Source organism: Pseudonocardia endophytica (assembly GCF_004339565.1).
GTDB classification, from domain to species: Bacteria; Actinomycetota; Actinomycetes; order Mycobacteriales; family Pseudonocardiaceae; genus Pseudonocardia; species Pseudonocardia endophytica.
Window position 1 is genome coordinate 2,586,794 of sequence record NZ_SMFZ01000001.1, and the last position, 56,042, is coordinate 2,642,835.

General features: G+C 73.1%; 59 protein-coding genes (1 of these 59 cut by a window edge). 17 read left to right on the forward strand and 42 right to left on the reverse strand.

Annotated elements, in window-relative coordinates:
- Positions 1 to 89 precede the first annotated feature (89 nt).
- From EV378_RS11655 to EV378_RS11670, 4 genes are read right to left on the reverse strand one after another with little or no spacing between them, the layout of a single operon-like run.
- Positions 90 to 767 carry a GntR family transcriptional regulator gene (locus tag EV378_RS11655; protein WP_132423842.1) on the reverse strand — a complete coding sequence of 226 codons (678 nt, stop codon included), beginning with the start codon at positions 765 to 767 and terminating at the stop codon, positions 90 to 92.
- Positions 768 to 785: 18 nt separating this feature from the next.
- Positions 786 to 1,511 carry a maleate cis-trans isomerase family protein gene (locus tag EV378_RS11660; RefSeq protein ID WP_132423844.1) on the reverse strand — a complete coding sequence of 242 codons (726 nt, stop codon included), beginning with the start codon at positions 1,509 to 1,511 and terminating at the stop codon, positions 786 to 788.
- Positions 1,508 to 2,329, reverse strand: a complete 822-nt coding sequence (locus EV378_RS11665) for a maleate cis-trans isomerase family protein (RefSeq protein ID WP_165922249.1) — start codon at positions 2,327 to 2,329, stop codon at positions 1,508 to 1,510. Before EV378_RS11665 ends, EV378_RS11660 begins: the two co-directional genes overlap by 4 nt.
- The gene (locus tag EV378_RS11670; protein ID WP_132423847.1) at positions 2,329 to 2,829 is read right to left on the reverse strand and encodes a DUF3830 family protein; all 501 of its coding nucleotides are present in this window, start codon (positions 2,827 to 2,829) and stop codon (positions 2,329 to 2,331) included. The genes EV378_RS11665 and EV378_RS11670 overlap by 1 nt, the downstream gene beginning before the upstream one ends.
- A gap of 155 nt (positions 2,830 to 2,984) precedes the next feature.
- Between EV378_RS11670 and EV378_RS11675 the strand changes: the two genes are divergently transcribed.
- Both EV378_RS11675 and EV378_RS11680 read left to right on the forward strand, forming a co-directional pair.
- Positions 2,985 to 3,971 (forward strand): D-2-hydroxyacid dehydrogenase, encoded by a 987-nt coding sequence (locus EV378_RS11675; protein ID WP_132423850.1) that lies wholly within the window; start codon positions 2,985 to 2,987, stop codon positions 3,969 to 3,971.
- A 28-nt stretch (positions 3,972 to 3,999) separates the two neighbouring features.
- Positions 4,000 to 5,403 (forward strand): amidase, encoded by a 1,404-nt coding sequence (locus tag EV378_RS11680; protein ID WP_132423852.1) that lies wholly within the window; start codon positions 4,000 to 4,002, stop codon positions 5,401 to 5,403.
- 15 nt (positions 5,404 to 5,418) lie between these two features.
- On the opposite strand, the gene tatB is transcribed toward EV378_RS11680, so the two are convergent.
- The 4 genes from tatB to sigE form a co-directional block, all read right to left on the reverse strand.
- Positions 5,419 to 5,826 (reverse strand): Sec-independent protein translocase protein TatB, encoded by a 408-nt coding sequence (gene tatB, locus EV378_RS11685; protein WP_132423855.1) that lies wholly within the window; start codon positions 5,824 to 5,826, stop codon positions 5,419 to 5,421.
- A 26-nt stretch (positions 5,827 to 5,852) separates the two neighbouring features.
- A complete protein-coding gene (locus EV378_RS11690; protein WP_132423858.1) occupies positions 5,853 to 7,442 on the reverse strand; it encodes a S1C family serine protease in 1,590 nt (529 codons plus the stop codon).
- An 89-nt stretch (positions 7,443 to 7,531) separates the two neighbouring features.
- Positions 7,532 to 8,131 carry an anti-sigma factor family protein gene (locus tag EV378_RS11695; RefSeq protein WP_132423861.1) on the reverse strand — a complete coding sequence of 200 codons (600 nt, stop codon included), beginning with the start codon at positions 8,129 to 8,131 and terminating at the stop codon, positions 7,532 to 7,534.
- Positions 8,128 to 8,766, reverse strand: a complete 639-nt coding sequence (sigE, locus tag EV378_RS11700; RefSeq protein WP_243653396.1) for an RNA polymerase sigma factor SigE — start codon at positions 8,764 to 8,766, stop codon at positions 8,128 to 8,130. The genes EV378_RS11695 and sigE overlap by 4 nt, the downstream gene beginning before the upstream one ends.
- A 223-nt stretch (positions 8,767 to 8,989) precedes the next feature.
- On the opposite strand from sigE, the gene EV378_RS11705 reads away from it, so the two are divergent.
- Positions 8,990 to 9,607, forward strand: coding sequence for an O-methyltransferase (locus EV378_RS11705; RefSeq protein ID WP_132423864.1), 618 nt, complete (start codon positions 8,990 to 8,992; stop codon positions 9,605 to 9,607).
- Between the two features lie 38 nt (positions 9,608 to 9,645).
- Here the strand turns inward: EV378_RS11705 and glgC are convergent, their stop codons facing one another.
- A complete protein-coding gene (glgC, locus tag EV378_RS11710; RefSeq protein WP_243653397.1) occupies positions 9,646 to 10,893 on the reverse strand; it encodes a glucose-1-phosphate adenylyltransferase in 1,248 nt (415 codons plus the stop codon).
- A 181-nt stretch (positions 10,894 to 11,074) separates the two neighbouring features.
- Here glgC and glgA point away from each other — a divergent pair, with 181 nt between their 5' ends.
- Entirely contained in the window at positions 11,075 to 12,226 is a 1,152-nt protein-coding gene (glgA, locus tag EV378_RS11715; RefSeq protein WP_207908638.1) for a glycogen synthase, read from the forward strand.
- A 44-nt stretch (positions 12,227 to 12,270) separates the two neighbouring features.
- Here glgA and EV378_RS11720 read toward each other — a convergent pair whose 3' ends face one another.
- The 7 genes from EV378_RS11720 to dapE form a co-directional block, all read right to left on the reverse strand.
- A complete protein-coding gene (locus EV378_RS11720) occupies positions 12,271 to 12,438 on the reverse strand; it encodes a DUF3117 domain-containing protein (protein WP_132423867.1) in 168 nt (55 codons plus the stop codon).
- A 178-nt stretch (positions 12,439 to 12,616) separates the two neighbouring features.
- Positions 12,617 to 13,186 carry a DNA-3-methyladenine glycosylase I gene (locus EV378_RS11725; protein ID WP_243653398.1) on the reverse strand — a complete coding sequence of 190 codons (570 nt, stop codon included), beginning with the start codon at positions 13,184 to 13,186 and terminating at the stop codon, positions 12,617 to 12,619.
- A complete protein-coding gene (locus EV378_RS11730) occupies positions 13,183 to 13,677 on the reverse strand; it encodes an SRPBCC family protein (protein WP_132423873.1) in 495 nt (164 codons plus the stop codon). The genes EV378_RS11725 and EV378_RS11730 overlap by 4 nt, the downstream gene beginning before the upstream one ends.
- Positions 13,670 to 14,014: a DivIVA domain-containing protein gene (locus EV378_RS11735; RefSeq protein ID WP_132427771.1), complete on the reverse strand. Its 345-nt coding sequence runs from the start codon at positions 14,012 to 14,014 to the stop codon at positions 13,670 to 13,672. Before EV378_RS11735 ends, EV378_RS11730 begins: the two co-directional genes overlap by 8 nt.
- A 28-nt stretch (positions 14,015 to 14,042) precedes the next feature.
- Complete coding sequence (locus tag EV378_RS11740) at positions 14,043 to 14,615, reverse strand: LOG family protein (protein WP_132423876.1); 573 nt, start codon at positions 14,613 to 14,615, stop codon at positions 14,043 to 14,045.
- Positions 14,612 to 15,469, reverse strand: a complete 858-nt coding sequence (locus EV378_RS11745; RefSeq protein WP_132423879.1) for an LOG family protein — start codon at positions 15,467 to 15,469, stop codon at positions 14,612 to 14,614. Before EV378_RS11745 ends, EV378_RS11740 begins: the two co-directional genes overlap by 4 nt.
- Before the next feature lie 10 nt (positions 15,470 to 15,479).
- A complete protein-coding gene (dapE, locus tag EV378_RS11750; RefSeq protein ID WP_132423882.1) occupies positions 15,480 to 16,580 on the reverse strand; it encodes a succinyl-diaminopimelate desuccinylase in 1,101 nt (366 codons plus the stop codon).
- A 1,172-nt stretch (positions 16,581 to 17,752) separates the two neighbouring features.
- Here dapE and EV378_RS11755 point away from each other — a divergent pair.
- From EV378_RS11755 to EV378_RS11765, 3 genes are all read left to right on the forward strand, one after another.
- Positions 17,753 to 18,364, forward strand: a complete 612-nt coding sequence (locus EV378_RS11755; protein ID WP_132423885.1) for a helix-turn-helix domain-containing protein — start codon at positions 17,753 to 17,755, stop codon at positions 18,362 to 18,364.
- Positions 18,361 to 19,302 (forward strand): 2,3,4,5-tetrahydropyridine-2,6-dicarboxylate N-succinyltransferase, encoded by a 942-nt coding sequence (dapD, locus tag EV378_RS11760; protein WP_132423888.1) that lies wholly within the window; start codon positions 18,361 to 18,363, stop codon positions 19,300 to 19,302. Before EV378_RS11755 ends, dapD begins: the two co-directional genes overlap by 4 nt.
- 164 nt (positions 19,303 to 19,466) lie before the next feature.
- Positions 19,467 to 20,423 carry a CHAD domain-containing protein gene (locus EV378_RS11765; RefSeq protein ID WP_243653399.1) on the forward strand — a complete coding sequence of 319 codons (957 nt, stop codon included), beginning with the start codon at positions 19,467 to 19,469 and terminating at the stop codon, positions 20,421 to 20,423.
- A gap of 197 nt (positions 20,424 to 20,620) precedes the next feature.
- Here the strand turns inward: EV378_RS11765 and EV378_RS11770 are convergent, their stop codons facing one another.
- The 3 genes from EV378_RS11770 to fdxA are packed head-to-tail and all read right to left on the reverse strand — an operon-like array spanning position 20,621 to position 23,367.
- Positions 20,621 to 21,880 (reverse strand): MFS transporter, encoded by a 1,260-nt coding sequence (locus tag EV378_RS11770; RefSeq protein ID WP_132423890.1) that lies wholly within the window; start codon positions 21,878 to 21,880, stop codon positions 20,621 to 20,623.
- A gap of 43 nt (positions 21,881 to 21,923) precedes the next feature.
- Positions 21,924 to 23,024 carry a succinyldiaminopimelate transaminase gene (gene dapC, locus EV378_RS11775; RefSeq protein WP_132423893.1) on the reverse strand — a complete coding sequence of 367 codons (1,101 nt, stop codon included), beginning with the start codon at positions 23,022 to 23,024 and terminating at the stop codon, positions 21,924 to 21,926.
- A 16-nt stretch (positions 23,025 to 23,040) separates the two neighbouring features.
- Positions 23,041 to 23,367 (reverse strand): ferredoxin, encoded by a 327-nt coding sequence (gene fdxA, locus EV378_RS11780; protein WP_132423896.1) that lies wholly within the window; start codon positions 23,365 to 23,367, stop codon positions 23,041 to 23,043.
- Positions 23,368 to 23,489: 122 nt separating this feature from the next.
- Here fdxA and EV378_RS11785 point away from each other — a divergent pair, with 122 nt between their 5' ends.
- Positions 23,490 to 24,485 (forward strand): GNAT family N-acetyltransferase, encoded by a 996-nt coding sequence (locus EV378_RS11785; protein WP_243653400.1) that lies wholly within the window; start codon positions 23,490 to 23,492, stop codon positions 24,483 to 24,485.
- On the opposite strand, the gene EV378_RS11790 is transcribed toward EV378_RS11785, so the two are convergent.
- From EV378_RS11790 to typA, 11 genes are all read right to left on the reverse strand, one after another.
- On the reverse strand, positions 24,482 to 25,309 hold the full coding sequence (locus tag EV378_RS11790; RefSeq protein ID WP_243653401.1) for a hypothetical protein: 828 nt from the start codon (positions 25,307 to 25,309) through the stop codon (positions 24,482 to 24,484). The genes EV378_RS11785 and EV378_RS11790 overlap by 4 nt on opposite strands.
- Positions 25,306 to 25,743 (reverse strand): hypothetical protein, encoded by a 438-nt coding sequence (locus EV378_RS11795; protein WP_207908639.1) that lies wholly within the window; start codon positions 25,741 to 25,743, stop codon positions 25,306 to 25,308. The genes EV378_RS11790 and EV378_RS11795 overlap by 4 nt, the downstream gene beginning before the upstream one ends.
- A complete protein-coding gene (mshB, locus tag EV378_RS11800; protein ID WP_132423899.1) occupies positions 25,740 to 26,615 on the reverse strand; it encodes an N-acetyl-1-D-myo-inositol-2-amino-2-deoxy-alpha-D-glucopyranoside deacetylase in 876 nt (291 codons plus the stop codon). Before mshB ends, EV378_RS11795 begins: the two co-directional genes overlap by 4 nt.
- A gap of 20 nt (positions 26,616 to 26,635) precedes the next feature.
- Positions 26,636 to 27,718: a tRNA (adenosine(37)-N6)-threonylcarbamoyltransferase complex transferase subunit TsaD gene (gene tsaD, locus EV378_RS11805; RefSeq protein WP_132423902.1), complete on the reverse strand. Its 1,083-nt coding sequence runs from the start codon at positions 27,716 to 27,718 to the stop codon at positions 26,636 to 26,638.
- 59 nt (positions 27,719 to 27,777) lie between these two features.
- Positions 27,778 to 28,803 carry an ABC transporter ATP-binding protein gene (locus EV378_RS11810; RefSeq protein WP_132423905.1) on the reverse strand — a complete coding sequence of 342 codons (1,026 nt, stop codon included), beginning with the start codon at positions 28,801 to 28,803 and terminating at the stop codon, positions 27,778 to 27,780.
- A complete protein-coding gene (locus tag EV378_RS11815) occupies positions 28,800 to 29,849 on the reverse strand; it encodes an ABC transporter ATP-binding protein (RefSeq protein WP_132427778.1) in 1,050 nt (349 codons plus the stop codon). Before EV378_RS11815 ends, EV378_RS11810 begins: the two co-directional genes overlap by 4 nt.
- Positions 29,850 to 29,896: 47 nt before the next feature.
- On the reverse strand, positions 29,897 to 30,835 hold the full coding sequence (locus tag EV378_RS11820; protein WP_132423908.1) for an ABC transporter permease: 939 nt from the start codon (positions 30,833 to 30,835) through the stop codon (positions 29,897 to 29,899).
- The gene (locus EV378_RS11825; RefSeq protein ID WP_132423911.1) at positions 30,828 to 31,808 is read right to left on the reverse strand and encodes an ABC transporter permease; all 981 of its coding nucleotides are present in this window, start codon (positions 31,806 to 31,808) and stop codon (positions 30,828 to 30,830) included. Before EV378_RS11825 ends, EV378_RS11820 begins: the two co-directional genes overlap by 8 nt.
- Positions 31,809 to 31,912: 104 nt before the next feature.
- The gene (locus tag EV378_RS11830; protein WP_207908640.1) at positions 31,913 to 33,655 is read right to left on the reverse strand and encodes an ABC transporter family substrate-binding protein; all 1,743 of its coding nucleotides are present in this window, start codon (positions 33,653 to 33,655) and stop codon (positions 31,913 to 31,915) included.
- 226 nt (positions 33,656 to 33,881) lie between these two features.
- Positions 33,882 to 35,759, reverse strand: a complete 1,878-nt coding sequence (locus tag EV378_RS11835; protein WP_132423914.1) for an ABC transporter family substrate-binding protein — start codon at positions 35,757 to 35,759, stop codon at positions 33,882 to 33,884.
- A gap of 155 nt (positions 35,760 to 35,914) precedes the next feature.
- Entirely contained in the window at positions 35,915 to 37,849 is a 1,935-nt protein-coding gene (gene typA / locus EV378_RS11840; RefSeq protein ID WP_424511237.1) for a translational GTPase TypA, read from the reverse strand.
- A 38-nt stretch (positions 37,850 to 37,887) separates the two neighbouring features.
- Between typA and EV378_RS11845 the strand changes: the two genes are divergently transcribed.
- A complete protein-coding gene (locus EV378_RS11845) occupies positions 37,888 to 38,067 on the forward strand; it encodes a hypothetical protein (RefSeq protein WP_132423917.1) in 180 nt (59 codons plus the stop codon).
- A gap of 22 nt (positions 38,068 to 38,089) precedes the next feature.
- Here EV378_RS11845 and EV378_RS11850 read toward each other — a convergent pair whose 3' ends face one another.
- Complete coding sequence (locus EV378_RS11850; protein WP_132423920.1) at positions 38,090 to 38,992, reverse strand: type IV toxin-antitoxin system AbiEi family antitoxin domain-containing protein; 903 nt, start codon at positions 38,990 to 38,992, stop codon at positions 38,090 to 38,092.
- A 185-nt stretch (positions 38,993 to 39,177) separates the two neighbouring features.
- The gene (locus tag EV378_RS36730; protein ID WP_279389620.1) at positions 39,178 to 40,104 is read right to left on the reverse strand and encodes an NUDIX domain-containing protein; all 927 of its coding nucleotides are present in this window, start codon (positions 40,102 to 40,104) and stop codon (positions 39,178 to 39,180) included.
- A 72-nt stretch (positions 40,105 to 40,176) separates the two neighbouring features.
- Between EV378_RS36730 and EV378_RS11860 the strand changes: the two genes are divergently transcribed.
- From EV378_RS11860 to EV378_RS11870, 3 genes are read left to right on the forward strand one after another with little or no spacing between them, the layout of a single operon-like run.
- Entirely contained in the window at positions 40,177 to 41,148 is a 972-nt protein-coding gene (locus EV378_RS11860; protein ID WP_243653402.1) for an ABC transporter ATP-binding protein, read from the forward strand.
- A complete protein-coding gene (locus tag EV378_RS11865; RefSeq protein WP_132423923.1) occupies positions 41,145 to 41,918 on the forward strand; it encodes an ABC transporter permease in 774 nt (257 codons plus the stop codon). The genes EV378_RS11860 and EV378_RS11865 overlap by 4 nt, the downstream gene beginning before the upstream one ends.
- A 36-nt stretch (positions 41,919 to 41,954) precedes the next feature.
- Positions 41,955 to 42,278 carry a 4a-hydroxytetrahydrobiopterin dehydratase gene (locus tag EV378_RS11870; protein ID WP_132423926.1) on the forward strand — a complete coding sequence of 108 codons (324 nt, stop codon included), beginning with the start codon at positions 41,955 to 41,957 and terminating at the stop codon, positions 42,276 to 42,278.
- A 4-nt stretch (positions 42,279 to 42,282) separates the two neighbouring features.
- Here the strand turns inward: EV378_RS11870 and EV378_RS11875 are convergent, their stop codons facing one another.
- Positions 42,283 to 43,071: a carbon-nitrogen hydrolase family protein gene (locus EV378_RS11875; RefSeq protein ID WP_132423929.1), complete on the reverse strand. Its 789-nt coding sequence runs from the start codon at positions 43,069 to 43,071 to the stop codon at positions 42,283 to 42,285.
- Positions 43,072 to 43,390: 319 nt separating this feature from the next.
- On the opposite strand from EV378_RS11875, the gene EV378_RS11880 reads away from it, so the two are divergent.
- Complete coding sequence (locus tag EV378_RS11880; RefSeq protein WP_132423932.1) at positions 43,391 to 44,452, forward strand: 3-deoxy-7-phosphoheptulonate synthase; 1,062 nt, start codon at positions 43,391 to 43,393, stop codon at positions 44,450 to 44,452.
- An 85-nt stretch (positions 44,453 to 44,537) separates the two neighbouring features.
- Positions 44,538 to 44,933 carry a large conductance mechanosensitive channel protein MscL gene (gene mscL / locus EV378_RS11885; protein ID WP_132423935.1) on the forward strand — a complete coding sequence of 132 codons (396 nt, stop codon included), beginning with the start codon at positions 44,538 to 44,540 and terminating at the stop codon, positions 44,931 to 44,933.
- Between the two features lies 1 nt (position 44,934).
- Here mscL and EV378_RS11890 read toward each other — a convergent pair whose 3' ends face one another.
- Complete coding sequence (locus tag EV378_RS11890) at positions 44,935 to 46,371, reverse strand: ketol-acid reductoisomerase (RefSeq protein WP_132423938.1); 1,437 nt, start codon at positions 46,369 to 46,371, stop codon at positions 44,935 to 44,937.
- Between the two features lie 84 nt (positions 46,372 to 46,455).
- Here EV378_RS11890 and ilvY point away from each other — a divergent pair, with 84 nt between their 5' ends.
- Positions 46,456 to 47,304, forward strand: a complete 849-nt coding sequence (gene ilvY / locus EV378_RS11895) for an HTH-type transcriptional activator IlvY (RefSeq protein ID WP_132423941.1) — start codon at positions 46,456 to 46,458, stop codon at positions 47,302 to 47,304.
- Between the two features lie 2 nt (positions 47,305 to 47,306).
- On the opposite strand, the gene EV378_RS11900 is transcribed toward ilvY, so the two are convergent.
- The 5 genes from EV378_RS11900 to EV378_RS11920 all read right to left on the reverse strand — a co-directional run bounded on the left by EV378_RS11900 (position 47,307) and on the right by EV378_RS11920 (position 50,705).
- Complete coding sequence (locus EV378_RS11900) at positions 47,307 to 47,819, reverse strand: GNAT family N-acetyltransferase (RefSeq protein ID WP_132423944.1); 513 nt, start codon at positions 47,817 to 47,819, stop codon at positions 47,307 to 47,309.
- Between the two features lie 35 nt (positions 47,820 to 47,854).
- Positions 47,855 to 48,202: a hypothetical protein gene (locus EV378_RS11905; RefSeq protein WP_132423947.1), complete on the reverse strand. Its 348-nt coding sequence runs from the start codon at positions 48,200 to 48,202 to the stop codon at positions 47,855 to 47,857.
- Between the two features lie 61 nt (positions 48,203 to 48,263).
- Positions 48,264 to 49,004 (reverse strand): GntR family transcriptional regulator, encoded by a 741-nt coding sequence (locus EV378_RS11910; RefSeq protein WP_132423950.1) that lies wholly within the window; start codon positions 49,002 to 49,004, stop codon positions 48,264 to 48,266.
- Positions 49,001 to 50,179, reverse strand: a complete 1,179-nt coding sequence (locus tag EV378_RS11915; RefSeq protein ID WP_132423953.1) for an FAD binding domain-containing protein — start codon at positions 50,177 to 50,179, stop codon at positions 49,001 to 49,003. Before EV378_RS11915 ends, EV378_RS11910 begins: the two co-directional genes overlap by 4 nt.
- Before the next feature lie 4 nt (positions 50,180 to 50,183).
- Positions 50,184 to 50,705: a pyridoxamine 5'-phosphate oxidase family protein gene (locus EV378_RS11920; protein WP_132423956.1), complete on the reverse strand. Its 522-nt coding sequence runs from the start codon at positions 50,703 to 50,705 to the stop codon at positions 50,184 to 50,186.
- Positions 50,706 to 50,861: 156 nt separating this feature from the next.
- Here EV378_RS11920 and EV378_RS11925 point away from each other — a divergent pair, with 156 nt between their 5' ends.
- The gene (locus EV378_RS11925) at positions 50,862 to 52,436 is read left to right on the forward strand and encodes a thiamine pyrophosphate-binding protein (protein WP_132423959.1); all 1,575 of its coding nucleotides are present in this window, start codon (positions 50,862 to 50,864) and stop codon (positions 52,434 to 52,436) included.
- Positions 52,437 to 52,582: 146 nt separating this feature from the next.
- Here EV378_RS11925 and EV378_RS11930 read toward each other — a convergent pair whose 3' ends face one another.
- The 3 genes from EV378_RS11930 to EV378_RS11940 all read right to left on the reverse strand — a co-directional run bounded on the left by EV378_RS11930 (position 52,583) and on the right by EV378_RS11940 (position 54,140).
- Positions 52,583 to 53,284, reverse strand: a complete 702-nt coding sequence (locus EV378_RS11930; RefSeq protein ID WP_165922250.1) for a maleylpyruvate isomerase N-terminal domain-containing protein — start codon at positions 53,282 to 53,284, stop codon at positions 52,583 to 52,585.
- A gap of 203 nt (positions 53,285 to 53,487) precedes the next feature.
- Complete coding sequence (locus tag EV378_RS11935) at positions 53,488 to 53,913, reverse strand: TA system VapC family ribonuclease toxin (RefSeq protein ID WP_132423965.1); 426 nt, start codon at positions 53,911 to 53,913, stop codon at positions 53,488 to 53,490.
- On the reverse strand, positions 53,910 to 54,140 hold the full coding sequence (locus EV378_RS11940) for a hypothetical protein (protein WP_132423968.1): 231 nt from the start codon (positions 54,138 to 54,140) through the stop codon (positions 53,910 to 53,912). Before EV378_RS11940 ends, EV378_RS11935 begins: the two co-directional genes overlap by 4 nt.
- Before the next feature lie 228 nt (positions 54,141 to 54,368).
- On the opposite strand from EV378_RS11940, the gene EV378_RS11945 reads away from it, so the two are divergent.
- A protein-coding gene (locus tag EV378_RS11945; RefSeq protein ID WP_132423971.1) for an RNA-binding domain-containing protein crosses the window boundary here: on the forward strand, positions 54,369 to 56,042 show its 5' portion. Its footprint extends 63 nt past the window's final position; only the first 1,674 of its 1,737 coding nucleotides appear in the window; the start codon lies at positions 54,369 to 54,371; its stop codon lies off the right edge, out of view.

The following is a 56,042-nucleotide window of genomic DNA, read 5'->3' on the forward strand; positions in this document are numbered from 1 at the left end:
TGTCGCACCGGCTGCAACGGGTGCGGCACGCCGACACGGGGTGCGACACGCCGACACGGGCGCGCGGGCGCCAGGCGAGGTGCGCGGCGTCAGCCGGGGGCGGGAACGACGTCCGGCATCGCCGCCAGGATCCGCGTCACGGCGTCGTTCATGTGCGCCTCCAGGCGCGTGAGGAGCCGCTCCGTGTCCCCGTCGCGGACGGCGTCGCGCAGCACCCGGTGCTCGTCGACGAGGTCCGGTGCGGGCGGCCCGGTGTCCTGCAGCGCCGCCAGGCACATCCGGGTCTCGACGAGCAGGCCGTCGGTCATCCGGCGCAGGCGCGGGCTCCCGGAGGCCGCGACGAGCTCGGCGTGGAAGTCGTGGTCGGCGTCGGCCAGCGCGACCGGGTCGCCGGCCCGGGCCGCCGCCTCCATCGCGGCCAGCGCTCCGGTGAGGCGCCGCGCCGCCGCGGACCGGTCCCCCGCGACGACGAGCAGCGCCGCGGCCCGCTCCACGGCCGTGCGGGCGATGTAGACGTCCCGCACGTCGTCGGCGCCCAGCTCGCGCACGAACAGCCCGCGGTGCCGCTCGCTGCGCAGCAGGCCCTCCGCGACGAGCCGTTGCATCGCCTCGCGCAGCGGCCCGCGGCTGACGCCGAGCCGCGCGGCGAGGTCCACCTCGCCGAGCTGCGTGCCCGGTCCGAACGTGCCGCGCATGATCGCCGTCCGGATCCGGTCCGCGACGATCTCCGCGGTGGAGCGTCTGCTGACCGGCTCGAGCTCGCTCATCTCGAGACCCATCGCGGCTCAGCCCTTCCGGAAAAGGGTTCCGAGGCCGTCGCGATGCACGTCCGATCCGGCCAGCCGCAGCCCCTGCCAGATGCTGACCTGGTTGGCTGTCAGCACCGGCTTCCCGACCCGCTCCTCCAGCGCGTCCAGCACGTCGACGGTGTGCAACGCCGTGTCCGGCAACAGGATCGCCTCGGCGTCCTGCGCGTCCCCGGACACCGCCTCCGCGAAGTCCAGCACCACGTCGCCGGGCAGCGTCCCGACCTCGGCCGCCGTGATGATGTCGCGCGCCGACATGGTCAGCACCGAGATGTCGTGGTGGGTCAGGAACTGCACGAACCGGCCGGCGACGTCCGGCGGGTACGTCGCCCCGACGGCCACCGAGGACACCCCGAGCGCCCGGCACGCGTCGACGAACGCGAACGACGTGCTCGACGCGGGCACCCCGGCGACCTTCTGCAGCCGCGCGACCTGGTCCCGCGCTCCGGAGACGCCGAACACGAAGCTGCCCGACGTGCAGGCCCAGACGATCGAGTCGAGCCCTTCCGACGCGAGCGAGCGCGCGCCGGCGCCCAGCACGTCGTCACCGCCGATGTCGAGCAGCGCGTCGACCCGGTGGGCGTCCTCGCGCATCTCGGTGTGCACCAGCGCGAGCCGCGACGAGTCCGTCAGCAGCTTCTCGGCGCGGGGGTAGTCGTCCTCGGCGGAGTATCCGGGGTACAGGATGCCGACCGTCGTACTCATATTGTCGACAATCCTACGGATTCCGCCGGGAGGCAAGTCTGCGGATCACCCGGCTTCCACGACGCGAGCAACCGGCCGCCGCCGACAGCGGCACGGTCGATCTTGCGGCAGGCGTCCCACATCGTGACCTGGTTCGCCGTCAGCACCGGCTTGCCGAGCGCCTGCTCCAGCGGCTCGATCACGTCGTAGGTCGGCAGGTTCGTGCAGCTGATGAACAGCGCCTGCGCCTCCGGGCGGTCCACCTGCCTCACGATGTCGACGACCTGGGCGTACGTCGTGCGCCAGATGTTGCCGATCAGCCCGAGCCCCTCGCTCGCGACGGTCTGGACGCGGTGCTCCGCCAGGAACGTCACGAGCCGCTCGGTCACGGCCGGGATGTACGGCGTCGCGATCGCCAGCCGCTCGACGCCCAGGACGGCGAGCGCCTCCACGAGCGCACCGCTCGTCGTCGACGCCTTGGGTGCGCCGGCGTCCAGGATCGTGCGGTGCAGCACGTACTCGGCCGCGGCACCCGCCACGAAGCTGCCGGACGTGCAGGCGTAGCTGACCACGCCGGGGCGCGGCGTGAGCACGTCGCGGGTGGCCCGCCGGACCGGCCTGCGGTCGGCGATCGCGACGGCCATGTCCACCGTCATCGGCGTCGTCAGGTACGGCATCCGGGTCAGGTACAGCGACACGTCGTCCGGCGCCCAGCGCCACAGCTCGCGGTCGAGCGCGAAGTCGAACGGCGCGATCATCCCGATGCCGGGCGGGTCGTCGGACGGGCCGGGAGCAGCCGCCGCCTCCTGCGCGAGACCGACGGACAGCTCGGCGGGCATCAGCCCTCGAGCCGGGAGTACACGAGACGCTCGCCGACGCTCCCGGACCGCCACACGTCGTGGCAGGCCGTCGCGATCGCGTCGAGCCCCTCGGTGATGGACGCCCACACGTTGCCGGGCACCCAGCCCACGTCGCCGTTGAGCAGGAGGTTGTTGCGCCCGTAGAAGATCGCCAGGTCGATCCCGCCCGCGTCGGCGTCGATGCCCTGGTCGTCCTTGAACGCGGCGTCGAGCATGCCGCCGTGGAAGTCGAAGTAGCAGACGTCGCCGGGGATCGGCGTGACCGTCGGGTTCTCCTGCCCGATGCGCGGGCCGAACCGCGGCACGATCGTGTAGACCTCGTTGCGCGCGTACTTGGCGTGCTGCGCGTCGCCCCCCATCGGGCCGCCGGCGAGCGCCTCCCACACGGCCGCGCACGTGCGCGGCGCCTGCTTCTCGAGGAGCTCGGCCGTGCACGCCACGCCGCGCTTCTCCAGCTCGATTCTGATCAACTTGGGCACGGGAGATCCCCCTGGGAACGTACGGGATGTGTGGGTGACCTCCGCCGCTCGTGAGTCGCGCGCACCCGGCACCGAACGCAGCAGATTGTTGACAACGATAGTGGCGCTTCCTAGCGTGTCAACGCCTCCCCGCCCACCGTGATAAGGATCTTCATTTGACCATCGGCGCAGGTCAGGGCGCTCCGACGATCACCGTCCTGCACGGTGGAGATCACCCGCCGGGCCTCGAGGCACAGACGGGTGACGCACGTCTCCGGTTCGCTGACGACGCGGCGTCGCTGGCCGAGGCCCTCCCCGGTTCCGACGTCCTGCTCACCTGGGACTTCCTGTCCGGCTCCGTGCGCGACGCGTGGGTCGCCGCGGACGCGGGGGCGAGCGTGCGATGGGTGCACACCGCCAGCGCGGGCGTGGACAAGGTCGCGTTCCCGGAGCTGCTCGCGTCCGACGCCGTGCTCACGAACTCGCGCGGCGTGTTCGACCGGCCGATGGCCGAGTGGGTGCTGGGCGCGATCCTCGCGTTCGCGAAGGACCTGCCGCGCACGCTGTCCCTGCAGCGCGAGCGCACCTGGCGCCACCGCGAGACCGAGCCGGTCGCCGGACGGCGGGTGACCGTCGTCGGCAGCGGGCCGATCGGGCACGCGATCACGGACCTGTTGCGCGGCACCGGGATGCACGTCGAGCTGGTCGGACGCACGGCGCGCGACGGCGTGCATGCGTTCGAGGCACTGGACGGGCTGCTGCCGGACACGCAGTACCTCGTGCTGGCCGCCCCGCTCACCGACCAGACGCGCGGCCTGCTGCACGCCGGCACGCTCGCCCGGCTGCCGCACACCGCGCGCGTGATCAACGTCGGGCGCGGGCCACTCGTCGTGCAGGACGATCTGGTGGCCGCGCTGACCGACGGCACGATCGCCGGCGCGGCGCTGGACGTGTTCGAGGTCGAGCCGCTGCCGTCGGAGGATCCACTGTGGGCGATGGAGAACGTGATCGTGTCGCCGCACATGTCCGGCGACATCGTGGGCTGGCGTGACACGCTGGTGGACCTGTTCGTGGACAACCTGACCCGCTACCGCGCGGGGCGGGAGCTGCGCAACGTGGTGGACAAGGAACGCGGCTACGTGAGCACCGGGACGAGCTCGTGAGCCCCGAAGACAGCACCGGGAGTCACTGATGACGGACACGGCGGATCTCAGCGCGACGGAGCTGCTGGCCGGCTACCGCTCCGGCGAGATCTCCCCGGTGCAGGCCACCCGGGACGCGCTGGACCGGATCGAGCGCCACGACGGCGCCGTCAACGCGTTCTGCCTGGTCGACGCGGAGTCGGCGATGGCGCAGGCGAAGGACTCCGAGGCGCGCTGGCAGGCCGGCGAGCCGCGCGGGGCGCTCGACGGCGTCCCGACGTCGATCAAGGACATGCTGCTCACGATCGGGTGGCCGACCCGCCGCGGCTCGACGACCACGAGCCCGGACGGCCCGTTCGAGGTCGACGGCCCCCCGGTCGCCAGGGTGCGCGCCGCGGGCGCCGTGCTGATCGGCAAGAACACGACGCCGGAGCTGGCCTGGAAGGGCGTCACCGACTCGCCGCTGACCGGCGTCACGACGAACCCGTGGAACCCGGCGCTGACGGCGGGCGGCTCGTCAGGGGGCAGCGCCGCGGCCGTCGGGCTCGGCATGGGACAGCTGTCGCTGGGCACCGACGCGGGCGGCTCGGTCCGGATCCCGGCCGCGTTCACCGGCACGGTCGCGCACAAGCCGACCTACGGGCGGATCGCGCACTGGCCGGGCAGCGCGTTCGGCACGCTCGCGCACGTCGGGCCGATGACCCGGACCGTCGACGACGCCGCCCTGCTGCTCGACGTCGTCTCGCAGCCGGACACGCGGGACCCGTGGGTGGCCGACGTGCCGCGCGAGTCCGCCGTCTCCCGGCTCGCCGGCGGCGCGGCGGGCCTGCGGATCGCGTTCAGCCCGACGCTCGGGTTCGCGAACGTGGACCGGGAGGTCGCCGAGCTCGTCGCGGACGCCGTCGAGGTGTTCACCCGGCTCGGCGCGACCGTCGAGCGGGCCGACCCGGGCTTCGACGACCCGATCGACCCCTTCTCGACGCTCTGGTACGCGGCGGCGGCGAAGTCGTTGGAGCCGCTGGACGCCGAGGCGCGGTCCCGGATGGACCCGTCGCTCGTCGCGATCGCCGAGCAGGGCGCCACGACGAGCGCGCTCGACTACCTGGGCGCGATGGCCGTCCGCAACGAGCTCGGCACGCTGATGGGGCGCTTCCACGACGAGTACGACCTGCTGCTCACGCCGGCGCTGCCGATCACGGCGTTCCCCGGCGGGCTGGAGGTGCCGGAGGGCTGGCACCACCCGCGGTGGATGTCCTGGACGCCGTTCACGTACCCGTTCAACATGACCCAGCAGCCCGCCGCGAGCATCCCGTGCGGGTTCACGTCGGAGGGACTGCCGGTCGGCCTGCAGATCGTCGGGCCGCGGTGGTCGGACGCGACCGTGCTGGCCGCGGGGCACGCCTACCAGCAGGCCACCGACCACCACACCCGCCGGCCACCCCTGCTCGGCTGAGCGTCCGGAACGCGATCAGGTCGCGTCGGGGTCGATCGGGGGCCGCTCGTTCGATCCGAGCGGCTTCTGCGGTGCCGCGCCGTTCGGGGCGGGCGGGGTCACCGACGCCGGGGTCCCGTTCGCGGTCGTGGCGTAGCCGTTCGGCTTGACCGGCTCGTCGTCGGAGAACAGCGTGCGGGTGATCGCCCGCTTCGGGTTGAAGTCCCGCAGGCCGCGCAGGTCGTTCAGCGGCTGCTGGAGCTGGTCGAACTCCGGACCGAGCTCCTTGCGCAGGTGGTCGCGGGCGCCGGTGGCGTAGTCCCGCACCTGTTTGATGGCGCTGCCCAGCCAGCGGGCAGCTTCCGGTAGCCGTTCGGGGCCGAGGATGAACAGGCCCGCCACGACGAGTACGAGGATCTCGGCCCAGCCGACGTTCTCGAACACACGGCCAGGTTACGCAGCACGGCCCCTCACTTGGTGCCGAGGGTCGCCGTCACGGTCAGCGGGCGACCCTGCCGGACCACCTCGACCGGCACCGGTTCGCCGGGCTCGTGCTCGCGCACGGCGACGACGAGCTCGTCCGCACCCGCGATGTGGCGCCCGGCGACGCGGACGACGACGTCGCCGTCGAGGATCCCGGCCGCGGCCGCCGGACCACCGGCGACGACGTTCTGGATCTGGGCGCCGTCGGTCGCGCCGTCGGTCACCGACCGGGCGTTGACACCGAGGTCGGCGTGCGCGACCTTCCCGGTCCGGATCAGCTCCTCGGCGATGCCGCGGGCGTCGTCGATCGGGATCGCGAAACCGAGACCGATCGAGCCGCCCTGGCTGCCGCCACCCTGCTCGGCGCCCAGCGAGCGGATCGCCGTGTTGATGCCGACGACGGCGCCGGTCGAGTCCACCAGCGGCCCGCCGGAGTTGCCGGGGTTGATCGCGGCGTCGGTCTGCACGGCATCGATCACCGCGTCCCCCGCGCTGCCCTCCGGGTCGAGGCGCACCGGCCGGTTCACGGCGCTGACGATCCCGACGGTGACCGTTCCGGCCAGCCCGAGCGGCGACCCGATCGCCATCACCCCGTCGCCGACGGCGAGGTCCCCGGAACGCCCGATCGGCGCGACCGTCGGGTTCACCACCGGCACCTTCACGACGGCGAGGTCGGTCATCGGGTCGGCGCCGACGACCTGCGCCGGCACGCGCGACCCGTCGGAGAACACGGCCTCGATCGTGCCGCGCGACGGACCGACCGCCGGCGCGACGACGTGGTTGTTGGTCAGCACATAGCCCTGCGGGTCGATCAACACCCCGGACCCGGTCCCGGCCTCCTGCCCGACCGTCGTCTCCAGCGAGACCACCGACGGCAGCAGCCGCTTCGCCAGGTCCGGCACCGAGCCGGGCGGGCGCTCCTTCGAGTCCTCGGTGGACGCGAGCGTCGCGCCGGGCTCGGTGAGCCCGTCCGCACCGACCGCCGTCCAGTGCCCGACGAGCCCGCCGACGGCACCGACGAGCAGCGCGATCACGCCGAGGATCGCCAGCGCCTTCGGATCGACACGACCGCCGAACAGCACCTCGCGCACGCTCAGCCGGGGCCCGCGCGGGCGCTCCGGTTCCGGCTCGTCCCCGGTCTCGGCCGGTGCGACGCCGGTGACCGGGCTCTCCGGGCTGCGCCACGGGTCGTCGGTCGTGCCACCGGGCCAGAGCGGGTCGGCCGGGTCGCTGCCGTCACCGTTCTCCGAGGGGCCGTGGCCGTTGCGGCCGGGGGTCCGCTGCAGGCCGGCGGCCCCGTCGTCCGGGCGGCCGAACGCGCGGGCGACGGCCGCCGTCGGGGGTGGGGAGGTCGCGAGCGACGAGCGGGATCCGCCGCGCTCCTTCGGTGGCGCGAACGACGAGCGCACGCCGTCCGGTCGCCCGAACGCCGCGCGGTCGGACGGATCGGCCGCGGGCCGCTCGAGTGGCCGGGGGCCGAGGCGGGGCGGTTCGCCCGGTGCGGAGCCGTTCCCGTTCGCCGCGGCGGGCACGTCGCCGGACGCGGCGTCGTCGGGGGTCTCCCGGTCGTCGGTCATCGCCCGATGGACCGCGGGGACATCGAACCGTGCACCAGGACACTCTGCACCGGGATCGGTGAAGTCCGCGTTGTGAAGCGGTGGAGAGGTCAGCGCCCGTCGGTCGGCAGGCCGGCGTTGAGCATCGTCCGCGACGGGCCGGGGGCCGGGGTCTGCGACGGCGCCGGTGCCGGGGTCGGGTTCGTGGCGAAGCGCGCCACCGGGACGGCGTCGACGCCACCCGGTGCGGCCGGTCCGGCCCCGGGCCCCGCCAGGCTGCCGGAGGCGGGCACACCGAACGCCAGCGCACCGATGGCGAGGCCGGAGACCGCCGCACCGGCGCCGAGGCGCATCCGGCGGGTCCGGCGTGCCGACCGGGCGGGACGCTGCAGCGCGACGAACTCGCCGTGCTCGTCCACGGAGAGGCCGGCGGGCGGCGGGGGCAGCTCGGTGTTCTGCGGGATCGCGCAGAGCGAGGACATCAGCGACGACGGCAGCGACGGGCAGTCCGCGCCCCGCAGGGCCGTGCGGGCGCGACGCTGGTCGAGGACGTCGGCGGCGCAGTCCGGGCACCGCCCCAGATGGCGGGTCGCCCGTTCGTGGGGCCCTGCTGCCAGCTCGTCGTCGGCGTACGCGACGACCGCCTCCGGGGTCAGGTGCGCCTCCCCCCAGTCGGGGGCGACGACCTCGAAACGGCGACGTTCGGTCACGGGACCAACTCTGCCACCGGTGGCATGCTTCCGGCCACGTCGGCCGCCCGGTAGCGCTCGAGCGACGCGCGCAGCGCCGTCCGGCCGCGGTGGATCCGGCTGCGCACGGTGCCCAGCTTCACGCCGAGCGTCGCGCCGATCTCCTCGTAGGACAGACCCTCGACGTCGCACAGGACGACGGCGACGCGGAAGTCCGGCGGCAGCTCGTCGAGCGCGGCCTGCAGGTTCGGGTCCAGGTGCGTGACCGAGAAGACCTCCTCCGGCTCCGGGCCACCGCCCGGCAGACGGTCGGTGTCCTCGGGCAGGCCCTCCATCCGGAGGCGGGCACGGCGGCGGACCATGTCCAGGAACAGGTTCGTCGTGATCCGGTGCAACCAGCCCTCGAACGTGCCGGGCTTGTAGCTCGCGAGCGACCGGAACACCCGGATGAACGTCTCCTGGGTGAGGTCCTCGGCGTCGTGCTGGTTGCCGGAGAGGCGGTAGGCCAGGCGGTAGACCCGGTCGGCGTGCTCCCGGACGACCTCGTCCCAGCTCGGCGGCGTCCAGTCGGCCGAGTCGGCCAGCTGCGCGTCCGCCGGGGAGGGGGCGGTCGCGACGGCGCCCGCGGCGCCGGACTCGGGACCAGGATCGGGCATCGGGGTGGGGCACCTCCTGCGGCGGGTCGTGCCTGCCGGTACTGCTCGGTGCTCCGGACGGGTCCGTCCGGTGGCGGGGCGGACCGACGACCCCGGTTCCGCGTTGACAACAGACTGCCCGCTCGGCATGAGGAACATGTGAAACCCGTCTGAGAGAACCCTGTGAATCACCCACGGGCGTGTACGTGCCCACCGGTGGTCATCGGGCCGTTAACCTCCCCGCATGACCCTTCCGGCGAGCGCGTCCGGCCCGGCTGCGGCTCGGGCCGAGACCTACCTCGCCGAGGACGACGGGATCACCCGTGCCCGCGCGCTGAGCCGCTCCGCCGGCGTCGAACCGGTCAGCGCCGCCGCAGGCGCGACGCTCACGCTGCTCGCCGCCGCGGTGTCCGCACGGGCCGTCGTCGAGATCGGGACCGGAGCGGGCGTGAGCGGGCTCTACCTGCTGCGCGGCATGGCCGCCGACGGCACGCTGACCTCGATCGACGTCGACCCGGAGCTGCAACGGGCCGCGCGCGCGTCGTTCCTGGGCGCCGGTGCCGGACCGTCGCGGCTGCGGCTGATCAACGGGATGGCGCTGGAGGTGCTGCCGCGCCTGACCGACGGCGGGTACGACCTGATCGTCGCGGACGCCGTGCCCGCGGAGTACCCGGGCTACCTGGACGAGGCCGTGCGGCTGCTGCGCCCTGGCGGGGTGCTGGTGCTCGACGGCATCGTGGCTCCGGACGGCCCGGGGTCGGCCGCGCTGCAGGAGACCGTCGACGCCGTCCGCGACGACGAGCGCCTCGTCTCGGCGCTGCTGCCGGTCGCGGACGGGATGCTCTGCGCCGTCCGGCGCTGACGCCCTGCCGGGTCCGGCGCTCTACCGGGTCCGGCGCTCTACTGGGTCTGGGCGGTCACGCCCTTGCCGAGCACGACGACGCCGCCGCTGGACACCGTGTAGCGCGACCGGTCGGCGGTCAGGTCGACGCCGATCAGCGCGCCCGGCGGTACGACGACGTTCTTGTCCAGGATCGCCCGTCGCACCACGGCGCCGCGGCCGATCTGCACGCCCGGCATGACGACCGAGTCGGAGACCTCGGCGCCGCCGTGCATCATCACGTTCGGGCTGATCACCGACCGGCGCACGATCGCGCCGGAGATGATCGTGCCGGCGCCGACGACGGAGTCCTGCGCGATCCCGCCCTCGACGAACTTGGCCGGGGGCAGCGTGGCCGGCGTGCCGGTGCGGATCGGCCAGCGCTGGTTGTACAGGTTGAAGATCGGGTGCACGGAGACCAGGTCGGTGTGCGCGTCGTAGTAGGCGTCGATCGTCCCGACGTCGCGCCAGTAGCCCGCGTCCCGCTCGGTGGCGCCGGGGACGACGTTGTCGGCGAAGTCGTAGACGTGCGCGGCGCCCTGGTCGACCAGCGCCGGGATGATGTCGCCGCCCATGTCGTGCTCGGAGTCGGAGTTCTCCGCGTCCGCGCGCAGCGTGTCCAGCAGCGCCTCGGTGGAGAACACGTAGTTGCCCATCGAGGCGAACGTGACCTCGGGGTCGTCCGGCACGTGCGGCGGGTCGGACGGTTTCTCCAGGAACTCGGTGATCCGGCCGGTCTCGTCGGAGGCGATGCAGCCGAACGCCTTCGCCTCGGCCCGGGGCACCCGGATCCCGGCGACCGTCACCCCGGCACCGGACTCGATGTGCTGGGAGATCATCTGCGCCGGGTCCATCCGGTACACGTGGTCGGCGCCGAAGACCGCGATGTAGTCGGGCTGGTCGTCGTAGACGAGGTTCAGGCTCTGGAAGATCGCGTCCGCGCTGCCGGTGTACCAGCGGCGGCCGAGCCGCTGCTGCGCCGGCACCGTGGTGATGTACTGGTCGAGCACGCTCGACAAGCGCCACGTCGTCGAGATGTGCCGGTCCAGCGAGTGCGACTTGTACTGGGTCAGCACGCAGATCCGGTCCATCCCGCAGTTCACCAGGTTGGACAGCACGAAGTCGATCAGGCGGTAGTTGCCGCCGAACGGAACGGCCGGTTTCGCGCGGTCCGCGGTCAGCGGCCAGAGCCGTTTGCCCTCACCACCCGCGAGCACGATTCCCAGCACGTTCGCCGAGAGCTTTCCGGACGCGCTCACTCCGCTCACCGCTATCCCCGCTCCGTTCCCGGGTCCGAGGGGCCGTTCACCCGCCGGCCCGCGGCGACGTTTCCCCGCCCGACCCTAGTGCCCGTCGCCGGAGCGGGCCACCACCGCCGCGCGGGGCCCGGATGAACACCCGGATCGGACACCGATGTCCGCCTGCCGGCACGGACGCTACGGTCGCCCGGTGCGCGTCGGACTACTGACCAAGGAGTACCCCCCGGAGATCTACGGCGGGGCGGGTGTCCATGTCGGACACCTCGTCCCGGCGCTGCGCGAGCTCGCCGAGGTGGACGTCCAGTGCTTCGGGGCGCCGCGGCCGGACGCGACGGCGCACCCGGTGCCCGCCGAGCTCGCCGACGCGAACGCGGCGCTGCAGACGCTCGGCGTCGACCTGTCCATGGTCGGCCCGCTCGCCGGCTGCGACGTCCTGCACTCGCACACCTGGTACGCCAACATGGCCGGTCACGTCGGCGGGCTGCTGCACGGCGTCCCGCACGTGGTCACCGCGCACTCGCTGGAGCCGTTGCGCCCGTGGAAGGCCGAGCAGCTCGGCGGCGGGTACCGGGTGTCGTCGTGGGTGGAGAGGACGGCCTACGAGGCGGCCGCCGCCGTGATCGCGGTGTCCGAGGGGATGCGCCGCGACGTGCTGGCGTCCTACCCGTCCGTCGACCCGGCCCGGGTGCACGTCGTGCACAACGGCATCGACACCGAGTTCTACCAGCCGGACGACGGGCGCGACGCGGTCCGCGCGGCCGGGGTGGACCCGGACCGGCCGATGGTCGTGTTCGTCGGTCGGATCACCCGGCAGAAGGGCGTCGGGCACCTGGTCGCGGCGGCGCACCGGATCGATCCGGCCGCGCAGATCGTGCTGTGCGCGGGCGCGCCGGACACCCCGGAGATCGCCGAGGAGACCGAGCGGGCGGTCGACGAGCTGTCCGCCGGGCGCGGTGACGTGATCTGGATCCGGCGGATGCTGGAGACCTCCGAGGTCCGGCAGTTGCTGTCGGCGGCGACGGTGTTCGTCTGCCCGTCGGTCTACGAGCCGCTCGGGATCGTGAACCTGGAGGCGATGGCGTGTGCGACGGCCGTCGTCGCCTCGGACGTCGGCGGCATCCCGGAGGTCGTCGCGGACGGCGACAACGGGCTGCTCGTCCACTACGACGCCGCGGACGCGGAGCGCTTCGAGCACGACCTGGCCGACGCGGTCAACGCGCTCGTCACCGACCCGGACCGGGCGGCCCGGATGGGCGAGCGCGGCCGCGAGCGTGCCGTCGCGGAGTTCGCCTGGCCGGAGATGGCCCGACGGACGCTCGAGGTCTACCGCTCGGTCGCCTGAGGCCCTGCCGGATTCGGCGCAGACGTTCGCTACGCGAGCTCCGCTCAGCCGACCGTCGACTTCAGCGCCTCCGACAGGTCGCTCGCCTCGTCCGGGGTCATCTCGACGACGAGCCGTCCGCCACCCTCGAGCGGCACCCGCATCACGATGCCCCGGCCCTCCTTGGTGACCTCAAGCGGGCCGTCGCCGGTGCGCGGCTTCATCGCGGCCATGTCTGTTTCCTCCGTGCATCTGTTCCGGCGCCGGCACGTCTCGGGGAACGCGTCGGTGATCGGGGTCTGTCGCGTCTCGCTCCATTGTCCCCCATCGCCCACGGCACGGCGCAACCGAGGCGATCACGGCTCGGCGGCGTTCACGCAGCGCAACGGCTCGGGAACGCTGACGAGCCGCTCAGGGCGCGGCGCGCCAGCAGTAGCGGACGTGGTCGTCGACCAGCCCGGTGGCCTGCATCAGCGCGTAGCACGTCGTCGGCCCGACGAAGCGCATCCCCCGCCTCTTCAGCTCCTTGGCCATCGCCGTCGACTCGGGGGTGGTGGCCGGGACGTCGGCCAGTGTGGCCGGTCGTTCACGCGTCGACGGGTCCGGCGCGAACGACCAGAGCAGCTCGTCCAACGGCGTGTCGAGACCGGCGACCACGCCGGCGTTGTGGATCGTCGCCTCGATCTTCTGCCGGTTCCGGACGATGCCGGGGTCGGCCAGCAGGCGCGCCACGTCGTCGTCGTCGAAGCGGGCGACGCGCTCCGGGTCGAACCGCGCGAACGCCTCCCGGAACGCGGGCCGCTTGCGCAGGATGACGATCCAGGACAGACCGGACTGGAAGCCCTCCAAGGTCATCCGCTCGAACATCGCGTGCTCGCCGCGGAGCGGGTTGCCCCACTCCTCGTCGTGGTAGGCGACGTAGTCGGGGGCCGAGAGCGCCCAGTCGCAACGAGCCGGGTCGTCCGGTGGAGGGGGTGTCACGCGCCCGCTCCTGCCCGGTGGCGCTCCTCGGTATGCCGGGCCATCCGGCGCAGCGAGTGCACGACGCCCGCCCGGAACGCCGGGCGCACGAGCGGCCATCCGGCCCGTCCGAGCGCTCCCAGCGGGAGGTCGAGCAGCTCCGTCCAGAGGAACCGGCTCCGCCGCGGCCCGAGCTCGACGACCGCGAACACGCCCTCCCCGCGTACCACGTTCCCGGTGTGCCGGACGACGCACCGCCGGGGCCCGCCCTCCTGCTCGGTCCACTCGGTGATCTCCATGGTGTCCGCGACGCCGACCGGCCCCGCTCCGGTCACGGCCCGTAGCGTCGAGCCGACCGAGCGGCCGTCGCCGCCGGTGAGCTCCACCCGGGTGCCGAGCATCCACTCCGACTGACCGGGCCAGTCGGTCACGGCGTCCCAGAGGACCGGCGCCGGTACGCCCACGTCGACCGGGATCGTGAGCTCCGCCCTGTCCGGCGTGCCGTCAGCCACCGTTCGGCCCCTCGCTGCGCATGCGCGCGATCGTCGTCTCCAGGCGGGCGACCCGCTCGGCGAGCTCCCTGCGGTCGGTCTGCACCCGGTCCAGCTCGCCCGCCAGCCGCTCCAGCGCCCAGTCCACCTCGATCATCCGGTAGCCGCGCAGGACCTGCTGGAACCGCAGTCCGCGCACGTCGGATCCCTTGACCTCGACCGAAGGCAGGCGGGTCGGCGTGGCATCCGGTGCGAGCGGGGCGAGCTCCTCGCCGCGGCCGAACACGGCCGCCGCCGCCACGAAGACGACCCCCGCGACGACCGCCAGGACGAGCACGTAGATCAGCGCGGTCCCCATGGCGTCCATCCCATCACGGTGCCTCCGGTCACGGGGTGACCGGCGCGGGCCGGGCGCAGGCGTCCAGTGCGGCCTCGACGTCGGTGACGACCGTGATCCGCCGCATCAGCTCGCCGAACGCGAAACCCTTCCCGCTCAGGCCGGCGACCCAGTCCAGCAGGCCCTGCCAGTGCCCGTCCGGGTCGAGCAGGACCACCGGCTTGTCGTGCAGCTCCAGCACGCCCGACGACCAGACCTCGAACAGCTCCTCGCAGGTCCCGAGCCCACCGGGCAGGGCGAGGAACGCGTCGGAGCGCCGTTCCATCTGCTCCTTGCGCTCGCGCATGCTCCCGGTCACGACGAGCTCGTCGGAGTCGGCGTCGGCCCACTCCCGTTCGACCATCGACTGCGGGATGACACCGACCGTGCGGGCCCCACCCTCGCGCGCGGCTCGCGCGACAGCGCCCATCATCGAGCGCCTCCCGCCGCCGGAGACCAGCGACCAGCCCCGGGCCGCGACCTCGCGCCCGACGGCGGCGGCCAGCTCGACGTACCGGGCGTCGACTCCGTCCGAGGAGGCGCAGTAGACGGCGACCGTCCGTGCGCCCGGCTCCGTCCTCAATGCGCTTCTTCCCACGCGTGGTAGGCGTCGTGCACGACGTCCACCGCGTCGTCGATGTCGTCGGTGAGGTGGATCAGGTCCATGTCCTTCGGGCTGATCTTGCCCTCGGGGAGCATCGTGTTCCGGATCCAGTCGTGCAGCCCTCCCCAGTAGTGCGTGCCGAGCAGCACCACCGGGAACTTCGTGACCTTCTTCGTCTGCACCAGGACCAACGCCTCGAACAGCTCGTCGAGCGTGCCGAAACCGCCGGGCAGGCAGACGAACGCCTGTGAGTACTTGACGAACATCGTCTTGCGCGCGAAGAAGTAGCGGAAGTTGATGCCCTGGTGCACCCAGTCGTTGAGGCCCTGCTCGAACGGCAGCTCGATGCCCAGCCCGATCGACAGGCCGCCCGCCTCGGAACAGCCGCGGTTGGCCGCCTCCATCGTGCCGGGACCGCCGCCGGTGATCACCGCGAAGCCTGCGCCCGCCAGGCGTGCGCCCAGCTCGCGGCCGATCTCGTACTCCTTGGAGTCGACGGGTGTGCGCGCCGAGCCGAACACGGTCGCCGCCCGCGGGAGCTCGGCCAGCATGCCGAAGCCCTCGACGAACTCCGCCTGGATCCGCATCACCCGCCACGGGTCGGTGTGCACCCAGTCGCTGGGGCCGCGGGAGTCGAGCAGCCGCTGGTCGGTCGTCGTCGGCTCGTGGCTGTACCGGCCGCGCAGCACGATCGGTCCGCGCTGCTTCTCCTCCTGCGGACCGCGCCCGGGTTCACCGGACGCGGTGTTGTGCCCCCAGGGACGGTCGGCGCTGTTCGCCGTGCCGTTCCCCGCGCCGCTCTCCGAGCCGTTCTCCGAGCCGTTCGACGTCATGGGCGCCACCCTAGTGAGCCCCGGTCGCCGGACCGTCCCCGGCGAGATAGCGGCGCAGCACGTCCGCGCATCGGGTGATGGCCTCCTCCGCGACGTGCTCCTCGCGGGTGTGCGCCAGGTTCGGGTCGCCGGGGCCGTAGTTCACCGCCGGGATGCCGAGCGCGGCGAACCGGGACACGTCGGTCCAGCCGTACTTCGCCCGCGGCTCGGCGCCGCTGACCCGCACGAACTCGGCCGCGGCGGGCGCGGACAGCCCGGGCAGGGCGCCGGGCGAGAGGTCGGTCACGGTCAGCGTGTGGCCGTCCATGACCTCGCGGACGTGCTTCTCCGCCTCCTCCGGGCTCCGGTCGGGCGCGAACCGGAAGTTGATCGTCACGATGCACTCGTCCGGCACGACGTTCCCGGCCACCCCGCCCGCGATCCGCACCGCCTGCAGACCCTCCCGGTACACGCAGCCGTCGATGTCGACGCTCCGCGGCGTGTACGCGGCGAGCCGGGCCAGCACGTCGCCGGCGTGGTGGATCGCGTTGTCCCCCAGCCACGACCGTGCCGAATGCGCACGCCGCCCCGTCGTCCGGACCTCCACCCGGAGCGTCCCCTGGCATCCGGCCTCGAGCGTCCCGTCCGTCGGCTCGCCGAGCACCGCGAGATCGGCGTCGAGCCAGTCGCGGTGGTCGCGCTCGATCCGGCCGAGCCCGTTGCGCGCGGCCTCGACCTCCTCGCAGTCGTAGAACACGCACGTCACGTCGTACGCCGGCTCGGTCACGGTGGCCGCGAGGTGCGCGATGACCGCGTCCCCGGCCTTCATGTCCGACGACCCGCACCCGTACAGCAGCCCGCCATCGCGCCGCGACGGGACGTTGTCCGCGATCGGCACCGTGTCCAGGTGTCCCGCGAGCAGCACCCGTCGCGGCCTGCCCAGGTTCGTGCGCGCCAGCACCGCGTCGCCGGAGCGCAGCACCTCGAGATGCGGCGCCTGAGCCCGCAGCGCGTGCTCCACGGCGTCGGCGAGCACCCGTTCCTCCCCCGACACGCTCTCGACGTCCACCAGCGCCGCCGTGAGCTCCACCGGATCGGCCGTCAGATCCAGGACCGGCACCGTGCTCGTCATCGGACCGACGCTACCCACCGGCCTCGCGCACCCCGTCCCGCGCCGCCCCATCCGGTCCGCGCCGCCCCGTCCCGTCGGCGCCGCCCCATCCGGTCCACGCCGCCCCGTCCCGTCCGCGCCACCCCATCCCGGTGCCGTCGCACTCAGGCCGCGCCACCTCACGTCTCCCCTCGTGAGCGATCCCAGCGAACGCGCGCCTGTCGGGAGAACGCACGTGTCCGGGCGAGGGCGTTCGCCGGATCCGAGCGCGTTCTCCGGATCACCGCGCGTCCCGGCGCCGACCGAGCAGTCGAGGGCGACGGGCCGGGGCGCGAGACGGGCGAGCCTGACGGGGCCGCCCGGGCGGAGCCGGACCGACCGGACATCGGACCGGGCCGACCGCACCCGGCCGTGCCGACCGCACCGGGCTGGTCCCGGCAGACAGGGCGGATCGAGGCCGATGACGCCGCCCGTCCCGGCCACACGAGCCGGCGTGATCGCATCTGGCGCGGGCGGGAGGGTCGCTGAACCAACGCTTTGCTCTGCTCACACCCGCGCATCGCCGACAGGCGCAAGATCACCACGTTCGGCCCAGCAATCCATTGCGTCGAGGTGAGCAGAGCAAAGGGACCGTCGGGAACGGTCTCCCAGGGGGCCCTCGGCCGGCACGTGCTGTCTGCGCGGACTCTCCGTATCCGGTCGCGGCTCCGCAGACCACGTTCCTGCCGGCCGCGCTCCCGAGGACCGCACCATCCGCGCGGTCGGAGAACGCGCATCGGTCGGGAGGACGCGCGCGTCCGGTCGCGTGCGTTCTCCGGTCAGGTGCGCGTTCACCAGGTCGGAGCGCAGAGCCAGGTCGGCGCTCATCGGCCAGGTCGGCGCTCATCCCCCACGTCGGAGCGGCGTCCGCCAGGTCGGCGCGACGTTCGCCAGGCCCGCGCGACGTTCGCCAGGTCCGCGCGACGTTCGCCAGGTCCGCGCGGCGCTCGCCAGGTCGGCGCGGGCGCTCGCCAGGTCGGCGCGGGCGCTCGCCAGGTCGGCGCGGCGTTCGAAGCGTCGGGGCGCGTCCGCCGGACCGGCGCACGCCCGAGGGCGGTGCACGTCGTGCCGGGAGTTGTCCACAACCCGACTCGTCCGTCCACAGGTCGGACGTTCCTCGGTGCATCGACCGCCGCGGGCCGCATCCTCGAGGTATGGAAACGTCCACCGCGCCGGTCACCGGCGGCCGCCGGATCGCGGGGCTCGACGTCGTCGGGCTGGTCCGGGCGGCCCGGCGGCGCGCGGACACGTCCCAGCGGGAGATGGCCGAGAAGGCCGGGCTCGCGGCGTCGACGGTCGGGCGGATCGAGGCGGGGTCGCTCCACCCCAGTCTGGCGGTGCTGGAGGCGGTGCTCGCCGCGGCGGGGATCCGGCTGGTCGCCGTCGGACCGGACGGCAAGGCGGTGCCTCCGATGCTCGACGCGCCGGACCACAACCTGCGGGACGGGGCGGGACGGCGGTACCCGTCGCATCTCGACGTGATCATCGACCCGACGGGCTGGGACTGGTGGGGCGGGCGGTACGGCCTCGCCCGTCCGCCGGAGACGTTCCTGCGCGACCGCGAGCGGCGGGACGTGCAGCGCCGTCGCAGCCGGTGGGAGGTCCGTGTCGCGCTGCTCTACGGCATCCCGCCGCCGATGACCGTCGAGCAGTGGGTGCGGGCGCAGAAGGCACGGCGGGGCCGGCGCCGCGCCGCTCCCGTGATCGACCGCACCGGAGGCGGCTCGCGCGCGGGTCCGGTCGGGGCAGGTACGTTCGCCCCGTGAGTACCGAGTACCGCCGCGAGGGCGCCTCCGGGACCGGACTGGCCACCGTGACCTCCGATGGCACCGTCCTCGACGTCTGGTTCCCGTCGCCCGCACTGTCCGGGTCGGCGCCGGCCGAGGACCCGACGAGTGCGCTCGAGGCGCTGGTCGGCACGGACGAGCTCCGGGGCGTCCGGACCGAGGTCGTGCAGAGCGAGATCGACTCGTTGGCGGGTGCACCTGCCGACGCCGCCGACGTCTACCTCCGCCTGCACCTGCTCAGCCACCGCCTGGTCCGGCCGCACGAGGTCAGCCTGGAGGGCCAGTTCGGACTGCTCGCGAACGTCGTGTGGACCAACCACGGACCGTGCGCCGTCCCCGGTTTCGAGCTGACGCGGGCGAAGCTGCGCGGGCGCGGGTCGGTGACCGTCACGCACGTCGACAAGTTCCCCCGGATGGTCGACTACGTGATCCCGTCCGGTGTGCGGATCGGCGACGCGGACCGGGTCCGGCTCGGCGCGCACCTCGCCGAGGGCACCACGGTGATGCACGAGGGCTTCGTGAACTTCAACGCCGGCACGCTCGGCGCGTCCATGGTCGAGGGCCGGATCTCGGCGGGGGTCGTCGTGGGTGACGGCTCGGACCTGGGCGGCAGCGCCTCGGTGATGGGCACGCTGTCCGGCGGCGGCAAGGAGGTCATCTCGATCGGCCGCCGCTGCCTGCTCGGCGCGAACGCAGGTCTGGGCATCTCGCTCGGCGACGACTGCGTGGTCGAGGCCGGCCTGTACGTCACGGGAGGGACCAAGGTCACGCTGCCGGACGGCGCGGTCGTCGCGGCCCGGTCGCTGTCCGGGCAGGACGGACTGCTGCTGCGACGGAACTCGGTGACCGGAGCCGTCGAGGCCCTGCCCCGCACGGGCGACGGCATCGAGCTCAACGCGGCACTGCACGCCAACTAGGGATCTCGGTGACGACGACGCCCGTGCCCCGGACACCGGAGAACTCGATGTCGGCCACCGCACCGCCGTCCGGGAACGCCTCGTCGGCCGGAGACGATCCGACCGGAGACGCGCCGTCGGCCGGGAGCGGTGGTACGCCCGGGAACGGTCGTGTCCCCGGGACCGTGCAGGAGACCGACACCGTCCCGCGCCTCGACGACCTGCCGGAGCCGGTGACCGCGGGCCCCGGTGACCCGGCCGTCCACCATGTGCGCGTGCTGCTGGACAAGCGGCTGCGGTCGCTGCTGCGGCACGAGCCCGGCACCCGGAACGGCGCGGACATCGAGGACCTGCACCAGATGCGGGTCGCCGTCCGGCGGATGCGCGCGGCGTTGAAGTCGGCCCGTCCGCTGCTCGACGCCGCATGGGCCGACGGGCTGCGCTCCGAGCTGGGGTGGCTCGGTCGCGCGCTGGGGCCGTCGCGGGACCTGGACGTGATGATCGACCGCCTGCGCGGCGAGACCGCCACGCTGCCGCCCGCGGAGCGGTCGGCGGGCGACCTGTTGGTCGGCCGCCTGGACGTCGAGCGGGTGACGGCACGGCGCGCGATGAACGCCGACCTGGACGACCCGCGCTACGGCGCGGTCGTGCGGCGGCTGGTGGACGCCGTCGCCGAGCCGCTCCCGGAGCCGCCGGAGGGCGTCGCCCGGCCGGAGCTGGTCGATCTCGTGCGCGCCGAGGCCCGCAAGCTGGACAAGGCCGTGCGCCGGGCCGGAGACGACCCGCCGGACATGACGCTGCACGATCTGCGGATCCGGACGAAGCGGCTGCGCTACACCGGCGAGCTCGTCGAGCCGGCGATGCGCACGGACAAGGGCAAGCGGACGCCTGCCGCGAAGACCGTCCGGAAGGTGCTCAAGGCCGCCGCCGAGCTGCAGGAGGTGCTCGGCGACCACCAGGACGCGTGCGTGGCCGAGCACCGCATCCGGCAGCTGCTCGACGATCTGGGCGGCGCCCCGGACGCGCACGTCGTGTTCGTCGGCGGGCGTCTGGTGGAGCGCGAGCGGGCCCGGGCCGAGCACCTGCGCGGACAGTGGCGCGACGCCTGGGAGGAGCTCGGCGCGCGGACGAGTTCGCTCTGAGGCCGGCCCGACGCCGGTCACGGTGACGGCGTCCGACGCGCGCCGGACGCGATGCCGGCATCGGCACGGATGCCGGTCACGGTGACGGCGTCCGATGCGTACCGGGCGCGATGCCGGCGTCGGTACGGATGCCGGTCGCGTCGTCCGCGCCGGGTCGTTGCGCCGACTCCGGACACAGGCCCGCCGCGGCGCCGTCGTCAGCGCCGGGTCTCGGCGTCGGCACCGGCTCGACGGTCGGGCGCAGGGGGTGCCGGCTCGTCCCCCGGACGCGGCCGGTCGCCGACCCGCCAGATCGCCGTCGCCTGGATCACCGCGAAGACCAGCAGGAGCCCGATCGCGGCCGGGTAGCCGCTGGCGTCGACGAGCAGGCCCATCGCGAGCGGCGTGAGGCCCGCCGCGAGGTACCCGATCCCGAGCGCGAACCCGCCGACGGCCGCGCTGCGGGCCGCGTCCGGGGTGCGCCAGGCGATCACGGCCAGGCCGAGCGGGAACCCGGACCCCACGCCGATCCCGATCAGCACGGCCCACACCCACGGCGCGAACGTGCCGGCACCGGGCACGAGCAGGACGCCGAGCGTGCCCACCGCACCGGACGCCGTCGCCACGAACGCCCACAGCCGGAACCGGCGGCGACGTTCGGCTGCGGCCGGCATCAGCAGCGCCGCCGGGATCTGGGCGATGCTCCACACGGACAGCAGCAGGCCGGCGACGGCCGGGCTCCAGCCGAGCGACTCGTAGACCGGGGACAGCCAGGTCAGCCAGCCGTAGAACATGCCGGAGGAGCCGACCAGGTAGCACGCCATCCGTCGCGCGAACGGATCCCGCCAGGGCCGCGGACCGGCGACCTCGCCACCCGCCGACGAGACCGAGGCGACGGACGGGGCACGCCCCATGTGCCGCGCCACCGGTATCCACACGGCGACGGCCAGCACCGCGGGCACCGCCCACACGGCCAGCGACAGCGACCATCCCCCGAGAGCGACGGCGAGCGGCACGGCGACGGCCGACGAGATCGTCGCACCGATCATCATCGAGACGACGTAGCCGCCGCTGACCACCCCGGCGCGGTCCGGCAGGTGCTGCTTGACCACGCCGGTGATCAGCACGCCCGCGACACCGATGCCGAGCCCGACGAGCACGCTGCCGCCGATCAGGGCGGCCAGCACCGGGATCGACCGCAGCAGGCTCCCGGCCGCGATCGACCCGACCGCGATCCCGAGCAGCCGCTCCCGCCCGATCTTCGCCGCGACCGGCGCCGCGACGAACGAGCCGAGCGACATCATCAGCACCGCGCCGGCCTGCACGAGCCCGGCGGCACCCGCTGTCACGCCCAGGTCGTCGCGGGCCGTCTCCAGCAGCGGCGGGTACCCGGCGAGCGCGGCGCGCAGGTTCGCGGCGAGCGCCAGCACGCCGATCAGGACGAGGCCGGGACGGAGCCGCGCGGCCGTGCCGGTCATGAGCCACACCGGAAGGCCGCGATCACGAAGGGAGCAGCCGGGCTCACGTCGACAAGCGCGCGACGGCGGCGTCGATGCGCTCGTCGCTCGCGGTCAGCGCGACCCGCACGTGCCGGCGACCCGCCGGCCCGTAGAACTCCCCGGGGGCCACCAGGATCCCCCGCTCCGCAAGCCGGTCCACAGTGGACCTGCAGTCCTCGTCCTCGGTACACCACAGGTACAGCCCAGCAACCGAGTGCTCGATCTTCAACCCGAATGCCTCGAGCCCGCCCCGCAGCCGGGCGCGGCGGGCGTCGTAGAGCGCGGCCTGGACGGCCACGTGCGCGTCGTCGGAGACGGCGGCCTGCAACGCGGCCTGCACCGGGCGCGGGACGATCATCCCGGCGTGCTTGCGCACCTCGAGCAGGGCGGAGACCAGGGACGGGTCGCCCGCCACGTAGGCGGCGCGGTACCCGGCCGTGTTCGACGTCTTGGACAACGAGTGCACGGCCAGCAGACCGGTGTGGTCACCGTCGCAGACATCCGGGTGCAGGACCGACCGCGGCGCGGGGTCGGAGCCGCCGGGCAGGCCGAGATAGCACTCGTCGGACGCGACGACGGCGCCGCGCTCCCGCGCCCAGGTCACGACCTTCCGCAGGTGGTCGACGGGCAGCACCCGCCCGGTCGGGTTCGACGGCGAGTTCAGCCACACGAGCTTCACGCGCCCAGGGCCCGCCGCGGTCAGCGAGTCGGAGCGCACGTGGTCCGCCCCGGCCAACCGCGCGCCGACCTCGTACGTCGGGTACGCCAGCTCCGGGATCACGACGATGTCGCCCGCACCGAGCCCGAGCAGCGTCGGGAGCCACGCGACCGTCTCCTTGGAGCCGATCGTCGGCAGGACGGCCGCCGGGTCGACGCCGGTCGCGCCGTAGCGACGCGCCAGCGAGTCGGCGATCGCGGTGCGCAGCGCCACCGGCCCGTACGTCGTCGGGTAGCCCGGCTCGTCGGCGGCCGGACCGGCCAGCGCCGACCGCACGACGTCCGGGACGGGATCGACCGGGGTTCCGACGGAGAGGTCCACCAGCCCGTCCGGGTGGGCGGTGGCCTTCTCGCGCGCGGCGCCGAGCGAGTCCCAGGGAAAATCCGGGAGCCTGTGTCCTACCACTGCGTGGGGCCGGGCATCACTCGTCGTGTTCCTGCGGGGGCAGGCTCTTCGCCGGCTCCACGTCCTTGTCGACCTTGCCGACCTTCGACGCGCCGCCGGGCGAGCCGAGCTCGTCGAAGAAGTCGACGTTCGCCTTGGTGTAGGCGGCCCACTGGTCCGGGACGTCGTCCTCGTAGTAGATCGCTTCCACCGGACAGACCGGTTCGCACGCACCGCAGTCCACGCACTCGTCGGGGTGGATGTAGAGCATCCGTCCACCCTCGTAGATGCAGTCCACCGGGCATTCCTCGATGCACGCCTTGTCGAGCAGGTCGACGCAGGGCTCGGCGATCACGTAGGTCACTTCGGTGGTCCTCCACTCGGGCCGCGGAGCACCCTGGTGTGGTGGGCGGGTGCCCCATCAACTACGACTACCCGCAGGTTAACCCGCGTGCCCGGCCCGAGCAGGAGGGAGGTTCGCCTCACGTGAACAGCGGTGACGACCGTCTCGTCCAGCTCATCGGGAAGCGCGTCTCGTTGCGACACCGGATCGCGCCGGAGTCCTCGGCCGGTCCGCACCTGTCCGACGCGGTCGGGGAGCTCGACGACGGCGGTCCCGGCCCGGACGGCGCACCGACGCTGCGGGTGCGTACACGCGGCGGAACGGTGCACGTCCGGGTGGCCGACGTGGTTGCCGTCCGGGCGGTCCCGCCCGCTCGCCCGAAGCGGCCGTCCTGGGCGGCCGTGGAGCACCTGGAGCGGATCTGCGCCGACGCGTGGCCGGCGCCGGTCGTGCGCGACCTCGGCGCCTGGCGGCTGCGCGCCGCCGGCGGCTTCACCCGCCGCGCGAACTCCGCACTGGCCGTCGGGAACCCGGGTGTGCCGGTGCCGGACGCGCTGGCCGAGGTCCGCCGGTTCGCCGACCGGCACGGGATCCCGCCGGTCGTCGCGGCGCCGGAAGGCTCGCCGTGGTGGCGGGCCGTCCGCGACGAGGGCTGGGAGGTCGGAGCCGATCCCGGTGCTCAGGCGGTCGTCCTGGTCGCGGGCCTGGACTCGCTGGCCGCGGACGGACCGGCGCCGGGGATCGCGTTCGACGCGGAGCCGTCGCCGGACTGGTGGTCGGTGTTCGACGAGGAGGGCGCCGATCTCACAGCGCGGCGGGCGGTCCTCGTCCCGGATCGACCGGACGGGCCGCAGCTCGGGTTCGGCACCGCCCGGCGTGACGACGGCGCGCTGACCGGCGTCGTCCGGGCCGCGGTCGTCGGGGACCACCTCTACCTGTCGCGTCTGGAGGTCCTCCCGGCGGCACGACGGTCCGGAGTCGGCTCCGTGCTGACGGCCGCCGCCGCGCGGTGGGGCGCCGAGCGCGGAGCGCGGTACGCGGTCCTGCAGGTGGTGCGCTCCAACCGGGCCGCACGCGCGCTGTACGAGCGGCTCGGCTGCGTCGAACACCACCGGTACCACTACCTGGTCCCGGGTTAGTCCTCGGCGAGCTCCCGCCGCGTCAGCCAGCGCCGCCCGTTCGCGGCGGAGTGCTTCAGCCCGGACCACTCCCCCAGGTACTTCCCGACCACGCCGACGACGGGCACGAAGCTGATCCACTCGTGGTAGAAGCGGCCGTGCGGGCGCTTGTCGAGCTCGTCGGAGACGGCGAACAGCGCCCGCCCGAGCCGCCACACGGCCGACCCGACCCGCCGCAACGTCGACCCCGCACCGTGGTTCGCGCCGTCCAGGTCGCCGGTCAGCTCGGCCGCCTTCGCCTCGGCCGCCGCGTCCGCCTCCGGCGTGAGCGTCCCGGTCCGGACGTCGCGACGGAACAGCACCGACGCCAGCAGCGCCACCAGCGTGTCCTCGTCGGTCACGCCGTGCTCGCCGGCCACCGCGACGAGCAGCATCCCCTGGCCCGCGGCACCGACCGCGGACGACACCGGCAGCGACTTGGCCAGCGCACCGCCGAGCCCGGGGATCGCGGCGACCAGCGTGGTGAACCGGCCGACCCGGTAGACCCACCAGTGCTCGCGCTCGGTGACCGTCATCGCCGCCCAGGCGGACGTGCCGGGCACCTGGATCGACGCGAGCGCGTCGAGGATCTTGTCCGACAGCCCCCGCTCGACGTCCTCGGCGGCCTCCGCGCCGGACGGACCGGCCTGCCCGACGCGCGACCGCAGCCCGAACGGGTCGGTCTCGCGCAGTCCGGCGAGGATCGGCCGCGCGGCGCGGACGAACGGCCGCAGGATCCCGACGACGGCGTCGTCCGGGATCGGGCCGTGGTCCGGCTGCCGGTCGGGTGAACGGGTCCCGGTCACGTCGCCCGCCCCGCGTTGCCGATCCGGGGGTCCGACGGGCGCGTCGAGCGCTCCTCCCGGGCCGCCGCCGCGGCCGCGATCATCCGGTCCACGTTGCGCCGGAAGCAGAACAGTCCGGTCAGCACGCCGACGACGAGCAGCAGCAGCGTCTGCCACGCCGCCACCAGCAGCGTGTCACCACCGGGGCCGAGCAGGCCGAAGACGACCGTGACGAGGAACCAGACGACCGGGACCAGCGCGGCGCCCGCCGTCGTCGGCCACGCGTCGACGGTCGTCCGGACCAGCCACGGCATCGTCAGCACGATGACGAGCGCGCCGATCGGCAACGGGACCGGCCCGAGGTAGGTGAACTGGAACATCAGCTCCAGCACCGCCAGCAGCACGGTGACCACCATCAGGACGGTGAGCTGCGCCCCCGCCGGGACCCGGTTCACGACCGGATCCCGTCGAACAGGTCGGTCTCGTCCGCGTCCGGATGGCCGACGAGGACGAACTCCTCGACGTCGCGCAGCGGCTGGGCGACGCCGTTGCTCATCGCGTAGGCCACGGTCTCGTGGTACTCCCACACCGAGATCTGCGTCGCGTGCGCGCGCATCGCGGCGACGCGGGCCGGGCGCTGGTCCGCGACGTCGATCCGGGTGGTCACGTCACCGGCGTCGGCGCTGGGCAGCTCGTCCGGCGCGGGCACCCGGAACGGCAGGCCCGGGTGCCCGTCCAGGTCGGTGATCCCGGCGTCCAGCTCGGGCCGCGACCGCACCGTGAAGTACAGCTTCTCCACGACGTCCGGCCGGGCCGTCGCGGCCGCCGACGTGAGCTCGTGGGCGCGGACGTGGTCCGGGTGGCCGTAGCCGCCGTCGTCGGCGTAGGAGACGAGCACCTGCGGGCGGATCTCGTCGACGACGTCGAGCAGCTGTGCGAGCTGGGTCCCGAACGGCTCCTGCGCGGCGAACGCGCGCGGGTGCAGGTCCGGCGGCAGCGCGGCGCGGGTGCCGTGCCCGGCGAGCACCATCCCGCTGTCCCGCCAGCGCCCGAGCCCGCCGAGGTAGCGGTGGCCCGGCCCGCCGAGCGCCGCCAGCGCACCGGCCAGCTCGCCGGTGCGGTAGCCGCCGAGCTGGTCGGCGCGGTCCGGCGCGAGCTCGGCCAGCTCCGGCGGGATCACCTCGCCCTGCTCGCCGAGCGTGCAGGTGACGACGGTGACCTCGGTGTCCGGATCGGCCTGGTAGCGCGCGATCGTGCCGCCGGTGGTCAGCGTCTCGTCGTCCGGATGGGCGTGGACGAGGAGGAGACGTCGAGCTGCGGAGGACACCGGACGAGCCTACGAGACGATCAGCGCGGTACCGATACTCGCTCCGACACGCTCCGTTCGGTGTCCCGGACCGGGACCAGCGCACCGGTCAGCTCGACCGTCGGGACCGCCGTCGAGGCCAGCCCGGTCGCCGGCACGCCCGCACGCACGAGCAGGTCACCCAGCGCGGCGATCATGGCGCCGTTGTCCGTGCACAGCCGCGGCGCCGGCACCCGCAGCGCGATCCCCGCCCCGGTGCAGGCCTCCTCCATGCCGGTGCGCAGTGCCTTGTTCGCGGCGACGCCGCCGACCATCAGCAGCGTGTCCGCGCCCTGCTCGCGGCAGGCGCGGACGGCCTTGCGCACCAGCACGTCGACGACGGCCTGCTGGAACGACGCCGCGACGTCCGGCACGGCGACCGCACTGCCCGCGTCCTGCGCGGCCTCGACGTGCCGGGCCACGGCCGTCTTCAGCCCGGCGAACGAGAACCCGAACGGCGCGTCCCGGGGCCCGGTCATCGGGCGCGGGAACGCCACGGCGTGCGGGTCCCCGTCCAGCGCCGCCTTCGAGATCGCCGGGCCGCCCGGATAGGGCAGTCCGAGCACGCGGGCGACCTTGTCGAACGCCTCGCCCGCCGCGTCGTCGACGGTGTCGCCGAGGTGCACGACCGGGTCGCGGGCCAGGTCACCGAGCGACAGCAGCGACGTGTGCCCGCCGGACACGATCAGGCACACGCAGCGCTCCGGCAGCGGCCCGTGTTCCAGCACGTCCACCGCCGCGTGGCCGGCCAGGTGGTGCACGCCGTGCAGCGGCACGTCCAGCGCCGTCGCGTACGCCTTCGCCGCCGCGACGCCGACGTGCAGCGCGGGCGACAGGCCCGGCCCCGCCGTCACCGCGACGGCGTCCACGTCGGACAGTGACACCCCGGCGTTCGCGACGGCGCGGCGCACCATCGGCACGACGGCGCTCACGTGCGCGCGGGCCGCGACCTCCGGCACCACCCCGCCGAAGCGGGCGTGCTCGTCGGCGCTGGAGGCGAGCCCGTCGCCGAGCAGCACCCCGTCCGCGACGAGACCGGCCCCGGTCTCGTCGCACGACGTCTCGATCCCCAGTACCAGCGACACGCCCGCCAGTGTCCCTCGCCCGCCGCGGCGCCATTGCCTCGGCCCTCGACCGCCGGGCCTCAGAGCAGCGAGCGGACCTCGGCGAAGTGGCAGGCCACCGGGTGCCCGGTGTTCCGGTCGACGAGCTCCGGTTCCTCGTCCGTGCACCGCGCCTGCTGCTCGCCGGACAGTTCCATGGCGAACTTCGGGCACCGCGTGCGGAACCGGCAGCCCGACGGCGGGTCGGCCGGGCTCGGCAGGTCACCGACGACCGTGATCCGCTCCCTGGCCCGCTCCCGGCGCGGGTCGGGCAGCGGGATCGCCGAGATCAGCGCGTGCGTGTACGGGTGCGCGGGTGCGGTGAACATCTGCTCCGACGGCCCCGTCTCGACGATCTTGCCGAGGTACATCACGGCGATCCGGTCCGCGATGTGGCGCACCACGGACAGATCGTGCGAGACGAACAGGTACGCCAGCCCCAGCTCGGACTGCAGCTCCTGCAGCAGGTTCAGCACGCCGGCCTGGATGGAGACGTCGAGTGCCGAGACCGGCTCGTCGAGCACGAGCAGCTTCGGGCGCAACGCGAGCGCCCTGGCGATCCCGATCCGCTGGCGCTGCCCGCCGGAGAACTCGTGCGGGTACCGGTTGCCGTGCTCCGGCTTCAGGCCGACGGTGCGCATCAGGTCGCGGACCTGCTGGCGGCCACCGGAGTCGTAGAGGTCGTGGATCCGCAGCGGCTCGGCGATGATCTCGCTCACCGGCATCCGCGGGTCCAGCGACGCGTACGGGTCCTGGAACACGAGCTGCATCTGACGGCGCAGCGCGCGCATCCTCCGCGCCGGCAACCCGGTCAGCTCCGTCTCACCGAAGTGGACGGTGCCGGACGTCGCCGGGATCAGGTTCAGCGCGACACGGGCCAATGTGGACTTCCCGCAGCCGGACTCGCCGACCAGCCCGAGCGTCTCGCCCTCGGCGATCGAGAACGACACGTCGCTGACCGCCTGCACCGCACCGACCTGGCGCCGGATCAGGCCGCCGGAGCGGATCGGGAACTCCTTGACCAGGTTGCGCGCCTGCACCAGCGTGGGCGCCTCCACTGTGGTCACGAGCGCACCTCACCGTCGGTCAGGGTCGCCAGGTGCTCGAGCGCCTCGGCGTCCACCTCGTCGGAGTCGAACACGTCCGCGGCGGCCGCACCGGACACCTGCGACGAGTGGTGGCACGCCGCCCGCTGACCGTCACCGACGTCGGTCAGCTCCGGTTCGTCGGTCTCGCAGACGTCCGTGGACAGCGGACAGCGCGGCGAGAACGGGCAGCCCGGCGGCATGTTCTGCGCCGACGGCGGCGCTCCCGGGATCGGCGTCAGCCGCTCGCTCTGCTGGTCCAGGCGGGGCAGGCTGCCGAGCAGGCCCAGCGTGTACGGCATCCGCGGTGTGTAGAAGATGTCCTCCACGCTGCCGATCTCGACCGGCTTCCCGGCGTACATGACCAGCACCCGGTCCGCCTGCCCGGCGATCACGCCGAGGTCGTGGGTGATCAGCACCATCGCGGCGCCGGTCTCGGACTGGGCCGCCTGCAGCGCGTCCAGGACCTGGGCCTGCACGGTCACGTCCAGGGCCGTCGTCGGCTCGTCGGCGATGATCACGTCCGGGTCGTTGGCCATCGCGATCGCGATCACCACGCGCTGGCGCATGCCGCCGGAGAGCTCGTGCGGGTAGGAGTCGACGCGCTGCTCCGGGTTCGGGATCCGGACCGTGCGCAGCAGTTCGATCGCCCGCTCGCGGGCCTGCGCCTTGCTGACGTCGCGGTGGGCCAGCACCGCCTCGGCGATCTGGTACCCGGCCGTGTAGACCGGGTTCAGCGACGTCATCGGGTCCTGGAAGATCATCGCGATTCGCTCGCCGCGGATCTTCGTGAGCTCGTCCTCCTTGAGCGTCAACAGGTCGCGGCCGTCGAACATGATCGAGCCGGTGATCGTCGCGGTCCTCGGCAGCAGACCCATCACGGCCATCGACGTGACGGACTTGCCGGAGCCGGACTCGCCGACGATGCCGAGCACCTCGCCGCGACGCAGCGTGTAGTCGACGCCGCGGACGGCCTGCACGGCGCCGTCCGCGCTCGGGAACGTGACGGTCAGATCGGAGACCGTCATCAGGACGTCGGAGTCGGGCGGTGCCGTCTGTTCGCTCGCGGGCTCGCTCACTGCCGCACCTTCGTCTGCTGTGGATCGAACGCGTCACGCAGGCCGTCGCCGATGAAGTTGATCGTGAGCGCGATGATGATGATGAACAGGCCGGGGAAGTAGAACAGCCACGGCCGCGTGGTGAGGGCCGTCTGCGCCTCGCTGACCAGCAGGCCGAGCGACGTGTCCGGCACCTGCACGCCGAAGCCCAGGTAGGACAGCGCCGTCTCGAGCAGGATCGCGAGCGCCACCAGGATCGTCAGGTTGACCAGGATCGAGCCCAGCGCGTTCGGCACCAGGTGCCGCAGGATGATCCGGGTGTCGGACGCACCGAGCGCCTTGGCGGCCTCGATGTACTCCTTCTCCCGCAGCGAGAGCACCACGCCGCGCGCGACCCGGGACACGTACGCCCAGTACAGCCCGGCGATCACCAGGCCGATCAGGTACCAGGTGCCGCCGAAGTTGTGCGCCAGCATCGCGGCGACGGCGATCAGCGGCAGCGTGAGGATCAGGTCGGCGATCCGCATCATGATCGTGTCGGTGCGGCCGCCGAAGTAGCCGGCGACCGAGCCCCACAGCGTGCCGACGAACGTCGCCAGGATCGCGACCATCACCGAGACCTGCAACGAGATCCGGGTCCCGCCGAGCACCTGGGCGAACTGGTCCTTGCCGACCGCGTCGGTGCCGAAGGGATGGTCGAACGACGGCGGCACCGAGTTGTCCGGCGTGATCTCGCCGACGTCGTAGCGCCACAGCGCCCCGCCGACGTACGCCAGCAGGATCAGCAGCACGAGCACCACGAGGCTGACCATCGCCGCGCGGTGCGCCAGGAACCGGCGGAACACCAGCTGCGCCTGGCTGCGCTCCTCGACCGTGAACTCGCGGTCCACCGTGGACCCCGCCGTCGTGGTGTCCCCCGTCGTGGCCGGGGTCGCCTTCTCGTCCGTGTCAGACATAGCGGATCCGGGGGTCGAGGACGCCGTAGAGCAGGTCGGCGATCAGGTTGAAGACGATCACGATGGTGGCCGAGACGAGCAGCCACGACGTCACCGCGTACGTGTCGAACTGCGTGATCGACACGAGCAGGAAGTCCCCGAGCCCCTTCCACTGGAAGACCTTCTCGGTGATCACGGCGCCGCCGACGATCGTCGCGACGTCCAGCGCGGTGACCGTGGTCAGCGGGATCAGCGCGGTCCGCAGCGCGTGCTTGACCATCACCTGGCGCCGGGACAGGCCCTTGGCCCGGGCCAGCCGGACGTAGTCCGAGTTCATCGTCTCCAACATGGACGCGCGGGCGAACCGGCTCCACGACGCGTAGGAGATCAGCGCCAGCGCGATCGTCGGCAGCACGAGGTGACCGACGACGTCCCCGACCTGGGCGAAGAAGCCGTTCGGCGGCGGGATCGAGTTCGCGCCGATCGTGTAGATCGCCTGCGTGCCGACGGCGTTGTTGAACTCGATGCCGCCCTGCTTGAGCAGGATCGCCAGCCAGAACGCCGGCATGGCCAGGAAGAGGAAGCCGAGGAACGTGGCCGTGTAGTCGGCCTTGGAGTACTGGCGCACGGCGGTGAGCACGCCGACGATCACGGCCAGCACGAGCGCGATCACCATGGCGAGCAGGACGAGCCGCATCGTGATCCAGAAGCGGTCGCCGAGCTGCTGGCCGATGTTCTGGGTGGCCACGACGGACGGTCCGAAGTCACCGGTGAAGATCCCGCCGAGCCAGGAGAAGTAGCGCGGGATCAGCGGCTCGTTCAGGTGCAGGCGTTCGGCCTCGGCGGCGAGCACCTGGGGAGGTGGTGGTGGGTTGCGCAGGATCAGCGGGGTCAGCGGGTTGCCGGACAGCGTGCCGAGCCAGAACACGATGAACGACGAGACCAGCAGGACCGGGATCGAGATGAGGATCCGGCGCGCGGCGTAGATGAGCATCAGGGATCTCTCCGACGCGTGGTGGGAACCCGTGAGCGGCTCGTGGCCGTCGCGGGCGCGGAGGAGGGTGGCACGCGCGGAGCGTGCCACCCTCCTGTCGGGCGTCAGCTACCGGTGCGCAGACCCCACTGGCCCGCGTTGTACATCGGGCCGTCCAGGGTGGCGTTGCCGCGCACGTTGGCGATCGTGTTCTGCGCCGCCAGGAGCGTCGGCTTCTGGTAGATCGGCAGGACGTACGCGTCGCCCATGATAATCTTGTCCGCCTCGTTCAGCTTGGCGGTCGCGGCGGCCTTGTCCGTCGACGAGGCCGCGTCGTTGAGCAGCTTGTCCGTCGTCGGGTTGTTGTACTTGCCGAAGTTGTTGCCCGAGGTCGACAGGAACGTCTGCTGGGCGTTCGAGAACGGAGCCGGGCTCTGCACCCAGGCGAACACGATGATGTCGTAGTCGCCGGAGGTGGTCGTCGTGCCCAGGTCGTCGGTCGGCTGCACGGTGACGTTGATCCCCAGCTGCTTCATGTACTGGGCGAACAGCTCGCACTCGTTCTGCCGGATCGCGTTGCCGACCGTGTAGCGGATCCGCATGTCCGGAACCGGCTTGCCGTCCTTGGCGACGAGCTTCTGCCCGACGCCCGTGTAGCCGGCCTGGGTGAGGATCTGCTTGGCCTTCTCGATGTCACCGGTGCCGAGGCCGGTGGCCGACACGTTGTCCGTGTAGCCGTCCTGCTGCGGCAGGAACATCAGGCTGTCCAGCGGCTTCACGTCCGGGTTGAACTGCCCGACCGTCTTGGCGATGATGTCCTGCCGGTTCACGGCCGTGTACATCGCCTGCCGCAGCGCCTTGTCCTTCAGGGCCGGGGTGCGCAGGTTGAAGTCGTAGTGCTCCCAGGTCAGGCCGAGCTGCTGGAGCTGCGAGACGTTCGGGATCTGCTGCAGCTGCTGCACGATGTCCACCTGCGGCTGCGGGTAGAGCACCTGCACCTCGTTGTTCTGCAGCGCGATCGGTTCCTGGGTGGCGTCCGTGATCACGCGCATGATCAGCGTGTCCAGCTTCGGCTTCGTCGCGCCGTACCACTTCGGGTTCGGCACCAGGGTCAGCGCCTGGTTGTCCTGCCAACTCTTCACGACGTACGGGCCGCCGGAGTACGTCGGCGGGTTCTCCCCGAACCAGTCGAACGAGGACTTGATGCCGGCAGGTGTGTTGATGTCACCGTGCTGGGCGGCGATGTGCGCCGGGTAGAGGGGCTGGCCCGACGCGAAGTAGTTCTGCCAGTCCGTGAACGGCTTGGACAGCGTCATCGTCGCCGTCTTGCCACCGTCCGAGCCGACCACGTTCGTGACGAGGTCCCAGCCACCGTTGCCCGCCGTCTCGCAGTCCGGGCACTGGGTGGGGCTCTGCATCTTCCAGCCGTACGCGAAGTCGCTCGCGTCGATCGGCTTGCCGTCGCTCCACACCGCGTTCGGCTTGATCTTGTAGACGATCGTGGTGGGGTTGGTGAGCGTCGCCGACTCCATCAGGTCGGTGTTCAGCTCGAGCTTCAGGTCCGGGGTGTTGCTGAACGCGTACGGCAGGTAGGCCTTCGTGGCCATGCCGGTCTCGAACACGTTGCCGTCGGCCGAGTTGACGTTCCAGTTCGGAATGTTCTTCTCGATCGCGAACGTGATCTGGCCGCCCTGCTGGACCTGGTCCGCGGGTACGGCGTTGCAGTTGTTGATGTCGGTCGCGCAGTCGGCGAAGTTTCCGCTGGCCACGGCGTTGCCCTCGCCGCCACCACCTCCGCCGCACGCAGCCAGCAGCAGTGCTGCCGCCCCGCTCACCGCTATCGCGGCAGCCGCCTTGGTTCCCCTCATGATGTGCAACGTGCCTCTCGGTTCGAGGGCGCCTCGGTTGCGGCGCCGCCACGGGACAGGAGGGGGCAGCCGGATGTACTGCCGGGTAACCCCCGGAGGGACGGTAGAAATCCGGTTGACGGATGGCGACCGTCTCGCCGGATCGTGACCAAAGGGTGACCGACACACGACGTAACGGGCGCACCAGGAACGGCGGAGTACTCCAGTGGGGGGACTCTCGTCCGGGTCAGCGGTCCTTCGGCTCGGGTTCGTTCCACCGGGTCGCACCGGTGAACGGGCCGGTGGCCAACGGCCCTGGGGTGACGCGCGTCACGGCGTCGGTCTGCGGCGTGCTCACCACCAGCCCCTGCTGCTGGTAGAGCGGCAGCCCGGGCAGCTGGGTCCAGAGCACCCGCTCGGCGTCCGCCAGCGCAGCCGGGTCGGCGGGCGCGGTCTGGGCCGAGGTCAGGCGGTCGAGCAGCGGCTGGACCGCCGGGAAGCAGGACACACCGGGCGAGCCGGCGGGGACCGACGGGTCCGGGCAGCCGTACTCGGAGTCCAGTCGCGGTCCGGGCGCCCCGGTCGCGGGCCGGGCTCCGACCAGCACGTCCACGGCCACCGGGCCGGTCGGCGCGCTCGTCGTCGACGTCGTGCTCGGGGTCTCCGACGTCGCGGGTGGTGCCGCCTGCGGGGTCGGTGCCGGGGTGGTCGGGGCAGCCGGGGTGGTCGGGGCGCCGGGCGCCGGGCCGGCTCCGCCCGCGGCCGGGGTCGGCGTCGCGGACGGCGTCGCGGGGGTCACCGTCGGCTGGGCGAACAGGTCGGCCGCGGGCGGGGTGACGAGGGTGGCCCGCACCCCGGCCGCCTTCAGCTGGGCGACGACGACGCGGGCCACGGCGAGGTCCTGCGGCCGGTCCGCCGCGGCACCGACGACGAGCGAGAGCGGGCTCCCGCCGATCTGCCACTGCCCGTCGGAGCCGCGGACGTAGCCGGCTCCGGTGAACGCGGCCGCCGACGCCGCCGGGTCCGGTCGGGCCGGGGCGCCCGCGGGCGCGGTCGGCTCGTAGCCGGCGTCGGACGGGGCGACCCCGAACGCGTCGGCCGGCACCGCGGCGGGTGCGACGGCGCGCCGGATGGCGTCCCGGTCCAGCGCCGCGGCGACGCCCTGGCGCACCCGGGGGTCGGCCATCGGACCGCCGCCGGAGCGGAACTCCAGCGACTGCACGACGGGCCGCGGCGCGCGCTGCACGGTCGGTCGCCCGGTGCCTCCGGTGGAGGTGACGGCGGCGATCGCGCGGTCCACGTCGGGTCCGGCGTCCGGCAGGGCGAGGTCGATGTCGCGGTTGGCCAGCGCCGCGGTGAGCAACGGCGTGTCGATGCGGCGCAGCATGATCTCGTCGAGCACGGCGGGCGTGGCCCAGTACGGGTCGGCCCTGGTCAGCAGCACCTCGCCGCGTACCCGGTCGACGCCCATCACGCGGTACGGGCCGCCGGACACCGGGACGCCGTTCGCCATCGGAGCCGTCCAGCCGCCGGGCGCGTCCTTGAGGATGTGCGCCGGGAGCAGGCCGGAGAACAGCTCCGGCCAGTACGGGTACGGGCGGTCGAACGTGACGTCGACGGCCTTGCCGCCGGCCCGGCTGCGCACGTCGGTGATCGCCCGGTAGCCGGACGAGCCGATCGTGCCCGGCTGGCTGCGCATCTGCTGCCAGAGGTAGACGAAGTCCTCGGCCGCGATCGGCGCACCGGACGACCAGGACGCCTGCACGTTGAGCTCGTAGCTGACCGTGAACGGCGCGGTCGACGTGACCTGCGCGCTGGTGGCGATCGTCCTGTCGAGCTGCAGGTTGCCGTTCGCGTCCGGCCGGAACACCGACGGCAGCACGAGCGTCGAGATGGCCTGCGTGACCGCCGACTGGTCGGCGCGCAGGTGCGGGTTGAAGCCGGGCCCGATGTCGGTGATGCCGGCGACGAGCTGGGTCGTCTCGGCCTGCACGGTCGGCACCGGTGGCGCGGGCGCAGGCGCCGGGATCGGGTCGGCCGAGCAGCCCGCCAGCAGCGCGGTCAGCGCGAGCACCGCGACCACTGCGGCCCGGCCGGTCGGGCGGGATCCTCGACGTGCGATCACCCCGCCAGTATCCCGATGCCGCGGTCACTCCTCGCCGCCCGGGCACCCACCCACGAACGAACGGCACCTTCGAGCAGTGTCATTGCTCGAAGGTGCCGTTCGTTCGGGATCGGCGGGGCGGCGGCGCGGGTGCGGGAGCGCGCCGCCGGGCGGCGCTACTGGTTCGCGGCGGCCCTGGCGCGCGACCGCAGGCGGGCGCGGGTGTGCGAGTCCAGCTCGACCTTGCGGATGCGCACGTTCTCCGGCGTGACCTCGACGCACTCGTCGGTCGCGCAGAACTCCAGCGCCTGCTCCAGGTTGAGGATCGTCGGCGGGACGAGCTTGACCAGCACGTCCGCCGTCGAGCTGCGGACGTTGGTCAGCTTCTTCTCCCGGGTGATGTTCACCTCGAGGTCCTCGTTGCGCGTGTACTCCCCGACGACCATCCCGTTGTAGACGAGCGTCGTCGGGCCGACGAACAGCGTGCCGCGGTCGGCCAGCTGGTCGATCGCGTACGGGGTGACCGGGCCGGACCGGTCGGAGATCAGCGAGCCCTTGTTGCGGGTGCGGATCTCGCCGACCCACGGGCCGTAGCCGTCGAACACGTGGCTCGCGATGCCGGCGCCGCGGGTGATCGTCAGGAACTCGGTGCGGAAGCCGATCAGGCCGCGCGACGGGACGCGGAACTCCATCCGGACCCGGCCCTCGCCGTGCACCATCTCGGCCATCTCGCCCTTGCGCGCGGCCAGCAGCTGGGTGACGGCGCCGAGCGCGTCCTCCGGCACGTCGACGGAGAGCTGCTCGAACGGCTCGTGGATCTTCCCGTCGACGATCTTCGTGACGACCTGTGGCTTGCCGACGGTGAGCTCGAAGCCCTCCCGGCGCATCGTCTCGACGAGCACGGCCAGCGCCAGCTCGCCGCGGCCCTGCACCTCCCACGTGTCCGGGCGCTCGGTCGGCAGCACGCGCACGCTGACGTTGCCGACGAGCTCGGCGTCCAGCCGGTTCTTGACCAGCCGCGCGGTGAGCTTCGTGCCGGGGTGCGGGTCCCGCCCGGCCAGCGGCGAGGTGTTCGTGCCGATCGTCATCGAGATCGCGGGCTCGTCGACGTCGATGCGCGGCAGGGCGACCGGTGCCTCCGGATCGGCCAGCGTGTCGCCGATCGTGACGTCCGCGATGCCGGCGACGGCGACCAGGTCACCGGCGCGGGCGATCTCGGCCGGGACCCGGGTGAGCGCCTCGGTCGTCATCAGCTCGGTGATCTTGACGCGCGGGGTGGTGCCGTCCGCGCGGCACCAGGCCACCTGCTGGCCGCGGCGCAGCACACCGGCCCGGATCCGGCAGAGCGCGATCCGGCCCAGGAAGCTCGACGCGTCCAGGTTCGTGACGTGCGCCTGCAGCGGGGCGTCCGGGTCGTCGGACGGCGGCGGCACGGTGGCCAGGAGCGTCTCGAACAGCGGCGTCAGGTCCTCGGAGTCGGGCAGCTCGCCGTCGCCGGGACGGATCCGCGACGCCCGGCCGGCACGCCCGGAGGCGTAGACGACCGGCAGGTCCAGCAGGTGCGACGTGACCGACTCGTCGAGGCCCAGCTCGTCGGCCAGCTCGAGCAGCAGCTCCAGCGACTCGTCGACGACCTCCTCGATCCGCGCGTCGGCGCGGTCGGTCTTGTTCACGACGAGCATCACCGGCAGGCCGGCGGCCAGCGTCTTGCGCAGCACGAACCGGGTCTGCGGCAGCGGGCCCTCCGACGCGTCGACGAGCAGCACGACGCCGTCCACCATGGACAGACCGCGCTCCACCTCGCCGCCGAAGTCGGCGTGGCCGGGCGTGTCCACCACGTTGATCGTGTATCCCTGCCAGTTCACCGCGGTGTTCTTGGCGAGGATCGTGATGCCCTTCTCGCGCTCCAGATCGCCGGAGTCCATGACCCGGTCGACGGGCTCGGCGCGCTCCCCGAAGGCGCCCGACTGCCGCAGCATCGCGTCGACGAGCGTGGTCTTGCCGTGGTCGACGTGCGCCACGATCGCGACGTTGCGCAGCTCGGGGCGAGCGGTCCGGCCGGGGTCCTCCGACACGTCGGTCGCGGAGGGGACGGTGGAGCGTGAAGAGATCACGACACAGGGTATCCCGCTGCAACCCTGGACCCCGCGTGACGGTGAGCTTAGGCTCGCCTGCAATGGGCAAGGTGAAGAAGAAGTGCTGCCGCTCGTCCCCGAAGAGGTGCAAGAGCTGCCCCGTCGTCGCGCTGCGGCTGAAGAAGGCGGGCGCGAACAAGCTCAGCGGCAAGAAGTTCGCGCGTGCGATGAAGCTCGCGCGCGTCTACCCCTGACAACCCGGCCCGTCGTCGCAGGTCAGGACACCACACGCACCGCAGCCCCTGCCGGGCCGGTCGGTTCGGGACGCACGGCCCCCTCGATCCGTTCGACCACGTCGTCCGGGCGGGCGAGCACGTCGCACGGGTCGACGGTCACCACGGACCACCCCTGACGGCGCAGCACCGCCTTCCGCCAGGTTCGTTCGTCGTCGCCGGAAGGTGACGGAAACGACACCTCGACCGCCGTCCGCGACACCGGATGTGCGAGCTCCAGTGGCAAGCCGGCCACCTGCCGTTCACGGACCCATCCGGACGGCCCGTCCGCACCGAGCAGCACCCCGAGACGTCGCCGCGCCCGGAACCGGACCCCGCGCAGGGCGATCCCGAGCACCCGGCCCGCCGACGCCGCACCGTGCGATCCGGTCTGCCGCCCGTGCGCACGGCCCGCCGCGTCCGGTCCGACCCGCCCGGCGGCCAGCAGCTCCTCCAGGAACCCCGGGCCGCGCGCGCCCAGCTCGACGGCGGTCTCCAGCGCGGCCAGCGGCGCGGCGACGACGGGCAGCCCGGCCACCGTCCGGACGTCGGCCGCCGCCAGCTCCCGTCGGCGGACCGTGAGGCCGGCCCGGGGCCGCGGGTACCGGCGGCGCGGCACCGTCAGCCCGACCGTCACGGGTGGCTCCCGGAGCAGGCCGTGCCACCACGCCGCGGCCGTCCCGCTCAGCACGGCGCCGGGCCCGCCCCACAACACCGCGGCACGGACGGTTGCCTCCTCCGTCGCCGGGAAGGCGCCGTCCCGGTAGACGCGCGGGTGCACCGGGTGCCACCGGCGGGCGGCCAGGCGCCGGTCCACCGCGTCCGCGGACAGGCCGGCGGCCAGTGCCTGCGCCCTGGTGATCACGCCGGCCTGGCGCAGGAGCGTCGCGTGCAGGGCGGCGTCCACGCGTGCACGCTCGGGATCAGTCGCAGTCATGCGGCTTGGACGGGATCCGGGCCGATCCGGTTCCACTCATCGCCCATGATCGGCGGAAGTGGTCGGGGCGCGACACCCGTGGCGCGTCCCGACCGGTTCCGCCGATCACGAACGTGCGGGGCACGCCGACCGTGACCTCCGCCGGCACCGGTCCGTCAGCGCGGGTCCGCGGGCGCCGCGGCCAGCAGCGCCCGCAGTTCCGTCACCACCGCCCGGTCCGCGTCCAGCCACCCGAGCGCGGCCAGCTCACCCGGGCCGACCCACCGCAGCTCCCGGTGCTCGCGCGCGACCGGCTCCGCGGAACCGGGCCGCAGCCGTGCGCCGTGGATCCGCAGCACCCGCGGCCGGTCCGGGGTACCGATCGGCAGGTCGGTCCCGACCCGTCCGACCACCTCGACGTCCGCGCCGAGCTCCTCGGAGCACTCGCGCCGCAGCGCGTCGGGCTCCCGCTCCCCCGCCTCGACGCCGCCACCGGGCAGCTCCCAGCGCCCGGCCAGCTCCGGCGGGTACGCGCGGCACGCGACGAGCAACCTGCCGTCGCGGACGATCGCCGCCCCGACGACGACCGGGGCACCGGACAATCGCGCGACCCACTCGTCGAGCACCTCGCCGCGGGCGTCCAGCAGCCGGCGCGCGAACCTCCGCAGCACCGGATCGGCCACCCGCCCGAGCGGCCCGAGCGGCCCGGTCCAGCCGAGCTCGTCGACCACGCGAGAGGTCCTGCCGCCCGGCACCACCGAGCCGGCGGGCGACATCGAGGCGACGGACGGCAGCGAGCCGGCGGGCGCCACCGAGCCGTCGGCCACCACGGACGTCACGTGCCGCAGGTCCGCCGCGGGCCCCGCCGCCAGCTCGGACCACAGCCCGGCCATGCCCGCCCTCGTGATCCGCGTCCGGCAGGTGATCACACCACCGGGCAGGCCGACCTCGACCTCGTCGCCGGCCACGAGCAGGCGCACCGGGGACCGGAACACGCAGCCGATCCGGCTCAGCGCCTCGGTCGCGGCGGCCGTGTCCCGCAGCACGCCCGCGACCAGTTCCGGTGGTGCGGCGACGGTCGCGACACGGCTGATCTCGGGCACGCACGCCGATGCTGCCAGCCCAATGTTCCCGAACGGCCCCGGGGAGGTGCCCCGGCACGTCAGGCTGTGCGCGTGTCCACGACCGAACAGCGGCGGACCGCCGCGCGTGGAGCCGACCCGCTCCCGACCCGCCCGGCCGCCGCCCGGCTGCTCGGCGTGCGCAGGACGTTCGGGCCGGTGGTCGCCGTCGACGGCATCGATCTGGACATCCCGATGGGGTCGGTGCTCGGGCTGCTCGGCCCGAACGGGTCCGGCAAGACGACGCTCATGCGGATGCTGCTGGGCCTGGTCCGCCCGAGCGACGGCACCGTCGAGCTGCTCGGACGGTCGGTGCCGGACCGCGCGGCCGAGGTGTTGCCGCACGTCGGCGCCATGATCGGGGGGCCGGCGTTCCACCCGCACCTGACCGGCCGGGCGAACCTGCTGCGGGTGGCCGCCTCCGAGCCGTTGCTGGACACGCCGCGGGTCCCCGGCGCCGTCGAGACCACGCTGCGACGGGTGGGGCTCGCCGACGCCGCCGACCGCCGGTTCCGCGACTACTCGCTGGGCATGCAGCAGCGCCTCGGGCTGGCCGTTCCCCTGCTCGTCCGGCGCAGGCTGGTGGTGCTCGACGAGCCGACGAACGGCCTCGACCCGGCGGGTACCCGCGACGTCCGGAGGCTGGTCGCCGAGATGAACGCGGCCGGGGCGACCGTGGTGGTCAGCTCCCACCTGCTCGGCGAGATCGAGGCGACCTGCTCACACGTCGCGGTGCTGCAGGCGGGCCGGCTCGTCGCGATGGGCGGCCTGCGCACGCTGCTCGACGCGGCGGGCGGCGCGCTGGAGGTGACCACACCGGACGTCGAGCACGCGGTGCGGACGCTGCAGGGCGCCGGGATCGACGCGGAGGCCGGATCGGGACGCGTACAGGTGGCACCCGGCCCTCCCCCACCGGCGGTGGTGTCGATGCTCGTGCACGCGGGCGTCGCGGTGCACGAGGTGACCCGTCCCGCCGCGCGGCTCGAGGAGCTGTTCGCCCGGCTGACCGGGGCGGGTCCGGCATGACGGGGCCGACCCCGGTCCGCCCGACCACCGCCCCGATGCACCGCCTGCTGCGCTCCGAGCTGGCGCTCGTCGTACCCCGTCCGCGGACGGCGGCGACGCTGTCCGCGCTGCTGGTCATCCCGCTGATGGCGGCGTTCGGCCTGCACGCGCTCGGCTCCGGGGTCCCCGGCCTGGCCGTGCTGCCCGTCTCGGCCCATCCGTACACGGCGCCGGTACTGGTGGTGCCGGTCGTGCTCGTCGCCGCCGACGCGTTCGGCGCCGAACGGGCGCACCGGACGCTGGACCTGTTGCGGCTGGCCCCGGTCGGCGACGCGCGGCTGGTGGCGCTCAAGTCGGCGGGTGTCCTGGTGACGGCCCTGCTCGGTGGCACGGTGACCGCGCTCGTGGCCCTGCTCGCCGGGCTCGTGCTGCTCGGCGCGGGCGACTACTCGATCGGCGGGACGCTGGGCCGCGGGATCGCGATCGGGCTCTGGCTGTCCGTCCAGCTGGCCGGGCTCGGTGTGCTGCTGCTGCCGCTGTCCATGCTCGTGCGGCGCACGACGGGCATCGTCGCCGTCGGGCTTCTGCTCTGCGTCGTCGCGTTCCTTCCGAACCTGCCCGGGTGGGTGGTCGCGGTCCTCCCGAACGGCGGCTGGGAGTCGGCCACGACAGCGCTCACCAGCAGCCCGGTGGACTGGTCACCGGTTCTCGGTACGGCCGGCCGCGCCGCGGTCTACGCGCTGGTCGGCGCCGTCGCGACGGTGTGGTTGCTGCGCCGCCGCGACGAGTGACGCGCGGCCGCCGGTCGCGTGGTCCACCATGGCCCCATGGCGGAATCGAAGGCACTGCTCGACGACGACAGCATCGCCAGCGCGCTGGCCGACCTGACCGGCTGGGAGCGCGACGGCGACTCGATCGTCACCTACGCCAAGCTCGACGACTTCGTCACCGCGATCGGGGTGGTGGACAAGGTCGCAGAGGACGCGGAGTCCGTGCAGCACCACCCGGACATCGACATCCGCTACAACTCGCTGAAGTTCAAGCTCTCCACGCACTCGGAGGGTGGGCTGACGGCGAAGGACACCGACTTCGCGGCGCGGATCAACCAGCGGGTCTCGGACGCCGGCGGCTCCACCCAGTCCCGGGCGTAGCCCCTCAGAACCGGCGGTTGGCGAGCACCGGGATCTGCTCGCGGGTCGTGGTGGCCTGCCCGGGGTCGACGTCCACGACGAGAAGCTCCGGCGCGGCGCCCGCGGACGCGACGACCTCACCGCGCGGACCGGCCACCAGGCTCGCGCCGATCCCGGTCGGCGCCCTGCCGTGTTCGCGACCGACCGTCGTCGGATCGGCCTGACCGCACGCCACGACGAACGACCCGGTGTCCAGCGCCCTGGCCCGCACCAGCAGCTCCCACTGCTCCTGCTTGCCGGCCCCCGCGCCCCAGGACGCGGGGACCAGCGCGACGGTGGCCCCACGGTCGGCGAGGTGCTGGTAGAGGCCGGGGAAGCGGACGTCGTAGCAGGTGGTGAGCCCGACCGTGACGTCGTCGACGTCGATCGTGACCGGCTCCGTGCCCGGCTCGACGGTGTCCGACTCGGCGAACCCGAACGCGTCGAACATGTGGATCTTGTCGTAGGTCGCGTCCACGCCGCCGCCGACGGCCAGCAGCGTGTTGCGCACGCGGCCGTCGCCGGACGGCGTGAACATCCCGGCGACGACCGTGACGCCGGCCGCGGCGGCGATCTCCCGCACGCGCGTCGCCCACGGCCCGTCGGCCGGCTCGGCGACCGGGCCGAGCTTCACGCCGAAGCAGCACATCGTCGCCTCGGGGAACAGCACCAGCCGCGCCCCGGCCGACGCCGCCTCCGACGTGCGCTTCCCCACCTCGGCGAGGTTCTCGGCCGGGTCGGGCGTCGACGAGATCTGGGCGAGCGCGATCCGCATGGACCTGTTTCTACCGTCCCTTTGCTCTGCTCACACGGGCGCAACGGGCGCGTTGCTCCGTTCGTATCGGGTCTGGTCCGTGTGGTGATGCGTCCAGGTGAGCAGAGCAAAGCCACCTCCCGGAGGCTCACCGGTGGACAGCGGGCCGGGGTGCGTGGCTATGATCAGTTCGTGTTTCGGCGTCGCTACTACTGGTTTGGCGAGCCGGCCCGGGATGGGTCGGCCCGCGCGGTAGTGCTGCGCTGACCTCCATCCCCTCGAGCCGGAACCCGCGGGCCGGCTCGGTGGACGATCGGGGCGGTCCGGAAAGGACCCCACGATGCATCCCGTCCTCACTCCGCTGTCCGACCAGCGGATCGAGCAGATCAGTCCCCTGCTCTCCCCGTCGCTGCTGCGCCACGAGCTGCCGTGCTCACCGGACGTCGCCCTGACCGTCGCCCGCGGGCGCGACCGCGTCACCGACGTGCTCGACGGCCGCGACGACCGTCTGCTCGTCGTCGTCGGCCCGTGCTCGGTGCACGACCCGGAGGCCGGGCTGGACTACGCCCGCCGGCTCGCCGCGCACACGTCGCACCTCGAGGACGAGCTCGTCGTCGTCATGCGCACCTACTTCGAGAAGCCGCGCACCACGGTGGGCTGGAAGGGCCTGATCAACGACCCGGGCCTGGACGGGACGTTCGACGTCAACCGAGGCCTGCGCACCGCCCGCCGTTTCCTGCTCGACGTCCTCGAGCTCGGCCTGCCGGTCGGGTGCGAGTTCCTGGACCCGATCACCCCGCAGTTCATCGCCGACGTCGTCGCCTGGGGCTCGATCGGCGCCCGGACCGCCGCGAGCCAGGTGCACCGCCAGCTCGTGAGTGGGCTGTCCATGCCGGTCGGGATCAAGAACGGCACCGACGGCAACGTCGGCGACGCGCTCGACGGGATCCGCGCGGCCGCCGCGTCACACGTGTTCATGGGCGTCAACGCGGACGGGCTGGCCGCGCTGGTGACCACGACCGGCAACCCGGACGCGCACGTCATCCTGCGCGGCGGCACCGTGCCGAACTACTCGGCCGCCGACGTCGCGGGCACCCGGGAGCGGCTGCGTGCGGCCGGGCTGCCGGAGCGCGTCGTCGTCGACGCCAGCCACGGCAACAGCGACAAGGACCACGTCCGGCAGGCCGGTGTCGTCCGGGACGTCGCCGGGCGGATCGCGGCGGGCGACCGCGACGTGACCGGTCTGATGATGGAGAGCTTCCTGCTGCCTGGACGTCAGGACCTCGGGTCTGATCTGGACTACGGACGCTCGGTCACGGACGCGTGCGTGGGCTGGGACACCACTGCCGACCTGCTCGACGAGCTCGCCGCGGCGGTCCGGAGTCGACGGACGACCACCTGAACGCCCCGCGTGTCGACGGGCGCCGGGCTCCCGGGTATGCGTGATCCTGACGTCGACGGACCGGGCGTTCACGAGGGGACAGCACATGCTCAAGGGCTTCAAGGACTTCCTGCTGCGCGGCAATGTCGTCGACCTCGCCGTCGCCGTCGTCGTCGGTGCCGCGTTCACGGCGGTGGTCACGGCGTTCACCGAAGCGTTCCTCAAACCGCTGATCCAGCTGGTGTCCGGCGGCGGCGAGCTCGCCGGCACGTTCGTGGTCAACGATGTGGAGTTCGACTACGCGAGCTTCATCAACGCGGTGATCACGTTCCTGATCACCGCCGCGGTGATCTACTTCCTGGTCGTCCTCCCGTTGAAGACGATCTCCGAGCGCCGCAGGCGCGGCGAGGAGTCCGGCCCGGCGGAACCGACCGACGTCGAGCTGCTCACCGAGATCCGCGACCTGCTGCGCGAGCAGCGCCGGGGCGCCGGACCGGAGTGACTCAGGTGAGCGCGATGTCGACCTTGGGGCGCAGCGCGGCGGCGGCCGCCAGCGCCTCGTGCACCGGGTCGGCCAGGAACGCGTCCACCGTGGACGGATCCGGCGTGGAGCCGATCGCCGGCAGCGCGACCTGCTCGTAGGCGGCCTGGAAGCGCGGGCCCCAACGGCGGGTGCCCAGCCGCGCCGTCCGCGAGCAGTTGTCCACCATGTACGCGACGTCGCGCGCGTGCATGAACGGCAGCAGCGAGTCCACCGCCTCGATCACCGACTCGTTCACGATCTCCGACCACGCGTGCCCGCGAGCGGCGAACTCGTCGACCTGGGCGGTCATCGTGGCCACGAAGAACCCGGCGGTCAGCGGGTCGACCGGCGGGGCCCCCGCGGCGCGGCGGGCGTGCACCGCGTCCGCGTGCCGCCACATCTCGGAGCCCCCGATCGCGCTCATCGGACGCGCGGCCAGCCGCTGCTCGGCCAGCAGGACGCTGCGCAGCTCGGTGCCGGCGGCGACCTCGTCGTAGATCTCGCGGACGAGCTCGCGGGCCGGGCCGTACGCCGCCGCGTAGGCCCGGTCGAACGCCGCGGGATCCGTCCGGTCGCGCACGGCCGTCAGGCCGCCGTCGGAGATCGCCGACGCGATCGGGCCCGTGACGTTCTCGCAGGACCGTTCGTAGGCGGTCACCGGGTCGTCGCCGTCGATCCGGAACTGCCGGTACAGCGTCTCGACGAGCCCGTGGACGGCACCGAGCAGGATCGCCCGCTCCCCGACGATGTCGGACAGGTACTCGTCGCGCAGCGTCGTCGCGAACGTGTACGGCGCGCCGAGCGCGACCGACCAGCCGAGCGCGACGTCGGTCGCCCGCCCGTCCGGATCGGCATGGACGGCGATGCTCGCGTTGATCCCGGCCCCGTCCGTGTCCGCACCCTGCTCGTAGAGCCGCCGCACCGAGTCGCCCATCCCCTTCGGACAGACGGCGACGACGGCGTGGCCGTCCGGGAAGCGCCCACCGGTCGCCTCCAGGTGCCCGAGCAGGAACCCGTGCGACAGGCCGATCACCGCGCCCGGCTCGAGCGCGGCGAACACCTCCTCGTGGTGTGCGGCCAGCGCGGCGTCCGCGACCAGCAGCAGCACGAGGTCGCTGCGCCCGGCGACGTCGAGCCAGTCGCCGACGTCGAACCCGTGTGCGCGGGCGTCCGCTTCGGAGGACGATCCGGGCCGCAGTCCGACCTCCACCGCGATGCCGGTCCCGGCCAGCGAGTCGCGCAGGTTGCGGGCCTGCGCCCGTCCCTGCGATCCCCAGCCGAGCACGCCGATCCGCTCGATCCCGGCCAGCGCGCGCGGAAGGCGGTCGAACAGGTGGCGGCCGCCGCGCACGATCGTCTCGTGCCCGCCCGGAACGGTCATGATCTCGGTGTCGAACACCGACGAGGTGAGCTCCATGCGCCGGACGGTCCGCCGGTGCGACCTCTTGCGGCAAGCGCAACAATCGAAGCAGTCCGTTGCGGCAGACGGAAGGAGCAGGTCGTGCGCGACGAGCAGCGGGATCTGACGCTGTTCCTGCACCTGTGCGAGACGCTGAACTTCGGCCGCACGAGCGTCGACGCGCACGTCAGCCCGGCCACCCTGACCCGCACGATCCAGCGGCTCGAGGTCGCGGCCGGGCACCGGTTGTTCGACCGTGATCCGCGCGGCGTGGCGCTGACCGCGCACGGGCGCCGGTTCCGCGAGTACGCACGCTCCGCCCTCGCGCTCTGGGAGGACTACCGCGCGGGCGGGCCGGAGCCGTCGGCGCTGACCGGGTCGCTGTCGCTGTTCGCGACGGTGACCGCCTGCCAGGCACTGCTGCCCGACCTGCTGGCACCGCTGCGCACGGCCCACCCCGGCATCCGCCTGGACCTGCGGACCGGCGACGCGACGGCCGCGCTCGCCCGGCTCGCCGAGGGCGACGTGGACGCCGCCGTCTCCGGGCTGCCCGCGCGGCTGCCGGACGGGCTCGTCTCCCGCACGCTCGTCACGACCGACCTCGTGCTGGTCACCGCGGCCGGATCGGGCGGGGATCCGCTGGCCGGGCCGTTCGTGCTGCCGCCACGCGGGATCGTGCGCGACGCGGCGGAGCGCTGGCTGCGCGGCCGTGGGGTGCGCGCCCCGGCCGTCGCCGCCGAGCCGGACGGGCACGAGGGACTGCTCACGCTCGTCGCTCTCGGCTGCGGCACGGGCATCGTGCCCCGGCTGGTGCTGGAGACGAGCGCGGTGGCCGACCGGCTCGCCGTCGTCCCGGCCGATCCCGCGCCGGAGCCGTTGACGGTCGGGCTCTGCGTGCGCCGCGCCGATCTGCGACGACCGCTGGTCGGCGCGCTGTGGGGCACCGCGTGACGTCAGTGGTGCTCCGCCTCCGGCAGCGGCGCCCTGCGGGTCAACACCCGCTCCATGCGGTGCTCCGGGCGCCCACCGACGGCGGTACCCGGCACCGGCCCCATGTCGACGAACCCGTGCCTCAGGTAGAGCCCGGACGCCGGGGCGTTGCCCTCCACCACGTGCAGCGCCACCCGGTCGGCCCCCAGATCGCGGGCCCAGTCGCACACGGCCGTGACGAGCGCGTCGCTGACCCCGCGCCCGCGGGCGAACGGCGCGACCCACAGCGAGAGCAGGTCGGCCACGCCGAGCGGATCCGGTGGCAGGCCGCAGCAGATCCCCGCCCGGTGCCCGTCCAGGTCGGCGAGCAGGAAGCGGCCCGGGACGTCGAGCCTGCTGCGCCAGCGTTCCTCGGTCGCGCCGACCCAGTCCTCGATCCGGGTGTGGAACGCGTAGGGCGCCTCGGCCAGCGCGGCCAGGCGCATCTCCTTCCAGTGCTCCCAGTCGTCGACCGTCAGCTCGCGCAGAACGATCACGCTCGGTGCCTCCTCCCGGCCGCCGGGAGGAGAACCTAACAGCGGTGATCGGGCGGGGCGATCTCGTTGTGGACCTCGTGACGTTCCCGTTCGGGTGGGTCGGACCGCACGGATCGGCGCGACGTGACGGCGGACACCGCGACGACGAGCGCCACGGCGGCGATCACCACCGCGCGGGCCGACGCCTCGTCGCGGGTCAGCATCGTGACCGCCATCGCGACGACGAGTGCCGCCCCGACCGCGGGAGCGATCGCCGTCGTGCGGCGCCGCTCCGCCACGAACCGCGTCACGAGCAGTGCGGACGTCAGGGCGAGACAGACCGCCAGTAGCGCGGCGAGCACCGCGTCCGGCCAGGTCCAGCTCGCGCCTTCGAGTCCGGGCACGATGACCTCCCGGGAGTCGGCTCCGCGGACGCGGGAGTACTCGTCACCGGGACGCTAACCGTTACCGGTCTCCCGCGGGCACGACCTGGCGGATGGCGGCCCGCAGCAGCGCGGGTTCGTGCGCCGGGTCCATCGTGGCGATCAGCGACAGCGCCGCCCGGGACAGGTGGCGGGCCAGCAGCGTCGTCGCGGCCGTGACGTCGCGGGACCGGCAGTGCGCGACGAGCAGCGGGTGCTCGCGGCTGCCGAGCGACCACCCGTCGTCGCCGATGTAGATGCGCCGGTAGCGCGCCGTGTGCTCGGCCCACTGCCGGATCGAGCCGAGCATCCGGGCGCCACCGTGCCGGACCAGGCCCATGTGGAAGCGGTGGTGGCGCTCCTCCCAGAGCGCGAACCCGCCCGGCTCGGCGGCCTCGACGTCGGCGACCATCCGGTCCAGCTCGTCGAGCTCGGCGACGGAGAACCGGGGCACGCTCACGGCGAGTGCCATCGTCTCGTTCGCCACCCGCAGCGCGTAGAGGTGCTCGACCTCGTCGATCGACAGGGTCGCGACGCGGGCCCGCTGGTTCACCTGAGCCGCGATCAGGCCGTCGCGCTGGAGCAGGCGGAACGCCTCCCGGACCGGGCCCCTGCTCACCCGGTAGTCCCTGGCGACCCCGGTCTGGGAGAGTTCGGAACCGGCCGGGACGTCACCGGAGAGGATCCGGGCCCGCAGGTCACCGTGGATCACTTCGGCGGCGTCCCGGCTCCCCGGCACGACGAGGTGCCCGCGGCCGGCGCCGTCCGGCACCGTGAGCGTCACCGGCCCGGCCCGTACAGGCCGAAGATCAGCCGCGGGTCGCCCGCCCGGAAGCCGCCGGTGAACTGCGACAGCTCGCCGATCTCGCGGTTCCGGCGCAGCAGGTCGGCGCCGAGCGCGAGCTGCGCGGACTCCCACGACGCGAGCGCAGCCGGCACGTCGCCACCGGCCGCGGCCAGGCGGTCGGCGAGCACCCAGCCGTCCTCGGCCGCCTTCGCGGTGCCCGCCGCGGCGTGCGGGCGCACCGCGAACGCCGCGTCCCCGACCAGGCAGGTACGCCCGAACGCCATCCGTGGGACGTCGATGTCGAACACGGCCTGCACGAACGGCTCGTCGGCACTCAGCGCGACGTCGGCGATCTGCGGGGCGAGCAGTTCCCGGACGTCCTCGCGCATGGCCGCGACGCGCTCGTCGGGCACCGAGCCGGGTGGCAGCGAGACCGGGCGCCGCTGCCCGTCGCGGTCGGTCAGGAACCCGGCCAGCTCCGGTTCCGGCACGTTGCGGTACCAGACCATGTTGATCAGGCGCTGCCCCGGCTCGACCTCGCCGTCCGGGCCGGGGATCGGGTAGACGAGCACGTGGCTGTGCTCGAGGACCTGGTAGGTCAGGGCGTCGTGCAGCGCGTCGTAGGTCTCCCGGCCGAGCTTCGCCTCCGGGACGGTGGCCCGCCACGCGACGTAGCCCGAGTACCGCGGCGCGACGTCGGGCAGCAGCCGGGCGCGCGCCGCCGACGTGATCCCGTCGGCGCAGACCAGCAGGTCGCACGCCGACTCGCCACCGTCGGCGAAGCCCACCGTGACGTGGTCGCCGCCCTGCTCGAACGCCGTCACCTCCGCGCCGAGGTGATAGCGCCGCGGGTCGAACGCGTCGAGCAGGGCGCGGTAGATCGTGTTCCACGCCGAGAACCGGTACCGGTGCTCCAGCGCGCGGTCGACCGACCCGTTGCGGCGCACGAACCGGATCCACTCCGTGCTCGTGCTGATCGCGTCGGCGGCGATGCCGAGGCGCTCGACCGGGTAACGCAGCGTGTGCGGCAGCACCGCGATGCCCGCGCCGCGGGCCTGCAGCGTGTCGGTCGCGCGCTCGTGGACGGAGACGTCGCAGCCCAGGTCGCGCAGCAGCAGCGCGGCGGTGAGCCCGCCGAGGGATCCCCCGGCGATCGCGACGGTTGGCGTCACCCGCTCAGGGTCGGCCGAACGTGGCGATCGTGTCCACCCCGAGCTCGAACAGCACGCGCCGCTCGTCGCGGCCGGGGTCCCGCAGCTGGTACGGACCCGGCTGCCCGGTGTACTTCGTCCAGATCTTGTCGAGCTGCGCGGTGACCCGCTGCCCCTCCTGCGGGTCGTCCTCGGAGACCTCACGCGTGACCGTCGTCTTGATCGACAGCCAGTGGTAGGCGTTCGCCGGGTTCATCAGGCAGAACGTGGCGTGCGGGTTGAGGCGCAACCACTCGGACTTCTTGCGGTGGGTGGCGAGGTTGAGCAGGACCGTGTCGCCCTCGTAGTCGAACCACACCGGGGTGAGGTTGGACAGCCCGGTCTTCCCCGTGACCGACACGATCGCCGTGATCGGCTCGTCGAGGAGTTGCCGGTAGACCGGGTCGAGGTCGGTGAGGCTCGCGACGGCGGCGCGGTCCCCGATCTGGAACTGACCTTCCTGGAGCCCGTCCGCGACGTCGCGGAACTTCGTGACCGTGATCGCCATGCTGCTGCTCCCGCGGGATCGGTCCGTCAGCTACGGTGCTGACAGTTCACTGTGACTGTAGTCACCTCTACTGCCATCGGTCCACGACGATGGTCCGATGAATCGAACAAGTGTCGACACCTGGCGGCCCGGGTGTTCTCAGACGGCGGAGGCGGGATGACCGGACGGGAGACTGCCACGGCGCTGGCGACGGGCCTGGCGGACGCCGGCGTCACGCGCCTGTTCGGCGTGCCCGGCGGCGGCGCGAACCTGGACATGATCGGCGCCGCGGCGGAGCTGGGCATCGAGTTCGTCCTGACCCACGGCGAGACCCCGGCGTGCATCGCGGCGGGGGCCTTCGGCCGGCTCACCGACACGCCGGGCGTGGCCGTGGTCACCCGGGGTCCCGGTCTGACCAGCGCGGCCAACGGGATGGCCCAGGCCACGCTGGACCGCGCACCGGTCCTGCTGGTCAGTGACACCGTCGGCTCGGCGACACGCCACCGGACCGGGCACCAGCGCCTCGACCAGACCGCGGCAACCCGCCCACTGACGAAGTGGAGCGGCACGCTCGGCTCCCTCGACCCGCGTGCCGTCGCCGCCGCGGCCGCGACGCTGGCACTGGCCGGGCCGCGCGGTGCCGTCCATCTCGACGTCGACCCGACCGTCCACGGCGACCCACCTCCCGTCGTCCCCGCGCCGCCGGAGCCGTCCGGTCGCGACCTCGCCCGCGCGCGCGAGGTCGTCGGCGCGGCGGCCCGACCGGTCGTGGTCGTCGGCACCGATGCGGCCGTCGACACCGCGGCCGTCCGCGCGGTGCTGCGCGACCTCGGCTGTCCGGTGCTGGTCACCTACCAGGCGAAGGGCGTCGTACCGGAGTCGTGGCCGTGCTTCGCCGGCATGTTCACCGGAGCCGTCCTGGAACGGCCGCTGCTCGAGCGGGCCGACGTCGTCGTCGGGATCGGGCTCGACCCGGTCGAGCCGATGCCGGGCCCGTGGCCCTACCTGCCTCCGGTGGTGCTGCTGCACTCGCACCCGGTCGACCCCGCGTACTTCGGCGACGCGCTCGTCGTGACCGGTCCGTACGACCGGATCCTCCCGGCCGCGCTCGCGACGGCCGACCCGCGGTGGCCGGGCGGCGAGGCGGCCCGGACGTGGACCGACGCCCGTGCCGGTCTGGAGCCACCGGCCGGCCGGACGACGCTCGCACCCCAGGACGTCGTCGACGAGGCCCACCACGCGCTCGGCGGCGGCCCGCTCACCGTCGACGCCGGGGCACACATGCTGGTCACGATGCCGCTGTGGGCGACCGATGGTCCGGACCCGGTGCTCATCTCGAACGGTCTGGCGACGATGGGCCACGCTCTGCCGGCGGCGATCGGGGCGGCGCTGTCGCGACCCGGACGCCGCGTCGCCTGCCTGGTCGGTGACGGAGGGCTGGGCATGGCGCTCGCCGAGCTGGAGACGCTGGCCCGGCTGCGGCTCGACGTCACGGTCGTCGTGTTCGACGACGCCGCGCTCTCCCTGATCGCCGTCAAGCAGGGCTCCGGCCAGGGCGGTGCGGGAGCGGTCGACTACGGCGCCGTCGACTTCGCGACGGTCGCGCGGGGGCTCGGCGTGCCGGCCGAGCGCGTCGAGGACGCGACGCAGCTGCGGAAGGCGCTCTCCGACACCTCGTCCGGCCCCCGCCTCGTGGACGCCCGCATCGACCCGTCGGAGTACGCCCGGATCATCCGCGTCATTCGAGGGTAGATCCGAGCAGCGGTGACGCTGGATGGACAACGCCGTCGCTGTCTGTATGGTTGCGCGGTGCGCCCGCCGGCCTCCCCCCGGTACCGGCAGGCGTGCGGCCCGGCCGACGCATCCCCCCGCAGCCGGCCGGGCCTTCCCGCGGGTCCTCAGATGTGCGGCCACTTCTCGATCGGGGCGGGATCGCCCGCGACAACGAGCCCGAGCGGGTCGCGGCGGTGCCACAGCCCGAGCAGCAGGTCCGACGCGGTCCCGCGCAGCGTCGTCACCGGACCCGGGTCCGGCAGGTCCCTCCGGACGGTGCCGGCGTCGGTCATCTCCAGCTCCAGCGTGACCTTCGTGGCCGGTGCGCCGGCGGCGAGCCCGGCCGTGACGAACACGTCCAGGTACTCGCCGACACCGTCGTGCGCGATGTCGGCCGGCACCGGCTCCGGGGCGTCCGTGACGAGCCCGGCCGCGTCGACGCGGTGGATCGCGACGTCCTGCGCGGTGCGACGCAGCCAGAACGCGGCCGTCTGCTCACCGGTCGACCAGTTCGGGACCGCCCGATGCGGATCGACGCCGCGCAGCAGGCCGGCGAGGTCGTCCCCCGTCGCGTCCCAGTCCCGCAGCGCGGCGGCCGGATCGACGACGGGCAGCACGGACGCGACCCCGGCCGACCCGTCGAACACCGCGGTCAACCACGCGGTGAACGCCGCCAGGTGGGCCAGCAGATCCGCTCCGGTCCACTCCGGACACGTCGGGACCGCGCGGTCCGGGTACTCCCGACACGCCCGCCCGATGACGACGACGTCGGCGGCGACGCTCTGCACGTAGCGCTCGGCCGTCAGCGGCTCGATCCCCGTCGACATGACACTCAAGTTGCCAGATCGACGCGAGAATGACAATCCAGGTGTCATACTGACTCACCGGCGCGCGGCGGCGACGTCCTCGGACGTGACGCGCCGACCGGGAAGCCGGACCTCTCGTCGACGTCGATCACCGCAGGCTGACCGAGCGGAACCCGAATCAGACGTTGAACCGGAACTCGACCGGGCTCCGGCACAGAACGACGTCAGCGACGCTGCGGGGGCACGGGCCCGGAGGGTGGCACCAGCGCGGTCGACTCGGGTACCTCTCGCGCCAGTCCTTCGTCGAACGTGGCCAGCAACGAACCGGGACTGTTCGCCGCCAGGCTCGCCAGATAGGCGTCGGTCACCTGCCGATGCCCGCGCACATGGCCGAGTCCGGCGTCGGCGTAGGACAACGAGTCGGGCCAGAACTCGCACCCCGGAAGGGCGTGGATCGCCTGGAGCACGGACATCGCCACCGACGGCGTCTCGCCGGTGCGGACCAGGAACCGGACCAGCGCACCCTCCACCACCGGGCACACGGCGAAGCGCTCGACTCCCGCCGCCCACGACGAGGCGCGATCGTGGTGCTCGTGTTCAGCGACGGTGAGCGCGATCAGCACGTTCGCGTCGAGGAGGTAGGTCGTCACTCCTCGTCCAGCGCCGTCGCGACATCCTCCGAGGAGACCCGGCGCCCGACGCTGACCACCGGGAATCCCGATCGCTCGTCGACACCGATCGTCGCCGGCTCACCGAGCTGGATCAGCCCGCGCGCCGCCAGCTCCGCGACGACCGCCGAGAGCGACAGACCGCGGCGCTCCGCGATCTCCTTCGCCCGTCGGTGCACCGATGGCGGCAGGTCGACGGTCGTACGCATGTCTACATCGTAGCTGCATCAACCTTGATGCAGAGCGTCCGCCTACACGTTGAACCGGAACTCGACCGGGTGCCACTGCCGAACAACATCCATTGCGGGAAGTTCCGACGCATGCGGCCGAGCACCGGCAGAACTCGTCGCCCGGATGACCGGATGCGACGCGGTGGAGCGGGTTTGGGTAAGCTTTGGTGACTGTGACGCATCGTCGAGGACGCCAAAGGAGTGCCAATGCCGGACCCGGAAGCAGTGGCCGCCGCCTTGGCCGCGATCGCGAAGCGCACACGCTCCGCAGCCAGCCTGGAGAACCAGCAGCTCGACTTCAAGACCGACAAGCCGAGCGAGAAGGAGAGCTACCAGGACCTCGCCGAGGCAGCCGTGTGCTTCGCCAACGCCTCAGGTGGAACGATCGTCGTCGGTGTGGCCGACTCGCTGGTCGGCGCCGAGGCATTCATGGGCAGCCAGCTCAAGATCGACCGTCTACGGGCGCGCATCCACGCCCTGACCGAGCCGTCGATCGTCGTATCGGTCAACGAGATCGAACACACCGGCGCCCGCCTGCTCGTCCTTACGGTCCCTGAAGGCATCGACGTGCACGCCACACGCAAGGGACTGGTGACGAGGCGGTGGAACGACGAGTGCCTCCCCATGAGGCCGATCGACATCAGTCGCCTGGACGACGAGCGACGAGGGGCGGACTGGACCTCGCAGTCGAGCGGACGCTCGATCGTCGACGTCGACCCGGACGCGATGCTGCGCGTCCGGTCGTTGTTGCGGAGTACCCCGGACGAGTCCCGACGGTCACTCGGACTCGCCGCCGAGCCGGACGTGCTCGCCGGCCTGAGGGTCGTCCACACCGACGGGAGCCTGACACGGGCGGGCGAAATTCTCCTGTGCAGGAACGCCGGTGGAGTCGCGGAAGACGTGCTCGTCTACCAGTACCGCCCGACCCCCGGAGCCGAGGCCACCGTCGCCCGACGCTGGGGTACACCAATGATCAGCGCGTACGCCGAAGCCATCGAGGTCTTCTCAGCCAGAATCGGAACAACGCCGGTCAACACCACCGGTGGCCAGCAATTGCAGATCGAGGACTACCCACTGGCCGCCATCCGCGAGGCACTGGGGAACGCACTGCTCCACGGTGACTATCGGGAGAGAAGACCGGTTCAGGTCGAGCACTCTCCGGAGTCCCTGATTATTCGATCTCCGGGCCCTCTCGTCGCCGGCATTACGCCGGACAACATCCTCACGGCGGGCTCGCGTGCGCGATTCCCGCTGTTGACCGGGGCTGCCCGGACAGTGGGACTCGCCGAGGAATTGAGTCAGGGCGTCGATCGCATGTTCCGGGAGATGGTCCGGTCCGGTCGTGCGACGCCGACCGTGAGCGTCGAACACGAGAGTATCGACCCCGCGACGGTGGTCACCCTGAAAGGCGGGCCTCCGAACATCAGGATCGCACGGTTCGTCGCCGAACTCCCGGAAGGCGAGCGCAACGACACCGACACTCTTCTCGTCGTCCTACTTCTCTGCCAAAAACGAAGTGTGACGGCACGGGAGGTCTCACACGTGGTGCAGCGGGATGTTCCCGCAACCGAGGCCGTACTCCGCCGCCTGGCATCCGGCGAGGCTCAACTCATCGAGCCGACGGCAGGAACGATAACGCGCCGGCATCCGAACTATCGACTGAGGAGTGCCTCGCTCGTCGCACTCGGACCGGCAGTCGCCTACCACCGACAGTCGAACAGCGAGATCGACCGGAAGGTGGTGGATCACGTCCGCGAATACGACACCATCAACAGCGCGACCATCCAGCGGGTCTTCGACGTTGACGTCTATCGGGCGCGAGACATCCTCAAGGACTTTGTGGGCCGGGAAATCCTGGTCCGTATATCCACACAGACCAGG

Coding starts and splice junctions, on each gene's coding strand:
- EV378_RS11660 (WP_132423844.1), bottom strand. CDS start 1,511: ATGAGTACGACGGTCGGCATCCTGTACCCCGGATACTCCGCCGAGGAC.
- EV378_RS11825 (WP_132423911.1), bottom strand. CDS start 31,808: ATGCTCATCTACGCCGCGCGCCGGATCCTCATCTCGATCCCGGTCCTG.
- EV378_RS11880 (WP_132423932.1), top strand. CDS start 43,391: ATGCATCCCGTCCTCACTCCGCTGTCCGACCAGCGGATCGAGCAGATC.
- EV378_RS11820 (WP_132423908.1), bottom strand. CDS start 30,835: ATGTCTGACACGGACGAGAAGGCGACCCCGGCCACGACGGGGGACACC.
- EV378_RS11830 (WP_207908640.1), bottom strand. CDS start 33,655: ATGAGGGGAACCAAGGCGGCTGCCGCGATAGCGGTGAGCGGGGCGGCA.
- EV378_RS11815 (WP_132427778.1), bottom strand. CDS start 29,849: ATGACGGTCTCCGATCTGACCGTCACGTTCCCGAGCGCGGACGGCGCC.
- EV378_RS11930 (WP_165922250.1), bottom strand. CDS start 53,284: ATGTCGACGGGGATCGAGCCGCTGACGGCCGAGCGCTACGTGCAGAGC.
- EV378_RS11655 (WP_132423842.1), bottom strand. CDS start 767: ATGAGCGAGCTCGAGCCGGTCAGCAGACGCTCCACCGCGGAGATCGTC.
- EV378_RS11875 (WP_132423929.1), bottom strand. CDS start 43,071: ATGCGGATCGCGCTCGCCCAGATCTCGTCGACGCCCGACCCGGCCGAG.
- EV378_RS11720 (WP_132423867.1), bottom strand. CDS start 12,438: ATGGCCGCGATGAAGCCGCGCACCGGCGACGGCCCGCTTGAGGTCACC.
- EV378_RS11890 (WP_132423938.1), bottom strand. CDS start 46,371: ATGGAGCTCACCTCGTCGGTGTTCGACACCGAGATCATGACCGTTCCG.
- EV378_RS11870 (WP_132423926.1), top strand. CDS start 41,955: ATGGCGGAATCGAAGGCACTGCTCGACGACGACAGCATCGCCAGCGCG.
- EV378_RS11865 (WP_132423923.1), top strand. CDS start 41,145: ATGACGGGGCCGACCCCGGTCCGCCCGACCACCGCCCCGATGCACCGC.
- EV378_RS11770 (WP_132423890.1), bottom strand. CDS start 21,880: ATGACCGGCACGGCCGCGCGGCTCCGTCCCGGCCTCGTCCTGATCGGC.
- EV378_RS11735 (WP_132427771.1), bottom strand. CDS start 14,014: ATGGGGACCGCGCTGATCTACGTGCTCGTCCTGGCGGTCGTCGCGGGG.
- sigE (WP_243653396.1), bottom strand. CDS start 8,766: ATGCCCGATCCTGGTCCCGAGTCCGGCGCCGCGGGCGCCGTCGCGACC.
- EV378_RS11680 (WP_132423852.1), top strand. CDS start 4,000: ATGACGGACACGGCGGATCTCAGCGCGACGGAGCTGCTGGCCGGCTAC.
- EV378_RS11940 (WP_132423968.1), bottom strand. CDS start 54,140: ATGCGTACGACCGTCGACCTGCCGCCATCGGTGCACCGACGGGCGAAG.
- mscL (WP_132423935.1), top strand. CDS start 44,538: ATGCTCAAGGGCTTCAAGGACTTCCTGCTGCGCGGCAATGTCGTCGAC.
- EV378_RS11745 (WP_132423879.1), bottom strand. CDS start 15,469: ATGACGTCGAACGGCTCGGAGAACGGCTCGGAGAGCGGCGCGGGGAAC.
- EV378_RS11665 (WP_165922249.1), bottom strand. CDS start 2,329: ATGCCCGCCGAGCTGTCCGTCGGTCTCGCGCAGGAGGCGGCGGCTGCT.
- EV378_RS11690 (WP_132423858.1), bottom strand. CDS start 7,442: ATGACCGACGACCGGGAGACCCCCGACGACGCCGCGTCCGGCGACGTG.
- EV378_RS11755 (WP_132423885.1), top strand. CDS start 17,753: ATGGAAACGTCCACCGCGCCGGTCACCGGCGGCCGCCGGATCGCGGGG.
- EV378_RS11925 (WP_132423959.1), top strand. CDS start 50,862: ATGACCGGACGGGAGACTGCCACGGCGCTGGCGACGGGCCTGGCGGAC.
- EV378_RS11920 (WP_132423956.1), bottom strand. CDS start 50,705: ATGGCGATCACGGTCACGAAGTTCCGCGACGTCGCGGACGGGCTCCAG.
- dapE (WP_132423882.1), bottom strand. CDS start 16,580: ATGACGAGCACGGTGCCGGTCCTGGATCTGACGGCCGATCCGGTGGAG.
- EV378_RS11705 (WP_132423864.1), top strand. CDS start 8,990: ATGACCCTTCCGGCGAGCGCGTCCGGCCCGGCTGCGGCTCGGGCCGAG.